Genomic DNA, 57,671 nt, shown 5'->3' on the forward strand with positions numbered 1-57,671 from the left:
ATATGACGTGCATTGGCGTACTGCAAGATCTCGACAAAGTCAGCACGACTAAAATACCCGCTGCCAAAGTTATTTGCCTCTGGTCCCGAGCCGAGTTGAGGCAACAGGCAGCTCTGCTCTGTCTCGTCGAAACAGCGTTGACTTCCAACCTCTGTGAGCTCTGGTAAGCCGGGTATTTCTATACGCCACCCTTCATCATCAGTAAGATGTAAATGCAGCTTATTCATCTTATAAGCCGCCATTTGATCAATAGTGGCAAGAATCGCTTGTTTAGAATGGAAATTACGCGCTACATCGACCATGACACCGCGGTAATCAAAACGCGGAGCATCCTTAATAGAAACAACTGGCAAAGAGTCTGGAGACTGGCTATCAATCAGGGCAAAAATGGATTGAACGGCGTAAAATGCTCCCGCTTGATCAAAAGCACTAATCTTGATGCCGCTTGTGCTGATTTGCAGTTGATAAGCGCCGGACTTAATAAATTCACCTGAGAATAAGTTTGGATCAATAACCAAATTAACCACTTGGCGACCATCTAGGTTTATCCCTAGCAAATCACCTCGAGCCTCAAGTGCCTGATATTGTTCGGGAGTAAATGCTTCTGGTGGCAGAGTAATACCCTGAGTAATATCTAGCTTACCTTGACCTTGTTCAATGTGCATGGGGGTTGGAATCAAGGATGCTGATACATCTTTTTTGACTAAATCCCGATTTTTCTCATAGCGAGAAATCGCAGTTGCAAAAATGTTCTTGTCATCAGGCGTGCGTTTTAAGTTATTCCCCTCTAGACCCGAAACATAAGAAGCCGTATCTTCAGTATCTAGCGAAGCAATCACTCTTGGCTCAGCATCAGGAGAGGTGACAAATGCCCGTGGCATAAAGTCAGTTTCAAATAGCTGCCAGTACTCACCAATTAAAGGCAATACCACTTTTTCACCAGCCGCAAAGCCATCAAATTTATCGGTAGGCTCTAATTTATGTAGATCACCAGTAACATGGGATACTTTGAATTGGTCATTATCAACATCAAGGATTAAGCGAATACTGTGAAAGTAAATTGACCAATCTTTGGCATCAATCGCTTGTCCCTGATTAACCACAGTCATAGTCACTTGATTACAGGAAGCCCATTCAGCACCCAGCTCTTGGCATGCTAGTCCTTGGTTTGCTCCATGATTGGTGAGCACTTGATAGTCAATATCAAGGTTTTCCGCTAATGAATTGACCACACTTTGCTGTGAAGATTGCAAAGTACTACACCCTACTAATGTCGCAATAATCGATGTTGCGAGCAGACCTTTTTTAACCATCCAACGTTACTCCTCATTTAACTGCTATTACCAGAATATTCCGAGATGTTGAAAGGGGTAAAATAATCAAGTCATGAAAGTGATCCTGCTCGAATTTAAGCTTTACCAGTGATAAAAAGGACATTAAAAACAATGAATTAAAACAATGGTTAAAAACGTCATTTATAAAACAACAATCTTTCTTTGAAATAAATCACACTAAAATCCACAAGACTTATGAGTGTTCGAAGCCGGATCACAAGACGAGTGACATAAGATTAAGCTAAGCTATATAACAAAATATAAAAATGTGATTTTATGCTCAAATTGCTATTGTTAAATTACGTTAAAAAGCCTCTATTTCAACAATTTTTCCGTAAGGTAAACGGCTAAATGCAAAAACTATGGTTATCAATTTTCCTATTCACCTACTCAATATCATCGTTCGCTGAGCCCTTATATTGGTATGCCGAGAAAGGAAAAACGCGTTACCTTATCTTTGGTTCAGTGCATGTCGGCGACAAAAGTATGTATCCTCTTGCCAAAACGATTACCGACACTCTAGCAAAAAGCTCAGGACTGATAGTGGAATCAGACATAAGGAAAATGCAGGATGTTCGCTACCCTGAGGTCACAATGGTGACCAAAGATGTTCTCAGTCCCAAGCAAATGGAGACTTTACGCGGTTTGGCGAGCCTTTTTAATATTGATGCCATGCAACTTCTCGATAGCCCGCCGTGGGCGACAGCATTAACCCTACAAATGAAGCAATTTGAGTACCTTGGTTATCAAGCATCTTATGGTATAGACACGCATTTAATGTACAAGGCGACCGCTCAGAACCTTCCTATATTTAGCCTCGAATCTCTTCAGTTTCAAATCGACTTACTAACAGGACAAAAAGAATCCGGAAAAGAGCTACTGGTAAGTGCATTAGATGAATTTGATCGCGCAGAAGATTTAACCAAGTGTTTAATTACCAGCTGGAAAGCCGGAGACTTGGAAAAACTCAATCAGTTTGCACAGTTAACTGAAATGTCTCCAGAGCTAGAGAACGCTTTTATTAGCCAACGAAACCTCAACTGGGCAGAAAAACTGGCTAAGCCAACTTGGTCAAAAGAGCGTAAAGTCAGCTATGTTGTCGTCGTTGGCACCATGCACCTGATTGGCGAAAATAACCTGCTGACTTTACTCAAAGCCAAAGGGTTTAAAGTCAAGCAGGGCTCAACCAGCCGCGCCGCTAACTGCCAGTTTGAATATTAGGCTTTGTTGATTTTTAATGATTAAGTTTTGTTCGAAATAAAACACAGCTAGAAGCAACAACTTACGCAACTAATATAGTATCATTGATCTAGATCAGTACTCGATGTGTCATTTCGCCTTATCGTAATAACTGTCATCACTACTTCACGACTGGAGGCAACATGGATTTATGGCTAAATCTCCTGTTTGGTAATGCGGTTGGACTATCTTCTATGTTAGTCATTTTCGGAGCTTTAGGCTTGATGCTGTTCTATGGTGGTTACTTCATCTACAAAGTAATGCATGACAAATCTCCTCACTAGAATCGCCTAGCCCTATCTGAAAATAGGTTGTTGCTATGCACCGAAGTAGATTGATTGTCTGCTTCGGTTTTTTATTTGTTGGTGCAGCCAATACTGTTAATACTCATGTATACTAACAGTATCGATTTACGGCCTTCGTATTACCTTATGCCTCACGATAATGAATCCTCTCTGTTTCAAGCGTTAATGGGGGATGTGACCCCACTAAAACAAGATACCGTTGAGCACCCAAAGTCCCATAACGTCACCGAAGCGCACATCGCACGACGTGAAGCCGCCATGTGGCTTGATGAAAACGATCCGCAGTATTTATCCCTTGAACACGCTCCAATGCTCAAACCTGAAGATCTGATCGAATTTAAACGCGATGGAGTGCAAGAAGGCGTCTATCGCAAATTGCGTTTAGGTAAATACCCTATTCAAGCTCGCTTAGATCTTCATCGTATTAGCTTAAAAGATGCCAGAGATGCACTGGTTAAGTTCTTAAAGCAATGCATTGAAATGGACATACGCAGTGTACTTATCGTTCATGGACGTGGCGAGAAGTCCAATCCTCCCGCCTTGATGAAGAGCTATCTTGCGAACTGGTTAACTCAAATTAAGGACGTACAATCAGCCCATAGTGCCCAAGCATTTCATGGCGGTACTGGAGCCGTTTATGTCATGCTGCGTAAAAGCTCCGAAAAGAAATTGGACAACCGAGAACGCCACCAAAAACGGCGCAGTTAAAAGGCGCTCTTACTCAAACCAGACATTAGTGATAGAATGCCCCCAATTCGTTAAGGACTCTTGTCAGTCCACCAGTATTCCGTTGTGAAACGTTAAAGAGAGAACACTATGCCATCCGAACCAAAGCGCCTGAATAAATTTATTAGTGAAACCGGTTTTTGCTCGCGAAGAGAAGCAGACCGACTGATTGAGCAAGGCCGTGTCACCATTAATGGTCAAGTCCCCGAAATGGGTACTAAGGTACAAAGTGGCGATCACGTTTGCGTTGATGGCAACCCGATTTGCGAGGCTACCGAGCGCCCTATCTATATCGCGCTAAATAAACCAACGGGCATCACCTGCACCACAGAAAGAAACATTGCTGGTAACATCGTTGACTTTATTGGCCATAAAAAACGTATTTTCCCGATTGGACGCTTAGATAAACCCTCTGATGGTTTGATCTTTTTAACCAACGATGGCGATATCGTCAACAAAATCCTTCGTGCGGGTAACAATCACGAGAAAGAATACGTGGTTCGAGTCAACAAGCCCATCACAGATCAATTCATCAAAAAGATGAGCGCCGGCGTTGATATCCTTGATACCACCACCTTGCCTTGTAAAGTCACCAAGGAAACCAAGTTTTCCTTTCGTATTGTGTTAACACAGGGGCTAAATCGACAAATTCGCCGAATGTGTGAGGCGCTCGATTATGAAGTGTTTAAACTGCGCCGCGTTCGCATTATGAATATTACCCTAGATGGTATTCCAAACGGCCAGTGGCGCTATCTAACAGACAGCGAAGTGGAACAAATTCTGACGATGTGTGAGCACTCTAGCGGTACAGAAGATGCCTCAAAAACCGATACTCAGGGTAAAACAATACGCAGAGCAACGGACGCAAAGCTATTTGATAGCCGCGAGGAAAACCAAGGCTCAAAAGCAAGACGTAATCAAAAAACGCGCACTTTTAAAGGCAAAGACGCCGATAAGTATCGCCGTAGCCCCAATGCTAAAAAGACTCGCTCTGAATCCCCTGAGGCAAGAGCAAAACAAGGAAAATCTAACCCTCATTCAGGCCAAAAAGCCCAGCCTAGAAAATCAGGTACATTAAGCCTAAAAAAGTAGCCTGCTAGCGAAACTATCCCTTTTAGAAGTCAAAGCTATTTAGCCCATGTTAAATAGCTTTTTTATTTATGGGTCACCAAACAAGCTTAGCTTTACGATTTGGTAAGCACTTTAGCCACACTAGGACAGGTAATGTCATTAGGCTTGTCAGCGCCATATCGGCTAGGGTGTGATAACCTTGATACAGCATCAATAAACAGTAACAAATCATGGATATCACGGCGATACGTCTAACTTGTTTGCCAATCAATGCAAGGGTTGTGACGAACACCAGCGCCAAGGCAGTATGCGTACTATAATCAAGCCCAATTGACTCATAGGCTGCAAAATAAGCATCAAGAAACATTAAGGCATAGATATATATCGCGCCCAGTGAAGTGGTCACGGCCTCAATAAGCGCACTTTTTATCCCTAGACGACTCGCTTTTATCAGCAGCCAAGCCAGCGTCAGAATACCCAGCAGAGGAATATATGAATCCGCGATAGCGTCCAGTTGTTGATAAGTCACCTTTTAAATCCCCTAACCTTTGTTTGTGTTCATTCAATAGCGAGCAAAAGCATCCATATAGAGAGGTTAAGAAAGAACACTCTCCACTGAGGCTATCACTGCCAACAAGACTATGATTTTATATAGCTTTAACGGTGCGCTCTATTCGTGAGGGAATCCTTATCTCTTGGGATGTGATCGTTTCGCCAACTTGGATCATAACCGCTCCAACTCTGTCATTTTTTAAAAAGACTTTACTGTCATGATCGAACCCATAGGATGTAGAAGGACTCATAATTTGAGTGGTGTGCTGCCGCTTAGTTTGGATAAAGGAATGCCCATGACCGCATATAATATGTTGAATATTTTCATTATTTAAAACAGAGGTCGCGACTTCTTTCTGATTTTCTAAGCCGATTTCATTGAACCAATCACAGTCATTTTCAAAAATGGGGTGATGTATAACTACCACTGTCTCTTGGTTGGCATCATCAATTCTTTTAATGTCTTTACTGGCAACTCGGCCTGCCCCTAGCATCATTGCCTTTTTCGGCTTTTTGCTAGAGTCAATAAACATGAAATTAAACCTCTCTATGGATACCTGTTCAGCCACTTTTATCCATGTGTCTTTGAAAGCAGATTTAATCATATCTATGCAGTCATGATTACCCGCGATTGCATATATATTGGGCGTGCTAATGTGCTCAGAAATTAAACGAGCAAAGATTTGATACTGAGGTATAGTTGGGCTTTCGCAAATATCCCCAGTGATAAATAGATAGTCAAACTTTAAACGATTGATAAAGTCTAATGTATGAACCAACGCTTTCTCAGCGTTAGCTTTATTTAGATTAAAATGACAATCACTAATTTGAACTATGGTTTTCATTTCTAAGCTTCTCTATTTAATAAGCGACTGAAAAGCCGCCACTAACTCGCGCAGGACTTTCTTTATTGCGGCCGATAGTAGCATGATAAGACGTTTATCATTGCTCATTTAAACTAAGATTTTTGGGTCTAGCGCTACGCTAGACCTTTCTGGCATCTTCGCATAAATTACTGTCTCGACTGGCGATTTATATCAATAGCAAAACACGACTTATTGACTGTGAACTGAGCTTATTTTCCTGAGTTTATGACATCTACATTAATACTCTTAACCACATCCCCTAAAGCAAAAACTGTGTTACTTTCGAACGAGACTTTAGTTTTTGGCATTAGTGAAAAGTCAAAAGAGCCAGAAACCCAAACTTCATTGAGCTGCACACTTCCTTTTTGAACATAAATATCGGAAGTACAAACATCGCAGAGGTTTCTTTGAATATCATTAACAACCCATACTTTACCTGAAGGAACCGTGTATAGCTGAGTGTTATCCAAACTCTTTGCATTCACAGAGACTGAAAAAAATATAACTAACCAGAACCACAAATTTTTCACCATCTTCATAAACTGGTTTGATAGCTTTGTCATTTGGTGAGGCTTTTTTAAGTGTGTATTTAAGGTAAGTTTATTTTTTCAACTAAGTATTCACTAAACTCCGAGTACTCATCAATCAAACAATCACACATATTTAATGTCTCGGCTTCAGTACCTAAAATTTCAAAATTATCAAACCTACATTTTTCTTTTACATACTTATATGTGACTGAAAGCAAATCAGAAACGACAGCTTCATTATAATTGCCTTTGGACAAATCATCAGCATGGTTCTGTATATCTTTTTTTAAAGAATCGATTTTGATATCACATTGCTTTTGCTTTTCAAAAAGCCAGTTCGCGCTAGCTTCACTCATCGCGTTAAGTTGGAAACTCACACAATAAAGCCATAAAACCATTATTAATTTAGCCACTTCAACCTCGCCTTCATTCTTTCTGGTGGAATATTATCTAAATTTTTTATAGCGTTATAAAAATTTTCGTAATCGTTTGAGTTTTTGTCTAAAACCAAGGCCGGTATAAATTCCCTTCTACTACGACCATGATTATCTCCTCTATAAGTCAAATCAATAAGAACATCTTTTACTTTCAGAGGAAGTTCATTCCAACCAACATCACCGTATGCCCTTTTAACATCAGGCTTTGTTAGCAAAATTCGGGTTTTCTCTTCCATATACGCATAAACTTCGTTAAACATTAGGTGTTGTTGTTTACGGGTTAGGGTGAGTGTTTTGTTGTCCAGCCCTGAGTTATTCAACGATTCAAGGGCGGCTTCTTTTTGTATACCTTCGACGCTTAGTAACCAGTTTGAAAGGGCTGGCGTCAACCCAGATTTTTGGAATAACTCTCTTAGATTCAATGCAGAAGGTGATTGTCCTGTAGCACCCGTGGGGGGATTACCCACGTCTAAACCTCGGCCAATTGTAACACCAGATCGACCGACCACCACGCCACTATTATTAGGAACATGAGCTTTCCTAGAAAAATAGTACGAAGATTCAATGTCATCACCTTCATTATTAAAGGTAAATTGTCCTCTTGGCACTGTTAACCACTTCTCGTCCATCTCATCATCAACAAACTTCCAACCTTCTTTAACAGCCTCATCTAGAGCAAGAATGGTATTTTTGCCGACAATCCCATCAATGTCACCAAATTGGTAACTTTTATGCGTGGTATGTGTAGGTTTATAGTGGGTTTGAAACTGTTTAACGGCGCCTTCTGTCGCACGGCCAAAATCGCCATCTGCACCAAATGAACCTAATTCAAAGCCGCAGTCAATCAAAGCCTGTTGGACTTTTTTGATCTCTTCAGTATTTGTAGAGCCCTTTTTAAGGGCGTTAAACTTACCGGCCGCTAGCTCATTAAGCGGCTTGGATTCTTTTAGCGATGATTTGAGGATCAGTTCATCTTCAGGGTTATTTTTCGCAGAGTCAGCGGCTTGTTGGCGCTCTCTTAAAACCCGCTCACGATTTTCAGCCCATCGCTTCTCATCGCTTGCGGTATAGGTTAACTCAGCTCTGCGTTCCTGCCGTTGACGCTCTGCTCTTTCTCTTGTGGTTTCTTGTCTTTCTTGTGGAATAAAAGGGGACGATTGGTATCGCATAAGAATCTAATCACATAAATAAAAACATGATACCAAGAGTTTGAGTTGCTTATCATACCCTGCTCGCCACTCTGACACATTCACCAAGAAAATGGTTATTTTAACTATTAAAACGCTCGAAATGGCGGGTGAAGTTTCTTTTGATTGGTGTGTAGGTGGGTTATAAGCTGGCTTGGATTTGGACAAAAGCTTGTCAGTAACTTTGCTAATTTAGCTATTCACGGATAACTTCTCGTATCCCAAAGTGACGAACTGCACCTCTATGCGAGATGCCGATTTTTGAAAGCTTTTGGACATAGCCTTTTACCTCAGAACCATGGTGGCAGATTCGTTTAATACAGGATTTTTGTCAAAACATGCAAGATACCCCGAGTCTATACCGTACCACTAAGAGGTTGTTTTTGTATCTAATGGTTGGTATTTTGAACTCTAAAGGACTAATGCGTTTGTTATCTTCTGGCAGTATATCGATTATGAGACGCAGATCTATAGCCACAAACCCCATTCAATAAGGACATCAATATGGAAATTCAAGTTTGGATTACATATGTGGTAACGGTGTTGGTGTTAATGAGCACACCAGGGCCAAGTCAACTTCTTATGTTATCGAATAGTATTGGTAGTGGTTTTAGACGATCAATTTATACCGCAACTGGTGACTTGACGGCGAACTTCTTTCAGATGGTAATTGCAGCACTTGGTTTGGCCACGGTTATTGCAAACTCACAACATTTTTTTACCATTGTGAAATGGGGTGGTGTAGCGTATCTGCTTTATTTAGGCATGAAGTTATTGTTATCAAGTCCAGGCAACTCCATTGAGCAACAAGGTCAACAACGCTCTAAGTCCTCTCTTTATTGGCAAGGTTTTATAACATCAGCAGCCAACCCGAAAGCAGTAGTTTTCTTTGCAGCCTTGTTCCCTCAATTTATAAACCCTGAGTCAGGATTGCTCATGCAGTTTGTGGTTCTCAGCTCTACCTACTTAATAATGGATGGCGTATTCTTGTGCTGCTACGGCAAGTTTGCTGAGTCTATAGCACATAGACTACATGGGAACATGAAGCACCAGTTGGATAGAATGTCAGGTATATTTTTAGTGCTTGCAGCAGTACTGTTAGGCAATAAAGAAGTAAGTTAGCCATGAACAGACGTACGGAAACGTCAATGGGGCGATCTGTCACTGAGTCAGTGCGTTAACTTGGTAAAAGGGGGCATTTTGTGTTTAATACCCCGTCAGCACGCTTTTGGACAAAAGCAAGTTACGATCATCGCCTTAACTTGCTTCGTTTAATTAGAAAAATTAATCTCATTTAACCAGAGAGATAATTTTCTCCGTTAATTCAACCAGCTCAGATTTATCCTCACCATTGTCGTTGAAGATTGAGCGTTCAACGATTTTATCGGCTGACATTAATGGCCAAAATCTGTCGATTACATCATCAGGTTTCATTCTTATAGCATTACCAATGATTTTCTTTGCGTCGCATGTGTCCGTGTACTCAACTTCGATATTTGTTTCAGCCTTAATAAGATTGGGACAAAGATAGTTTTCTATTTCTCTTTTTTTAGTTGAATAAAACTCTCTTCCCTGTGACTCAACCTCATGCTTTCGCTTTAGAATTGATTTGACTTGTGCGGGATCGCCACCAATATCTGAATCCAGAAATACACACCAAGGTAAACCCAGATCATCAGCCAATTTATGAGTTACCCAATGTTTAACGTTACCACTACCACCTGTTTGTAAAGGTACAATACCAGCTTCGTCTAAGCAGCTTGCGACGTGCCCTGCCTCTTTTAGTGTTTTAGTGGTATGACGTAAGAACGTCACATCAGACTTACCTTCGACTAACACTACTCCCTTGGCTCTTTCCATACCTGTTTCAGGCAGAACACCAAGGCTTTCAGCTGCTACTTTAAGAACGTCATCATTTGGCATTTGGACAATAGGGATGGAATTAGCGTCTCTAGTGACGTAACGCATACCTTCAATGGGGATTAGTCCCGCTAATGCTGGGACATGGGTCGTTACCAGGATCTGGCGGCTTGGTTGATTAGCTAACTCAAGCAAGGCTTTCATTAACATTATCTGATAATTGGGATGCTGTGAGGTTTCTGGTTCTTCGATCGCGTAGATCACTTTTCTGGATGACCCAACAACTGCTTTTTCTGCTTCTGCGCGGAAAAAATTCAGCAAGATAAGCCGTCGCACACCACTACCGCGCTTATTAATTGGTATTCCATTTTCACCATCTAAAGTAAAGTTAAAAGTCCATTTGGGCTTATCTTTGAACCTTGGTGTTAATTCATTTGCAAGCTCTGGAGCCATTTCTCGTAGTTTGTCTAAAGTTCTCTCAGCAACCTCTAATACACTGGCTTCTATTTGTTTTTCCAAGTCAGATATTTGTATCTGCAAAGCGGCTTGTGCATCTTTTACTGCCTGTTGGAGCGGGTTTTTAGCTTCTGAATCACCATCACTGCTTTCTCGGTCAGCTTTAAACAAGGCAAACGTTGGTAATTGATCCTGAATCTTCCCCCAAATTGACTTGCCTTCTGTACCCAATCCTTTATCAACGTCTAGAAGTGTTTCTGCAACGTTTAAGTCGTCTGCACTTGCTCGAATAGCTTGCCGCCACATGGAAGCTACACGTTTATCTGAAACAGTATCTTCAACACCTTGCTCCTGGCCAAATTTTTTTAAGTCAGCTATCTTTAGGCCGAGTAGATTGTTAAATCCATCTTGGGTAGGATGAAGACATCGAATATAAGTTTTGTCTGCCTTGCCTGTGGTGTTTGCTTTGAAGGTTTTGACAATTTCCAGATTGCTATCGCTGTTGAGCAAAAGCTCTTCGCTCAAAGTAGTTTCAACGTTATCATCCAAAACGATACTTTCTGGTAACTCTTCAAATTCACATGCAATTTCAAATTTGATTTCTCCCGCAGCTCGCTGAAAACAATTTATATCATTCTTATCGGCCTTTACTCCTTCGGTCTCAAAAAAAATCGCGAGGGCTTCTAAAATTGTAGATTTACCATGGTCATTACGACCAACGATACCTGTCATTGTCTCATCTATAGGTATCGTTGTTGTTTGCTGATAGCCTCGAAAATTAGTGAGTTTGACGGATTTTAAGCGCATAGGTGATTTCCCTATCTCAAGTTTGCAATACAGGAATTTTAACTAATTATAAATAGTTACTGATTTAGTAGATCTTAGATATTAATATGCAACCAATCACATTTCTGTACATTAGATAACTTACGTCAAATAGGAATTTTAAATAGAGGTCAATTTTTTGATGCTAACCAGTTTTGGGGCAAAAACCTCTTACCTGCACAAAACCCTTCAGCGAATTAAAAAAGCCCCTAAACACCAATGCGCTTAGGGGCTAAATCGATTAAAGGTTTGGTCTTTATCTTGTTACGGCGTGCAGTAGGTTACGGCGTGTAGTAGGTTGCCGCGCCTGGGCCAACAGGTAAGCCGAACACAAATACCCATAGGTAGAAGAGTAGGCTCCAGCCGACGATAAAGCACAGTGAATAAGGCAGCATGGTGGCGATTAGGGTGCCAATACCGAGATTTTTCATATAGCGGGTTGCAACTGCCAGAATAAGGGCGAAGTAGCTCATCATTGGCGTGATAATATTGGTGGTCGAATCGCCAATACGATACGCCGCTTGAATGGTTTCTGGTGCGTAGCCAACTAGCATCAGCATGGGTACAAAGATAGGCGCAGTCACCGCCCACTGAGCTGAAGCTGAGCCAATCATCAGGTTAATAAAGCCACACATCAAAATAAAGGCGAAAAACAACATTGGCCCTGTTAAACCAATCTCTTGCAAAAAGTTTGCACCCGACACGGCAAATACTTGACCAAAGTTGGTCCACTTGAAAAAGGCAACAAACTGAGCGGCAAAAAACACCAGTACAATGTACATGCCCATTGAGGACATCGACTTTGACATGGCATCAATCACATCGCGGTCAGTTTTCATTGTGCCGACAACTTTGCCGTAAACCAGCCCGGGAACTGCAAAAAAGACGAAGATAAAGGCGACGATACTTTTCAAAAATGGAGAACCCGCCACTGTGCCGGTATCGGAGCGTAAAATGCCATCTTCTGGCACTATGGTCCAAGCGAGCAAAGCACACACTACCAAAACGGCAAGGCCAGCGCGTTTCATGCCTTTTTTCTCAACCTCGGTTAACTTGCCCAGTGAATCGTGAGATAAGTCTTCTGACGCTTCATCTTGGTTGTATTTGCCAAGTTTAGGCTCAACAATTTTTTCAGTAACAAAGGCGCCCATTGCAGCAATAAAGAAAGTTGAGACAAACATGAAGTACCAGTTAACTTCAGGTCCAACCGTGTAGCTTGGGTCTATCAATTGCGCGGCGGTTTCTGTGATCCCAGATAACAAAGGATCGACCGTACCAATCAGCAAATTAGCCGAATAGCCGCCAGAGACACCAGCAAAAGCGGCGGCAAGGCCAGCTAAAGGATGCCTACCCAAAGAATGAAACAGCATAGCTGCAAGAGGAATAAGGACAACGTAACCAAGCTCAGAAGCCGTATTAGAGATAATGCCAGCAAAGACAACGGTGACAGTGACCATGCGCTTTGAAGCGCCCATCACCATACCGCGCATTACAGCAGAAAGTAGCCCTGAGTGTTCGGCAACGGCAACACCCAATAGGGCAACAAGAACGGTTCCAAGCGGCGCAAAGCCAACAAAGTTTTTCACCAAATTGGTGACGATTAACTCTAGGCCGTCGGCATTAATAAGGCTCACAACATGGATCATGCCGTCTGCCGCTCGTCCCTTTACACCTTCTGGCCTTGGGTCTGCAACCGAAACTTCAAAAAATCCAGCAATGCCTGATGCGACCAACACAGCGGCGCAAAGGATCACAAATAATGTGATGGGGTGAGGCAGTAGGTTGCCTAGGTACTCGACCATGTCTAAAAAGCGCGTGAATATCGGTTTTTTAGGTGAGTTAGGTGTAACTGAAGCAGATGACGTCATCTGATCCCTCCTTGTTAGTTTCTCCTGCGCTTTGTAACAATTTTCCAACAAAGCCTGCGAAGATTACTCAACAAAGAAATCAATTAAAAGTCGTAAATGTAGCAAATCGTTAGTCTGATCATGATATTTCAGGGAATAAAACCCTAAAATTAGTGATACACCCCATACAATCGACAATAATCAATATAATCAGTTACATCACTAATTTTGTTTGCTCAGCGCTGGACGGCTTTAAAACGCGGGTTGGCCTTGCAAATCACATACAGCCGCCCTCTTCGCTTTACGATTTGGCAATCAGGATGGCGATTTTTCGCGCTCTTTAATGATTTCAGTACTTTCATTTACTCGTTTCCTTTAGAAAACTGGCCAAATCGACGCCTAAAGTTCGCCACTCGACCTTCTTGGTGGATCACGCGCTGCTTACCTGTGTAGAAAGGATGAGATTTAGACGACACCTCAACTGTAAAGTAGGGATAGGTTTTGCCATCTTTCCACTCAATAGTGCGATCGGTTTGTAAGGTTGAACCAATCAAAAAGTATTCATCAATACTGGTGTCATGGAACACCACAGTTCGGTATTCTGGATGGATATTGTCTTGCATCGTTAACTCTCAAATAAATGTTATGTTATAACATCATTTATGATAACCATTCTCATTAAGCATTGCTAGCGTTTTTTATGTTAGCTTTACGCCACCCCTGTTTTTAGAGAAAAGCCATGTATTCCTTAGAACCTATCGGTTTTATTGAAAGCCCATATAAAGAGAAGTTTGCCGTTCCTCGCCAGCCGAGACTTGTGACAGAGGCTCGCTCTAGAGTTCGTTTAATCAACGCCGCCAATACTCCAGAAGCAGTAAGAGAGCTGGATCAGTTTTCACACCTTTGGCTGCTATTCTTGTTTGATAAAAACTTAGAGGCTGGCTGGAAACCTACGGTGAGGCCACCAAGGTTGGGGGGCAATCAACGCGTTGGCGTGTTTGCGTCGCGCTCAACATTTAGGCCCAATGGCATAGGTATGTCGGCGGTTGAAATGAAAGGGATAGATCAAGTCGGTGAGCAAGTTTATCTTGATCTTGGCAATGTAGATCTGGTCGATGGCACGCCAATTATCGATATCAAACCTTATATCCCCTACTCTGACTCGATAGAGAGTGCCCATGGTGGCTACGCTGATACAGCGCCCATCACACTCGCGGTAAGCTTTTCACCAGCAGCTACCGAGCAGTTAACCAAGCACCGCGATACTCAACACGTAAAAACTGTTATAGAGCAGGTGCTGGCGCAAGATCCACGGCCAGCGTATAAAAAAGGCAAGCGCGATAGTAAAGAATACGCCGTCAATCTATTCGATTTGAACGTCAAATTTAGCATAAGCGACAACTTAGTCACGGTTACTGCAATTGAGTACTTTTGACAAAGGCGTTTGACTGATATTATAAGCGGCTATTTATTTCCCTGATGGGGATTCTCTCCTCCTGTCCTTCTTGGCTGGAGAAAATAACTTTAATAAACGGATAAAATTAATGCGTACCAGTAATTATCTTCTTTCTACTTTGAAGGAGACTCCAAACGACGCAGAAGTTGTGAGCCACCAGCTCATGCTACGTGCAGGTATGATCCGTAAGCTGGCTTCAGGTTTATACACCTGGCTACCTACTGGTCTTCGTGTACTGCGTAAAGTCGAAAACATCGTTCGTCAAGAGATCGACAATGCAGGCGCAGTCGAAACTTTGATGCCCGTTGTTCAGCCGTTTGAACTTTGGGAAGAGACAGGCCGCAGCGAAAAAATGGGCCCTGAGCTACTTCGCTTTACTGACCGCCATACTCGTCCGTTTGTTCTCAGCCCAACCGCTGAAGAAGTGATCACCAGCCTAGTGCGCAATGAGGTGAGCTCATACAAGCAGTTGCCGCTTAACTTGTACCAAATCCAGACTAAGTTCCGTGATGAACGTCGCCCTCGCTTTGGCGTGATGCGCGCACGTGAATTTTGCATGATGGATGCCTACAGCTTTGATATCGACAAAGAAGGCCTGCAAAAGTCTTACGACGCTATGCATGATGCCTACTGCAAAGCATTCGATCGTATGGGTCTTGAGTATCGCCCTGTGCTTGCCGATTCTGGTGCTATTGGCGGTAGCGGCTCACAAGAATTCCATGTGCTGGCAGAAAGTGGTGAAGATCTTATCGCCTTCTCAACAGAGTCAGACTATGCAGCAAACATAGAAAAAGCCGAAGCTGCTGCTCCTTCTGGTGAGCGCGCACAACCGACTCAAGAGATGACGATGGTTGATACACCAAATGCAAAGACCATTGCCGAGCTTGTAGAGCAACATGGCCTAGCAATCGAGAAAACGGTTAAAACACTGTTTGTCAAAGCATCTGAAGAAGTGGATGCCGATATCATCGCGCTTATCATTCGCGGCGATCACGAGTTAAACGAGGTCAAAGCAGAAAACCTTCCGCAAGTGGCAGCTCCTTTAGAAATGGCCACTGAAGAAGAAATTCGTGCGCTAGTTGGCGCAGGACCTGGCTCTCTCGGCCCTGTCAATCTAAGCCTGCCATTTATCGTTGATCGCACCGTTGCGGTCATGAGTGATTTTGGCGCTGGTGCTAATATTGATGATAAGCACTATTTTGGCATCAACTGGGGCCGTGATGTTGAGCTTGGCCAAGTTGAAGACTTACGTAACGTAATCGAAGGTGATCCTAGCCCATGCGGCAATGGTACCCTAATGCTTAAACGTGGTATCGAAGTGGGTCATATTTTCCAGCTAGGTAACACATATTCTCAAGCAATGAACTGCGGCGTACTTGGTCCTGACGGTAAAAATGTCATCTTAGAAATGGGCTGTTACGGTATTGGTGTATCGCGTGTTGTTGCTTCTGCTATCGAGCAGAACCACGACAAGTATGGCATCATCTGGCCAGACGCTCTTGCGCCTTTCCAAGTGGCTATCGTTCCAATGAACATGCACAAGTCGGAAGAAGTAAGAGAAGCGGCTGAGAAGCTTTATCAAGAGCTCTCTGACATGGGCATCGAAGTCTTATTTGATGACCGCAAAGAGCGCCCTGGTGTGATGTTCTCTGATATGGAGCTTATCGGCATACCTCATACTGTCATAATTGGCGATCGCAGCATGAAAGAAGGTAACTTCGAATATAAGAACCGTCGCACTGGAGACAAGACTCCGGTTGCTATGGCCCAAATCGTCGCTCACCTAAAAGCGCAACTTTCTTAAATCTTAGTAAGTAGTAAGTAAAAGGCTGATGGTAAATACATCAGCCTTTTTAGTTTCTAGCAATGATTCTTATTCTAGAGGCTCAGTCGGCGCTTGGCATTTCACTTTTTTCTCGGCAAAAGGCACATCGATTAATTGATCGGCATTGCCATCGGCCAATTCTCCGCAGTGGAACAAACCAAACTCTCCAGGCTTCATTCGGTGCCATTCTTCATTATCGGTCAGAGGCTGAGTAGCAATCACAGACACCACATCATTTGGCGTCGTTTCTTCCTGAAAGTTGATCTCGACATCTTCATCAATCAAAGACGCTTTACCAAATGGCGCTCGGCGGGTAATCCAGTACAAATGGTTAGTACAATAGGTCATCACATACTCACCATCAGACAACAGCATATTAAAGACGCCCTTCTCGCGCAGTTTGTCACAGCACTGAGCGATAAACTTAAAGACACTCGCCATGTCTTGAGGTGGATGCGGGTATTTGTCTTCCATTTGCTTTAGTAACCAGCAAAAAGACAGCTCACTATCGGTTTGGCCGACGGGACGATGGCGCCCTGTCACTAAATCTTGGTAATCACATAGCTGACCATTGTGAGCAAAGGTCCAATAACGTCCCCACAACTCACGAGTAAAAGGGTGCGTGTTTTCAAGATTCACCGCACCGCGGTTTGCCTGACGTATGTGGCTGATCACAGCACAACTTTTGATTGGATAGTTTTGGACTAATTCGGCAATTTTGGAATCACAACTTGGGTTAGGATCTTTAAAATTACGAAAGCCCTTCCCTTCATAAAAGGTAATGCCCCAACCATCACGATGCGGGCCAGTATTACCGCCGCGTTGCATCAATCCAGTAAAACTAAAACAAATATCAGTCGGCACATTGGCGCTCATTCCGAGCAGTTCACACATAGCTCAAAAAGCTCCTTATAAAACAGCAATACCAGTGCTTAACACTGGTATTATATAAGTTCAATTGACCCTTAACCATTTACAATGATTACTTTTCCATCTCTTTTTCGATTAACTGAATCACTATATGGATGATCTTGATGTGCACTTCTTGGATGCGATCAGCGTAGCCAAAGTGAGGGACGCGAATTTCAATATCTGCAAGCCCAGCCATCTTGCCGCCGTCTTTACCGGTTAACGCGATGGTTTTCATTCCTTTAGCTTTCGCCGCTTCAATTGCCTTTAGAATATTGCCTGAATTACCAGAGGTTGATAAACCAAACAAGACATCGCCAGTAGAGCCAACAGCTTCAACATAGCGAGAAAAAACATGGTCGTAACCAAAGTCATTACTCACACAAGACAAATGGCTAGGATCTGAAATCGCAATGCCTGGATAGCCAGGGCGGTTCTCACGGTAGCGGCCTGTTAGCTCTTCAGCAAAATGCATCGCATCACAATGTGAGCCACCATTTCCACAAGAAAGCACTTTGCCACCTTGTTTGAAAGAATCAGCGAGCATCTTGGCTGCTGCTTCGATTTGAGCAATATTTTGTTCATTACTCAAAAATGCATTCAGTACGTCAGCAGCTTCCGTTAATTCTTTTTTGATCAAATCCTGATACATAGGTTGTTCTCTAATTATTGGGTCTTAAAAGGTCGAGGTCTTTATCGACGTAGTTATAGTCAGAGTTTACTCAAACAATCCTCAGTGTCGATAGCTGCCAGCAAACAATTCCATTTTTATCGTGCTTCTGCGCCTAAAAAACCCGCTCCCCTCTTCATTTTTAGGTTTTTTACTCTACTAAGATCACTTTTCAAGCACATTTGTGTTTTACATTTATTTAATATTTTTATTACACTCTTACTGGTTGGACCTCTAGCTGCATTACAGCGTATAACTAGATAGTAACGCTGAACAAGGAACATAAATTATGGACACTTTGCTTTCTATACTTGGATTTTCTGCTGTACTGGCAGTCTGTCTATATAATCGAACAGCCTTGATCAAATCGATGGCTGCTCTTACCGCAACCTTATTATTACTGTCAGTCTTTGGCGCTGCAGATTCAGTGAGCTGGATCCTTTTCATAGCGTCAGCGGCTGTTCTTACCATTCCCTCGATACGTCAGTCACTGATCAGTAAAAAAGCGCTGACTGTATTTAGAAAAGTACTCCCTGAGATGTCACAGACAGAAAAAGAAGCACTAGATGCGGGGACGGTTTGGTGGGAAGCAGAGCTGTTCAAAGGGAAACCAAATTGGAACGCGCTGCATGATATTCGCGCGCCCGAGCTAAGTGCTGAAGAACAAGCATTTCTCGACGGTCCAGTCAGTGAAGTCTGCGCCATGGTCAATGACTATCATGTGACTCATGAACTAGCAGACTTACCGCCCGAGGTATGGCAATACTTAAAAGACAAAAAATTCTTCGCCATGATCATCAAGAAAAAATATGGCGGTTTAGAGTTTTCGGCTTACGCACAATCTCTGGTTTTGCAAAAGCTCACCGGCGTGTCATCGGTTCTGTCTTCAACCGTTGGGGTACCAAACTCACTTGGCCCTGGCGAGCTTCTTCAGCACTACGGAACCAAAGAACAAAAAGACCATTACCTGCCAAGACTTGCTGAAGGTAAAGAGATCCCATGTTTTGCTTTAACCAGCCCAGAAGCAGGATCCGATGCCGGCTCAATTCCCGACTTTGGCATAGTGTGTAAAGGGGAGTGGGAAGGAAAAGAAGTGCTAGGTATGCGCCTAACGTGGAACAAGCGCTATATCACATTAGCGCCCATCGCTACCGTGCTTGGTTTAGCCTTTAAGCTACGTGATCCTGAGGGGCTACTTGGTGACGAACAAGAAGTAGGCATTACATGTGCGCTTATCCCGACCAATCTCAAAGGTGTGGAGATAGGTAACCGACATTTCCCGCTTAATGTACCGTTTCAAAATGGCCCTACGCGTGGTGAAGATCTATTCGTGCCATTAGATTTCATCATCGGCGGCCCTAAAATGGCAGGTCAAGGCTGGCGTATGTTGGTAGAGTGCTTGTCGGTCGGACGTGGTATTACACTTCCTTCAAACTCAACTGGTGGCATCAAAACCGCGGCGCTAGCAACAGGTGCATACGCTAGAATACGCCGTCAATTTAAACAGCCTATCGGCCTAATGGAAGGGGTTGAAGAGCCGCTCGCTCGTTTGGGTGGTAATGCCTATGTCATGGACGCCGCAAGTAATCTTACTGTAGCCGGAATCGACCTTGGACAAAAGCCATCGGTTATCTCTGCGATTGTTAAATACCACTGTACCCATAGGGGCCAGCAAAGCATTATAGATGCCATGGACATCGTTGGTGGTAAGGGTATCTGTTTAGGCCCATCAAACTTCTTGGCTCGCGGCTATCAGGGCGCACCGATCGCAGTGACCGTTGAAGGTGCCAATATACTGACTCGTTCAATGATTATTTATGGGCAAGGCGCAATTCGCTGTCATCCATACGTACTCGAAGAAATGGATGCCGCTTATTCTCAAGATTCAGATGCGCTAGATAAATTTGACGCCGCCTTAGCAGGCCACGTTAGTTTTACTCTGAGTAATCTAGTACGCAGCTTCTGGTTAGGCCTGACAGATGGCCGTTTTTCATCGGCTCCAGTCAAAGATTCAACCAGTCGTTACTACCAGCAGCTGAATCGTTACAGTGCAAATATTGCCTTCCTATCTGATATTTCAATGGCAGTATTGGGCGGCACCTTAAAACGTAAAGAAAGACTTTCTGCCCGTTTAGGTGACATCCTCAGCCAGCTGTATCTAAGCTCTGCAACATTGAAACGTTTTGATAGTGATGGTCGTATTGCCGATGACTTGCCTTTATTACACTGGGGGCTTCAAGACAGTCTGAAACAAGCAGAAATTGCTATTGATGAGCTGTTGGCAAACTTCCCTAACAAGTGGTTAGGAAAAGCCTTAAGGGTTGTGATTCTTCCTTTTGGTCGAATTAGAAAAGCCCCAAGCGATCAGCTCGATAGTGAAGTAGCGCGGATTCTACAAACGCCATCAGCAACGCGTGATCGTTTAGGACGTAACCAATATTTCCAAGCGAGCGAGTTTAATGCCGCTGGTAAAGTTGAGCAAGCGCTGCATGTCATTTTGCAAGCTGAACCTGTGTTTAACAAGGTATGCCAAGCGATAGATGAGCGACGCCCATTCTTAAGATTGGATCTCATCGCAGATATTGGCCTAGAAAAAGGCATCATAGACTCAGACGATGCCAAGTTACTACGAGATGCTGAGCAGCACCGTTTGTATGTGATCAACGTGGATGACTTTGACCCAAAGCACTTAGCTGCGACACCCAAAGAGGCGTTTCCTCGGATGGATGAAGTAGCGTAAAACAGTCAACAAGGGCTGCCTCGGCAGCCCTTTCTTTTATATCGTGCCAGCACAGCACTATTTCTTAGGCATCTCTAACTGCATTTCAGGCATTTCTTCTTTCTTCGGTCTGAGTTTGAGTTTGCCGATACCAAAATACATTGCTACCCCAATAAGAATCACGACTATGTTGGCAACCGCAATCATAATCATGGTCTTGGTGCGCTTTTCTTCCCGCATCTCAAGCAAACGCATTTCTTCCATTAATTTCTGTTGTTTTAGCCTCTCTTCTTCCTGAAGTCTTCGGGTTTCGGCAATATCAACTTCTTCAAGAACGCTGTATGACTGCTTTTTGATTGGAAAATAGAGTGGTCGGCCCGAACCTAATTCAGTCGCAAAAGCTTGCCCCATCCAAGAGTAGTTGCCAATATCCCCGTTATACGGAATCGGTATTAATACTCGCTCAGCCTCTTCAGCAGCACTTTTTGCCATCACATACTCTGCACCATCTGGCGACAAATGTTTGATTTGAGCCGCAATACTACCGGGCTCTATCATTCCTTTCTCACCCGAAACCGCCACCATGTGCTCTTTACCTTCAAAGCGGCTTTGAATAAAAGTGGTTTGGATCGGCGTTGGGTAGACCAAAACTTCTTGCTCTTGAGCTCGCAGGAAAACACCATTACCTGAAGTGATGCGAACGCGGTACTTGCCCGGTTCAGGAGTGATATTGAGTGAGACCGTAAAGACGCCATCTCCAGCCACCTCGTCCAAACCAATCCCATCATCAGCAAAGTCTCCAATTTTATGGGCGATCGGCCTTGCTTCTTTGATAAGTGACGCTTCATTTTCCACATACTTAGTGAAAGTCACCAAGAGATTGACTCTATCTAGAAAGTCTCTCATCACTATCGGTTGGTCGTCAGAAGTAATACGAGCGGTGAATTTTATTTGCTCTCCCTGAAACAGCCGAGATGGCATTCTTTCCGTGGTAAGAGCGAGGTGAGAAATCAAAACGATTTTATTTTTTGGGGTAACTTTACCGACGGCCTGCCATGGCCCTGGCATCGGCTTATCGATGGAGATGATATCCATTGCTGGCTCCTGATACCAGCGCACATTATCCGGCTTACGCCATGCATAATATTTTTTACCATCAGGACGCACCAAAACCACAGGTCGTGAGCGTTCAGCTCGATAAACAACAAAAGTGATTTGTTCTATGGTCGGATCGACTCGAAATCGATTATCAAGCAGAGTCATTGAAGATTCCTCAGCATACACAAAGGCACTGGCTAACAAACCAAATAAGGTAAACCAAATCTTCAACATTTCTTCTCCTACTGACGCCAGAGGCAGCTGCCGCTCTCCTCAACTAGGTCTAAACGATCACTGTGTGCTTTTAGTTCATCGGCCGTGGCTCGGATAACCTTTAGCGATTTTCGTCCACCAGACACTCGTTTTATAGATTCTCCTCCCAATCCACCATCTGCCGATTGACTTGAGCTAAACTGCAATGATGTCTGGCCACCTGTCATCAATAAGTATACATCGGCCAAAATCTCGGCATCAAGCAAAGCGCCGTGAAGGGTTCGATGTGAATTGTCTATTCCGTATCGATCACACAATACGTCGAGGTTATTACGCTTGCCTGGGAAGATTTTCTTCGCCATCGCAAGGGTATCGGTAACTCGGCAGAAGTCATGAGTTTTACCTATGTTAGGATCCAATAATGAAAACTCATGGTCCATAAAACCGGTATCAAAGGGCGCATTGTGCGCGACCAGCTCGGCACCGTGAATAAATGCCAGAAACTCTTGGTGAACATCACGGTACTCTGGCTTATCGACCAGAAATTCGTCCGTGATACCGTGAACTTCAATCGCATCAGGTTGAATGGCACGATCCGGCTTGAGGTAAACATGAAAATGACGCCCTGTCAGCTTACGGTTGATGATTTCAACCGCACCGATTTCTATAATGCGATGGCCTTGATAATGAGGGCCACCTTCTCGGTTCATACCGGTTGTTTCGGTATCGAGAACCACAATACGATTGTGATTGGAATTGTTGCTGGTATTCATAACAAATTGTGTGTCAGACTATACAAATTCTACGCTTACCCCAATAGTATCAAATCATGACGAAACTGGTGGAAATTTTCACAGATGGATCTTGCCTGGGTAATCCGGGGCCGGGCGGCTATGGTATTGTGCTGCGCTACAAGCAAGTTGAAAAAACGCTCAGCCAAGGTTTTACCCTAACGACCAATAACCGTATGGAAATGATGGCGACTATAGTCGCACTACAAAGCTTAAAAGAGCCTTGCAAGGTCATACTCACCACTGATAGCCAATATGTAAGGCAAGGCATCACCCAGTGGATCCACAATTGGAAAAAGCGCGGTTGGAAAACCTCAGATAAAAAGCCCGTTAAAAATGCGGACCTTTGGCAAGCTCTCGATAAAGAAACAGCTCGCCATGATATTGACTGGCGCTGGGTAAAAGGCCATGCTGGCCACAGAGAAAATGAAATGTGTGATGAATTAGCTCGCACCGCTGCTGAAAACCCAACCGAAGAGGATGTAGGTTACCAACCGAGTTAATTCCATTACTTACTGGATATCTTATAGTTGACGCTAACTGGCGTCAGCTTACGTTTTAGCTTCCAATGAGGTTTAATGGGTTTAAGAGGATAACTTCTTTTACGTGCGACGATAAAATACAAACTCCCCATAGGTGAAGCCCAGTCTCCTAAGCTATTTTCAAGCCAAGTCCACATAGTTCGGTAGGTTTCCATCGGAAACAAAGCGTATTGATCGCAATCTAAGATCTGGTAATTAAGAATATTGAGCCAATCTTTAATTCTACTCGGGGTAAACATACGCCCACTCCAAGGCAAATTGTTTTTTCTCCAAGGCATTAAACTCGACAACCCCGTCAAGCTGACAGGGTTAAAGCCCGTGATAATAATATACCCATCATCAATCATCACACGGTCCACCTCGCGCAGCATTCGATGCGGATCATTGCAGTAATCCAGCTGGTGAGCTAATACAACTACATCAAAGCTTTTTTCGAGAAAAGGTAGGTTGAACCCGTCAGCAATGATATTGTGGAGGGGGTTCTGAATATCAAGGTGAACTTGATGTTGAATATTACAGTTAAAGCTGGTTAACTCACAGCTGAGCCCTCCCAGCTTAAGCATATGATAGCCAAATAGTTTTGGGCACCATTCATCAATACGCGTTTGTATTGATTCGCTAACCCATTGGCCATTCTTAAGCTGAGACCATGAATGAGGCTTTTCAAGCTTCTTAAAACTTCGTGCTGGCTTCATACTTAACCTGCTTTACTCTGGAAACTGGAGAAACAACCATGTTAGATATCAAAAGCATACCTGCATTCAATGATAATTACATCTGGCTAATTGAAAATAGCGATCAACATTGTGCTGTTGTTGACCCAGGAGATGCAGCCCCTGTAATACGATATCTAGAACAACATAATTTAACTTTAGATGCCATTTTAATCACACATCATCATAATGATCACATTGGTGGCGTACCTGAACTGGTCAGGCAATTTCCACACATTGATGTGGTAGGTCCTGCCAATGAGCCCGTTCCCACATTGACTCATGCTGTTGAAGCAGGCGAACAAATTGAATTGTTTGGCGAAGTATTCTTAGTATTAGGGCTTGAGGGTCATACCAAAGGGCATATAGGCTACGTGGGTGATGGTAAGCTTTTCTGTGGTGATGTGCTCTTCTCTGCGGGTTGTGGGAGGGTTTTTGAAGGCACTATGTCTCAAATGCATACTTCATTAAACAAACTCGTGACGTTAGCAGAAGAGACCAAGGTCTACTGCGCTCACGAATATACCGCTAGTAATGTCGCGTTTGCTCTTGCCGTTGAGCCTGATAACCCCTTACTCCAAAAGTATCGTGATGAGGTAAACCGCCTCAGAGCGCAGAATAAACCAACTGTACCAACAACAATCGGCAAAGAAAAACACATCAATCCATTTCTGAGAACTGACCAGCCAAGTGTTATTCGCTCAGTCGCGAACCGAACATCAAACACCGACTCTCTCGCTATTTTTACCGCACTACGCGAATGGAAGAACGAATTTTGAGGCGTTGTAACTTGTCACCATGGTATTTAGACAAGTATTATCAGCAGCCAACAAGCAAAAGGGTTGTGAAATGCGAGTAACACATAGCTGGATATTAGCTCTACTGCTGACGGGATGTCAGCTAACCCAGCAAACAGAAAACCAAGTATCGCCATCTCAAAATACCAATCATTCTCCTGAACAAACATCCGGTCAGGTGGCAAAAAAACCAGAGAACGACAGCGGACCGGCGCTATCCCCTAAATCCCAAGAAGATCTTTGGCAACGCATTGCTATGCAACTTGAATTGCCGGTCTCAAATGACAAGATGGTCGACTACTATCGCACTTGGTATCTGACACACCCCAAGCACTTAGAAACTGTCTCACAGCGAGCCCAGCCATTTTTATATCTGATTACCGAAAAAATTGAACAGCGAGGTTTACCTTTAGAGCTAGCATTACTGCCAATTGTCGAAAGCTCATTTGATGCGTTTGCCTATTCTCATGGCAGCGCTGCTGGACTGTGGCAGTTTGTTCCCAGTACTGGAAAATACTTCGGATTAACACAGAATTATTGGTACGATGGCCGCCGAGATGTATCCGCCTCAACTGATGCTGCTTTAGATTATCTTAGCGCATTAAATGACCGCTTCGAGGGCAATTGGAACCATGCCATCGCAGCTTATAACAGTGGTGGCGGTCGAGTATCTAGTGCTATTCGCAAGAATCAAAGGCTAGGCAAACCTACTGACTTCTTTTCTCTTGATCTGCCTGAAGAAACCAGCGGATATGTGCCGAAATTAATGGCTTTAGCCGACATCATCGCCAATCAGGATAAATATGACATAGATATCCCACCAATTGCCAATAAACCCGCAGTACAACTCATCGATCCTAAAGAGCAACTCGATCTCGCTATTGCTGCAGGGTATGCCGATATTAGTGTCAAACAAATACAAGCATTAAACCCTGCCTATAATCAGTGGGCAACCGCTCCTAGTGGCCCTCATCAACTGCTTATACCTGTCAGTAGCATAGATAGATTTCAAACAAGTCTTGCCAAAAATCGTGGAAAAGGCATGAAATTGGTGAGATATAAGGTGAAATCGGGAGATAGTCTAAGTGCCCTAGCCGATCAATATAGTACCACCACTAAAGTGATAAAAAATGCCAATAACTTAGTTAGCGACTCAATTCGAATTGGGCAATTTCTTATGATCCCGACATCGACCAAAAGCGATGCCGCTTATATTCTTAGCGCAAGTAATAGATTAGCCAAGGCACAAGCGAAATCACGGGGTCAGTATAAACTCACTCATACGGTTCGCTCTGGTGAAAGCCTTTGGACCATAGCCCGCGCTAACAAGGTATCCCATCAATCTCTGGCAAAATGGAATGGAATGAGCCCCAAAGATACCCTACGAGTAGGGCAAACTTTAGTGATTTGGAAGAACACATCAGAGGGAGCCGTCATTCGCACCGTTTTCTATAGCGTAAAAAATGGCGACACTATTAGTGCGATTGCAGATAAATTCAAAGTCAATTCTAAGGATATAGTCAAATGGAATGACCTGAGTCGGCAGAAATACCTGCAACCAGGCCAAAAACTAAAACTGTACGTCGATGTCACCAAAGTTAGTGCATAACACTCACTTTAGTGACTTTTTACCTAGGGTTGAGGTCTATCTACATCAATTAACTCAAAATACGCTTCAATAGGGTTATGGTCGGAAGCATCAGAGATTGGTGCTTCTGCTCTTACAAAGTTCAGCCCTCGATAAAACACATGATCCAGTGCGTGACCAGTAATAAACTGAGTTCGGTTATCAGGAGAATAGTTCGCTTCGATGAGACCAAGCTGATTGAAAGCCTGCTCAACCACTACGATACGCGCGTCATTCCAGCTGTTAAAGTCACCCGCGACTATGATTGGACCACTGTGCTTATCCACCAAATCCATCAAGGTATCAAATTGCTTCTGATACTCTTGGGTACCATAGGTAAAATTGACCGCGTGGATATTAATAACCGCCAGCAGTTGACCATTTGAAAGAGGATAAGTGGTATAAAGTGCCGATTTAGGCAAGCGGAGCCAAGGCTCTAATTCTATGTAGGCGCACGCCTTTTGCGGCGGCGTGTGAGATAAATTCAATACCCCAACACTGGTATCAAATATCTCGAATGCATCAACCTGATACGCATACCACCGCTGAGATTTTAGCCAATTTTTTAATTCGAGCGTTAAACGAGATTCTTGTAACAGAACTAAGTGTTTATTTCTCGCATAAGACTGCAAACTTTGCTGCCAATTGCCCCGATTTTGTTTATAAATGTTCCATACCAGTAGGTTTAGCTGACCATTGTCATCAAGCTTACCGTTCGATGCCTTTTCTACACAATATTGAGAGAACGCCTCATTTGATGGCGATATTAAAGCAATTTGCGGCTGGCTTGGCAGAGAAAAAATGGCGTAAAACGCCGCAAATCCAGCCGCCACCATGCCTGTTAGACCAAGAAAAAACCACTTAGTCTTCATTCAACGCACCAACAGAGCCCATACTGTAGGATTATATCGCCTCTTCATCCTCTTCACCTGTTCGTATGCGAACAACACGTTCAATATCGGTAATAAAGATTTTACCGTCACCAATTTTTCCCGTCTGAGCAGTATCAATAATGGTGTCAACGCATTGATCGGCTACATCATCTGTCACCGCAATTTCCAGTTTTACTTTAGGCAGAAAGTCCACCATGTATTCAGCGCCACGATAGAGCTCGGTATGTCCTTTCTGACGGCCAAACCCTTTCACTTCAGAGACCGTCATGCCTGTAATTCCCACCTCAGCCAGAGCCTCTCTTACATCATCTAATTTAAATGGTTTAATAATGGCTTCTATTTTTTTCATCTTCATCCCTTAATTTTCAAAAGCGTCTGTATTATCCCATGGTCAACAAACAATAAAAAGCCCAAGCGGATCAAGACTATCTACCTTTGTTATATCTTCATAACACCTTTGCGACTGGTGTTCGAAAAAGAAAGACGGATAGCCCCTTATCGCTCGGGCGAGGCGGTTTTATTTACATCAGGCTACTTTAAACTGGAGTAATAGGCCGCCAAGTTTGCAATGTCCGAATCACTCAACATAGCGGCTTGAGCTTGCATGACAGCAGCAAGTCCTCCATTACGTTGCTTATCCTTATAGGCTTTAATCGAGGAAATAATATACTGCTCGTTTTGCCCTTTCAGGTTTGGATAACCCGGAATAACCGCAATACCATCTGCGCCATGGCAAGCAGCGCACACCGCTGACTTAGTCTTTCCAGCAGCGATGTCACCAGCAGCAAAAACAGAGCTGGTAGTAAAGCTTATCCCGATCAAGATTCCCATTACCATTTTTTTCATTGCGCTTCCTTAGTGTATCCACTGTTTTTATGTGTATTTATATAAAGAATCTTTACATATCTGGTACGAATTTGTCCCAAACAAGTTCACAATCTTGACCAACGAAGTCTGCATCAATAAATATACCAGCTACCGCTACAACCTTGTCACCACACATGAGGATCGGTAGTCGGCGCCTTAACCAACTCGGCACATGGTATTCTTGAAAGAGTTTTTTGAGTTTACGACTATGGCGACGTCCGCAAGGCTTAGCACTCAACCCCTGAGGTTCAAAAATGATGCGAAGTGGCGAGTTTGAAAGGGCTGCCTTAGACAAGGTTCCAGATTGAGTATTCAAAAGCGTTATGCGTCCTAAACTTTCAGGCAGAGTTAGCTCGCAATCAAACTGAATTTCATGTTGCCAATGTGACAAATCTTGCCATTGTGCAACCAAATATAATCGATGATTAAACCGTCGAATCTGTCCTTCTGCTAAAGGCAGAATAGGATTGGCATCTTGGCGACTCATGGCGACTTCAAACCAAATCCGATCAAGGAGATCGCGACTTGGCATCTTAGCTTGCTGTTTATTAAGCCACATCCTTAGCAGCCGTGCTCGCACTAAAGAAGACATTTCGGCTAACTGAGCAATATCAATAGAGTCATCTTGGTGTACAGACTTTTCTAAATGATCAGATAGTAATTCATCGAGCAGTGATTCCTGCTCTGCGCAAAGCTCTGCACTTCGCTGTACCGATTTGGTCAGATGAGGCCATCGCTCGGTGAGACAAGGGATCACTTGGTGGCGAAGGAAATTTCGGTCAAAGCGAGTATCCTGATTACTCTCATCTTCCACCCAAGTAAGCTTATGGATTTGCGCGTAAGACTCAACCTCTTCCCTACTTGCTTGCAGTATTGGGCGAACTAGCTTTGCACCAGCATACGGAGTACATTGAGCCATAGATGATAAACCTTTAGGGCCGCTTCCTCGCTTTAATGCGAGAAGGAAAGTTTCTAACTGGTCATCCCTGTGTTGGCCCGTGAGCAGCATATCTCCGCAGACTAGGTGGGATTTAAGTGCTTGATAGCGAGCTTCCCGTGCACTTTCTTCAATACTTTTACCTTGCTTTTCTAACCTGACTTTCTCTAAGTGAAAAAGTACACCTTCTTCAATACACCACAGTCGGCATTGCTGAGCCCAATGATCAGCATTAGAACTCAAACCATGGTGTACATGTATGGCTATACAAGGCTTTTTACGCTCTTTTTGGTAACGAGCAGCCAAGGCAAGCAACACTCTAGAGTCAACTCCACCGCTTAGAGCAACGACAAGCCGACCTTCTAATGACCTATATTGATCAATGACCGACGAAAAGTGCTGGTATAAATCCATATTAAAAGAAACCGTTTTACTGCAAAGATAAGAGTGTCTGTTTGAGTATACAGGCCTTTAGCCATACATTTTGAATCAAACAGTCAACTCGCATAGTTTAACATCAACAATAAAAAAGGCCGAACCTCAGTTCAGCCTTTATTATCTATTGCGATAATCTAGCAATAGCCGTAATTCATTAAACGTTGATAACGACGCTCTAGTAAGGTGTCATTATCGAAATGAGTAAGCTCATTGAGCTGTCTCACTAGGGTTGCTTTCATGTTCGCTGCCATTTGAACATGATCACGGTGTGCGCCACCTAAAGGCTCTTCAATAATCTCATCGATCAACTCAAGATCTTTTAAACGTGGGGCAATCAGTCCCATCGCTTCGGCAGCCTGAGGCGCTTTATCTGAATCTCTCCATAAAATAGAGGCACAGCCCTCAGGTGAGATAACAGAATACGTTGAGTACTGCAGCATATTCACGTAATCACCAACACCGATAGCAAGTGCACCACCAGAACCACCTTCTCCAACGACATTACAGATCACTGGTACTTTAAGCCCTGCCATCACTTTTAAATTTTTCGCGATCGCTTCAGACTGACCACGCTCCTCTGCACCAACGCCAGGATAAGCGCCAGCAGTATCAATAAAAGTAATGATCGGCATGTTGAAGCGCTCTGCCGTTTCCATCAAACGAAGTGCTTTGCGATAACCTTCTGGCTTTGGCATACCAAAATTACGCTTCACTTTCTCTTTCGTTTCACGACCTTTTTGGTGACCGATAATCATCACTGGACGACCATCTAAGCGTGCCATACCGCCAACAATGGCTTTGTCGTCAGCATAAGCACGATCACCAGCCAGTTCCTCGAATTCTGTAAACACATGTTCAATGTAATCCAAGGTATAAGGGCGTAGAGGATGACGAGCGAGCTGAGCTGTCTCCCACGCTCCAAGATCGCTGAAAGTTTTCTTTTTAAGCTCCAAGCTTTTCTTTTCTAACTGCTCAATCTCTTTCTCTAGATCAACACCAGAATCGCCACCGTGGCGAGAAACACTTCTCAAGGCTTCGATCTTAGCCTCTAACTCAGCAATAGGCTTTTCAAATTCTAAAAAGTTCAGGCTCATCTATAGATCCTTTCTTATTCGGCATGCTCTGCCGAACTTAGTTAAATTCGAGTTCTACTTGATTATTACCAAGTAGCTGTTTCAAATTGTCTATTAATTCATCACTTGGCGTCACGCGCCACTCTGTTCCCAACGTCAAGCGCGCTCTTGCATCGCTGCGCTGGTAATATACTTGGACAGGAACACTGCCTGCCTTATGAGGCTCTAATATGTTACTAAAGCGCTCAAAAAAATGCTCGTCGATTTGGGACTCTTCCATAAAAATCGACAGCCCTCGTGCGTATTTCTCACGCGCCGCACCAAGATCCATGACCTCGCGCGCCGTCATTTTAAGACCACCATTAAAATCATCAAAGCTGACCTGTCCAGAAACAACTAAAATTCTATCTTGTTCGAGCAGTTCTGCATAACGATCAAGCGTGTCTGAAAACAGCATAACTTCCATGCGACCACTTCGATCATCAAGCGTCATAATACCAATACGATTGCCCCGCTTAGTTGTCATTACTCTCGCAGCAATAACCAAGCCAGCAATAGTCACACTTTGATCACGTCGTGTCGGCGTCGCATCTTTCAATCGGCAACTGGTATACTTACTCAGCTCCTTGATATACGCGTTGACCGGATGCCCAGTCAAATAGAGCCCTAGTGTATCACGTTCTCCTTCCAACCAAACTTTTTCTGGCCAAGCAGGAACCTTAGTATATTTATGTTCAACCTCTTCAGGCGCTTCCGTAAGGACGCCAAATAAATCATTTTGGCCAAAAGCTTCAGCTTGATGGTATTGGCTTGCCGCTTTTACTGCATCGTTTAATGATGCCATCATAGCAGCTCGATGCGGCCCTAATCTATCCAGCGCCCCAGCATAAATAAGCTTTTCGATCACTCGCTTATTGACTTTTTTGAGATCAATTCTGGCACAAAAATCAAATAAGTCTTTAAAATAACCACCAGTATTTCGAGCTTCAAGGATAGCGTCTATCGGACCTTCGCCTACTCCTTTTATTGCACCGATACCATATACAATGGCACCATCCTCATCGACATTAAAACGGTACAAGCCTGAATTAATATCAGGTGGCAAAACCTTGAGCTTCATGCGCAAGCATTCATCGACCAAACCTACCACTTTTTCCGTGTTGTCCATATCAGCGGTCATTACCGCTGCCATAAACTCAGCAGGGTAATGTTTTTTCAGCCAAAGTGTCTGGTAAGAAACCAAAGCATAAGCGGCAGAGTGAGACTTGTTAAAACCATAACCTGCAAATTTCTCCACTAAATCGAAGATTTTCATTGCAAGTTCGCCATCTACGCCGTTTTTGATCGCGCCTTCTTCAAATACAGCACGTTGCTTTGCCATTTCCTCAGGTTTTTTCTTACCCATTGCGCGACGCAGCATGTCTGCTCCGCCTAACGTATATCCTGCCAATATCTGAGCAATCTGCATAACTTGCTCTTGATACAAGATAATGCCATAGGTAGGCTCAAGCGTTTCTTTTAATGACTCATGCTGCCATGTTTCATCTGGGTAGGAGATAGCTTCACGGCCATGCTTACGGTCAATAAAGTTATCCACCATCCCCGATTGAAGAGGCCCGGGACGAAACAGGGCCACCAAAGCGATAATATCTTCAAAACAGTCTGGCTGAAGACGTTTAATCAGCTCTTTCATTCCGCGAGATTCGAGCTGGAATACTGCAGTGGTTTCTGCATTTTGCAGCAGTCTAAAAGAGGCATCATCATCAAGGGGGATCGACTCAATGCGCACCGGCGCTTGGCCCTGCTTTTCAAGCCTCGGGTTAATCAATCCAAGTGCCCAGTCGATAATGGTCAGTGTACGCAACCCAAGAAAGTCAAACTTCACTAAACCCGCTGTTTCTACGTCATTTTTATCAAATTGGGTAACGGGAAAGTGCCCTTCTGCGTCTGCATATATAGGGGCAAAGTCGGTAATCGTGGTCGGAGAGATAACCACACCTCCCGCATGCTTACCCGCATTGCGCGTACAGCCTTCTAAAATACGACACATGTCGATAAGTTCTTTAACTTCCTCATCGGCGTCATACAACTCAGCTAAAGCAGGCTCAGCTTGAAATGCTTTTTCTAGGGTCATGCCAGGATCGGGGGGAACCATTTTTGAAATGCGGTCAACAAAACCAAATGGATGCCCTAGCACTCGACCCACATCGCGAATAACAGCTTTGGCTGCCATGGTACCAAAAGTAATGATCTGAGATACCGCATCTCTTCCATACATTTCAGCCACATGATCAATCACTTGATCGCGTTTATCCATACAAAAGTCAACATCAAAGTCGGGCATGGAAACACGTTCTGGATTCAAGAAACGTTCGAAGAGCAAATCATATTCTAGAGGGTCAAGATCAGTAATTTTAAGGGCATAAGCCACTAGCGAACCCGCACCGGATCCTCGGCCGGGGCCAACTGGTATATCATTATCTTTCGACCACTGAATGAACTCCATAACGATCAAGAAATAACCGGGAAACCCCATATTATTGATCACTTCAAGCTCAACTTTTAGCCTTTCATCATATTCTGGGCGTCGCTGGATACGGACGTTTTCATCCGGGAACAGAAACTCAAGACGCTCTTCCAGTCCCTGTTGCGACTTTTTCACTAGAAACTCAGTTTCTTCCATGCCATCGGTGGGGAAAGCAGGCAGAAAATACTCTCCCAAACGAACAGAAACGTTACAACGCTTGGCAATTTCTACGCTGTTTTCTAGCGCTTCAGGAATATCAGCAAAAAGCGCGCACATTTCCTCTTCGCTACGCAAATATTGCTGCGCACTGTAGTTTTTGGGTCGCCGAGGGTCCTCTAATGTGTAACCGTCGTGAATCGCAACGCGAATTTCATGCGCGTCAAACGTTGATTCATCTAGAATAACGACATCATTAGTCGCGACCACTGGAAGTTGTTCGCTCTGTGCAAACTCAAGAGCAAAATGAAGATACGTTTCTTCGTCTGATCGCCCTGTTCGCGTTAATTCAAGAAAAAAGCGATCAGCAAAGTGTTGACGGAAAAAATCGGCACATTGCTCGGCGAGTCTGCGATTTCCTTTTAATAAGGCTTTTCCAATTTCACCGCTTCTTCCACCAGACAACACAATCAAACCAGAAGAATGTTCAACTAGCCAATCTTTATCAATCACGGGTTGATGCTGCACATGACCGCGCAGATAGGCTTTGGAAATAAGTAAAGTGAGATTCTTATAACCCAGGTTATCGGCAGCAAGTATGGTGAGTCTTGTCAGCTCTTCACCAAACTGATCCGACTGCATAGCAAAATCTGCCCCAATAATAGGTTTCACACCACATCCATGCGCAGTACCGTAGAACTTAACCAAGCCACATAAATTAGTGAAATCGGTCAGCGCCACCGCTGGCATGCCCATCTCTGCAACTTTTTTTACCAAAGGTGGCACTTTAGATAAGCCATCAACCATGGAAAAGTCACTGTGAACTTTGAGATGAATAAATTTAGGATCTGACATGAATATTCCGCAACTGTACTGAGTCTCTGGAGAAGCTGAGGTATTTTACGTGATATAGTCTATTAGAGATATACCCCAGCAAAATAAGGTTTAAAAACTTCTACAGTAAGCCCAAGGCTTTTTTTACTGGCTTAAAGCTTTTTCTGTGTTGCTCTATTACGCCATACTGCTCTATCGCTTCAAAATGGGCTTTAGTTGGATACCCTTTGTGTTTGGCAAAGCCAAATTCAGGATGAATTTTATCCAGTGCTTCCATTTCTTGATCTCGTACAACCTTAGCAATAATAGATGCTGCACTAATTTCGGCAACACGCAGATCACCTTTTACTACTGCTTGTGCTTCCATAGGTAAATCTGGCACCCGATTTCCGTCTATCAGGACGTAGTCTGGTGTCACATTCAAACCCTCCACTGCTCTTTGCATAGCAAGCAATGTGGCATTAAGAATATTATGCTGATCAATTTCATCGTGAGAGCAACGTCCAATCGACCAAGCTAATGCCTTATCCAAAATTTCCGGAAATAGAGCCAAGCGCTTTTTTTCGGTTAGTTTTTTCGAATCATTTAACCCATTTATTGGCTGGTTAGGATTTAAGATGACGGCAGCGGTAACAACATCGCCAACCAAGGGACCACGTCCAACTTCATCTACACCCGCAATTTGTTGGTACCCAACTGGGTATTGAAACTCGGCAACAAGCGTATTTTTTTCGTTCATGATGGTAATCTGTCGATAAGTTTTAGCACTGCATGAGCAGCTTGAGTATCCGCACCTTTGCGAAGCTGATGGTGCATTTTACTAAAGCGCTCTAGCATATACTCACCACGCTCTTTTAGTAATTTCTCAACTTCACTCTCTAGCATCTCTGGGGTACAGGATTCTTGAAGAAGCTCTGTCACCAACTCTTCATTGGCAAGAATATTGGGTAAAGAAACATATTTGGTTTTGAGCATGCGCCGCGCAAGAAATGCAGTAAATGCGTTAACCCGATAACCAACAACCATTGGGCGTTTGATGAGCATACATTCAAGAGCTACGGTACCAGAAGCAAGCATCACTACATCTGATGCTGTGATCACGTTACGAGCCGTATCGTTAATTAATCTAAAGTCCAGTTCTGGAGCAAGGGTTTTCCATGCATGTTCAAATTGAGCTCGGCGTTTTTCATTCACTAAAGCAACGACAAAGCCCATCTCTGGATGTTTTTTATTTAAACGTTTACAGGTCTCAATAAAAGGCTCAGCAAGCATCTTAAGTTCACTTCCACGACTGCCCGGCAATACCGCGAGCCAAGTTTTATCTTGCTCAAGACCAAGTAAGTCACGAGCAGGTTCTTTTGATGATTCAAGAGGGATAGTGTCTGCTAGAGTATGTCCGATAAATTCACATGGAACTTGATATCTATCGTAAAACTCTTTTTCAAAGGGCAAAAATGCCAGCACTAAATTAGTCGCCGCTTCAATTTTAAAAATTCGTTTCTGCCGCCAAGCCCAAACGGAAGGGCTAACATAATGCACGGTTTTTATACCAGAATTTTTCAGATCGAGCTCTAAGCGAAGGTTAAAGTCCGGCGCATCAATACCAATAAACACATCTGGCGGGTTATCGGTAAAATAATGTACCAGTTCGGCTTTTACTTTGAGCAAACGAGGCAAACGTCCAAGCACTTCAACCAAACCCATCACCGACAGCTCTTCCATATCAAATAATGACTCACAGCCTTGCGATATCATTTTAGGGCCGCCAATGCCGACAAACTCAGCATTGGGGTGGATAATCTTAATGGCTTTCATCAAACCTTCACCTAAGGTATCCCCTGAAAGCTCTCCGGCAACAATTCCAATGCGCAATGGTTTCTCCATTACTGAACTACCTTTTTCTTTTGCCATAAACGTAAAAAAGATCGCGGCATATTGCGCGATCTTTTTCTAAAGTTTTCGACTATTATCAACGAATGACGCCACGCTCAGAAGTATCCACGAAGTCGATAAAATGTTGGATTGATGGCCAGTCTTTTGCCATCTTTTGCAGGGACTGTATCGCTTCAACCTGAGTCTTACCTGCACGATAAAACTCTTTATAGGCATTACGTAGTGCACGCAGCTCCGCTTTTTCAAAACCATTTCTTTGTAAACCGACAAGGTTTAAACCAAAAGGAGTGGCATGATTACCTTGAGCTAATACATAAGGAGGAACATCCTTAACAACCGCAGAGCACCCGCCTATGTAACTGTATGCGCCGACTTTGCAAAAAGGGTGTATTGCAGAAAGAGCCATAACGCCAGCGTGATCTTCTACAGTCACATGTCCGCCAAGTATTGCATTGTTACCAACATGAGTGTGATTGCCAACGATAACATCATGCGCAATATGGGCGTTGACACATAAAAGATTATCATCGCCAATCACGGTTGAAGCCTTATCTTGGACAGTACCACGATGGATTTGAACCGCTTCGCGAATCACATTACGGTCACCAATTACAACCGTCGTTGCTTCACCACCATATTTCTTATCCTGATTTTCTTCACCGATAACCGCATGAGGAAAAACACGATTATCTTTGCCTATCTTAGTGTGACCTTTGATCACCACATGGGACATTATCTCTGTCCCTTCACCAATTTCAATCTTGCCTGAGATATAGGTAAAAGGCCCTACGGTGACGTTAGCAGCGATGCTTACATCACCTTCAAGGACAGCAGATGGATGAACCTTAGCTGTTTCATGAATCATATTAAAATTCTCGACGTGCGCACTTTAGCTCAGCGGAACAAACTACTTCACCATCCACTTTTGCAACACCGTTAAAAGCAGCAATTCCGCGGCGCTCTTTAACAAACTCAACTTCGATTACAAGCTGATCACCCGGAGTCACAGGCTTACGGAACTTAGCACCATCTACACTCGCAAAGTAGTACAGCTCATTCTCCGAAGGGGCGCCAAAAGATTTAAACGCAAGTAATCCAGTCGCTTGAGCCATAGCCTCTAGAATTAAAACCCCTGGAAACACAGGCAGCTGAGGGAAATGACCGGTAAACTGAGGCTCGTTCACTGAGACATTTTTAATTGCAGTCAGATATTTTTCCTCTTGGAAATCAATCACACGATCAATCAGCAGAAAAGGGTAACGATGAGGCAAGAGTTCTTGGATTTCAGTGATGTTCATCGTTTTGTTTTCAGTAGTCAAAGTCATTTTCCTATATTAAATGCTAAATTAACTGGCAGGCATTATAACCGAGTCATCTTGATAAGCTAGGCATGCGCTCTTATAGAAAGTAGTATCAGCTAACTATCATTAAAATTTTAAAAGACCCGCAAAGCGAGCCTTTTAGAATCTATTAGCGCTTAAGCATCTTGTTCAGTTTCTAACTGCTTTTCAACAGCCTTGAGTCGTTTGTTCATATCATCGATACGATGGACTCGAGCCGCCGTTTTGCGCCATTCTTTATTGGGTTGCAACGGAATACCTGAAGAGTACATTCCCTTTTCATCAATACTGCGCATCACCATCCCCATACCGGTAATAGTGACACCGTCAGCAATTTCAATATGGCCGTTTAATACGCTTGCACCACCAATCATGCAATACTTACCTATGGTAGTACTGCCAGCAACAATAGTACCACCAGCCATAGCTGTGCCATATCCGATGTGTACATTATGCGCTATCTGCATCTGGTTATCGATGATCACATTATCTTCGATAATGGTATCTTCTAAAGCACCACGATCTATTGTGGTACACGATCCTATTTCGACCCGATTACCAATTTTAACCGTTCCAAGCTGAGGAATTTTTATCCATTCACCTTTTTCATTCGCATAACCAAAGCCATCAGCACCGATGACAGTGTTAGCATGTATAAGGCAGTCAGAACCGATAACCACTTGGTGATAGATACTCACGTTTGACCATAATTGAGTGTTGGCGCCAATTTGAGCATCTTTCCCAATAAAACAACCTGCACCAATCACTACATTTTCAGCTAGGCGAACGCCACTTTCTATCACAGCATTCGCGCCAATCGATACGTCTTCAGCAATGTCCACATCATCAGCAATAATGGCGGATGATGCTATGCCTTCAGCTGATGCTGGTGTTGTATCTAAGGCTTGAGCAACTTTAGCAAAGGCAACATATGGGTCTTCGACCACCAAGACATTCCCTGCACACATTTCTCGTTGCGCATCTTTTACCATAACGACTGTCGCGTTGCAGTCTGCAAGGTGCTTTGCGTATTTAGGGTTAGACAGGAAAGTAACATCTCCTTCCTGCGCTTTTTCCATTGGGGAAACCATACTAACAAGCGCTTGCTCGTCACCGTATAGTTCTCCACCAGTTATTGTTGCCAGTTCGGCTAAAGTAAGAGTTGCCATAGTCAGTTACTTAAATGTTTTAATGACTTTTTCAGAAATATTATATTCAGGTTTACCGTATTGCATGGTTTGAATATCTACAACGATATCGTAACCTTCTTTTTCTGCAACTTTCTTCACAGCGTCCTGAATTACCTTAAATAGCTTCTGCTTTTCTTCTGCTTCGCGGCGAGCTGATGCTTTTTCTAGAGCTTGCCCTTTAATTTTGTATTTACTGTCTAGTTGAGCAATTTCTACACGCAGTTTTTCAACTTCTTCAGGACCAAGCAGCTCACCATCACGCTTCAACTTCTCAATTTTTGTTTTAGCTTCAGCTTGGATTGACTTCAGCTCGTCTGCTTTATCTTTAAACTCTTCCTGCATTTTTTGCAGTACGACTTCGCGTTGAGGAAGAGCCTGGAAGACTTGAGCTGTATTGATATAACCAATCTTTTGTGTGCTTCCTGCCGCATTAGCAACAAACGAAGACGTCAATAACATTAGGCTAAGACCAGCTACTTTAATCATTTTTTTCACTTTATATTCCTCAATATTTAGAAGGTTCTTCCAATTGTGAAAGTGAAGAACTCTTCATCATCACCTTCGTAAATCTCTATCGGTTTTGCTACCGAAAATACCAAAGGCCCCATTGGTGACATCCATTGCAGGGCCGCACCATATGACGCTCGATAATTTGTAGGATCTGAGTAATCATCATACATAGGATCACTTACCCCTTCGCGATATCTAAACTCAGTATCCCAGACACTGGCTGCATCAATAAATAAGCTAGTACGAATTTGACTCCTAGCCTCATCAGATGCAAATGGTGTCGGGACAATTAGCTCCATACTTGCTGTCGCTATAGCATTACCACCCACAGAGTCGTCTGTCACATCAACGCAGCCATTGTTTCCGCACGCTCCAGATGTGTTCGTATAAACTGCTTTAGGTCCTGCAGAGCGTGAGCTAAAGCCTCGTAAAGACGTAAAGCCACCTGCATAATAGTTTTCATAAAATGGGAAGAGATTATCATTCCCATCGGTTTTGCCATACCCATTACCGTAGCCAAGTCTACCGCGCATGAGCAAAGTAAAATCATGTTGTTTCGTTAATGGGAAATACTGTCGTACTTCATAATCAAGTTTAAAATATTGAGCATCTGAACCTGGTACTGTCACTTTTGCCGATGCCCGCTGGTAATTACCTGCGGTTGGAAAGAAACCTCGGTTAAGGTTACTTCTAATCCAAGCGGTAGTGATATCAAAATCATTGGTTAAAATATCACCATCTGGTTGACCGATACTTTCTGCAAACAGCTGAGCCTGATCATAAGTTGGAACATTACCAATCTTGTTATGAGTGTACCCCACACCAAACTGTAACTTAGTCAATTCATTGATAGGAAAGCCCCAAGTCAAACTTGTGCCATAACTTTCATTGGTATAGTCGATAATCCCAGCATCTGAAGCTTCGAAGGTGTTGTAGAATATTTTCCCACCTAGGCTAACACCATCTAGATTCCAATAAGGATCGTTATAATCAAGACTTACGTTCTGCTGGTAATCGTTCATCATTGCACTAATGCCAACTCGATTACCTGAACCTAAAAAGTTATCTTGCTGTAAACCAACTTGGAAGCTCACACCCGATTCGGTACCATAACCGATACCAAAATTGACACTACCTGAGTTTGCTTCTTTAACATTGTAAACGAGGTCAACCTGATCATCGCTTCCCGGTACTCGAACTGTCTGTACATCGACGGTTTCAAAATAGCCTAAGCGATTAAGGCGTTTTTTGCCCGTTTCAATCGACTTCGAGTTTAACCAGCCACCTTCCATTTGACGCATTTCTCGTCGCAAGACTTCATCTTTGGTCGCATTGTTGCCAACAAAGCGTATATCACGGACATAAATTCGCTTACCCGCTTCGACGTTGACAACTAAAGAAACCTGTTGATTCTCATCGTCAAACTCAGGGATAGTACGAACTTTAGGGTACGCATATCCCGCCTCACCAAGCACGCGCTTAACCCCTTCTTCCAAACTCGTTACTTTAGAACCGTTATAAACATCTCCGCTGACAAAAGGTACCAGAGCTTCAAACTCTGCTTCTCTTCCTATCAACTCACCGCGAAATTTGACATCCTTAACTGTGTAAGGCAGTCCTTCATTCACGGCGAGTGTGATATAAACGCCTTTTTTGTCGGGAGAAATCGCAACCTGTGTCGAATCAAGCTTAAATTTTAGGTAACCACGATCTAGATAGTAAGACTTTAAAGCCTCAAGATCGCCTGCCAGAACTTGTTTTTGGTACTTATCGTCTGATAAAAAATTCCACCAAGACACATCAACATTCAGGTTAAATCTGCTGAGTAGATCCTCATCAGAAAATGCCTTATTACCTAAAAAGTTAATTTGCTGTATTTTGGCTGATACACCTTCCGAGAATACAAATTTAAGATCCGAACGATTACGGGGCAAAGGGGTCACAACAGCTTTTACTGTCGCATTATATTTTCCGACGCTATAGTAGAAGTCTTCTAGGCCCTTCTCAATATTTGACAAAGTCGTTCGATCAAGAGCTTCACCAACTCTAACTCCTGATGCATCAAGATTCTGTTGTAACTGTTCCTCTTTTATTGCTTTGTTACCAGAAAATGAAATGCTGGCAATGGTAGGACGCTCTTTTACCTGTACAAGGAGTTGATTACCATCCCGTAATACTTTGATATCTTCGAAATTTCCTGATGCGTATAGTGCCCTTATAATTTCAGATACATCTTGAGCATCGACCGTATCTCCGACACGAACTGGCATCTTTAACAAAGCTGCACCAAGTGCAACACGCTGTAATCCATCGATTTGGATATCTTCTACAACAAAGTTTTCGGCTCCATTTGCAGCGACGCTCGTTGCCAATAGCGTTGCAAACAGAATTTTATTCATCGCCATATTTGTTTTAGTTATTCCTTATTACAACCTTTGCCCGACTATAAACGAGCAAAATCATTAAATATTGCCAATGCCATGAGAGAAAAAATAATCGCTCCGCCAATACGGTAGCCCATATCTTGAACCCGCTCAGGAACTGGACGTCTGGTCACCGCTTCAACGGCAAAAAACATTAAGTGTCCGCCGTCTAACATGGGTAGGGGCACAAGGTTGATAATACCTAAATTAACACTAATCAAAGCTAAGAAACCAAGAAAATATACCAAGCCGTAATCAGCTGTCGTACCCGCACCTTTTGCAATTGAAATAGGCCCACTGAGATTATTTAAACCCACATCTCCAACAATTAATTTTTTCAACATACTGATAGTCAGACCTATCACCTGCCCTGTTTTTTCAATTGCTTTTCCGACTGACTCAAATACACCAAATTGTAAGTCGAAGCGATAGTTTTCAGGCCATTCTGCGACTTGAGGGGCAATACCAGCAAACCCTATAACCCTACCATTAGACAGAGTTCGGTTTTCTGGTACTAAGGTCAAATCTATGGTCTCACCATTACGTTCAACGGTTAGATCAATCACCTGATTGGGATGATTCTGCACCAAATCAACCACCTGCTTCCAATCACTTAGAGCAAGATCATTAGCCCATAATAATTTGTCTTCGGGTTGCAAACCTGCAGCATCGCCAGCTCCCCCAGAGGTAACTGAGGATAAGCGAGTTGAAACCTCGGGTGTAAAAGGCTTAAAGCCCAAGGAGGACATGGCTGATTCAACTTCTGGATCAAAGCTCCAATCCGTCAAATCTAATGTTTTTACCTCTTCGGCACCATACTCATTAGCCGGCGCAACCGTTAAAGTCACTTGGTTATCACCGATGTGGGAAATCAACCCCATATTTACCGATTCCCAATCCGGTGTTTTGACGCCAGAGACAGATTTAAGTTCCAAATTCGATTCTAAACCAGCTCGAGCAGCAATTGAATCGGGTTCAATTTGACCAATAACAGGCTTAACAGCAGGCACACCTATTAAAAAAACAAGCCAATACGCAAATACAGCAAACAAAAAGTTAAATGCGGGGCCAGCAGCTACTATCGACGTCCTTTTCCACAAAGGCTGAGTATCAAATGCTTGTCCCTTTTGCTCTGGTAGAACGTCATCTACTCGGCCATCGAGCATTTTAACATAACCGCCCAATGGTATTATTGAAAGGCTATACTCAGTGCCATCTTGACCAGTTTTGCTCCAAATTGATTTACCAAAACCAATGGAGAATTTTTCTACTTTCACACCACAACGGCGCGCTACCCAGAAGTGCCCGTACTCATGTACCGCAACTAAGATGCCAAGGGCAATAAGAAAGGAGGCAAAATTCCATAAGATATCTGTCATGCTGAACACTCTTTAATTGTCTCGACAGCTAAGGCTCGTGCCATTCTATCTAGCTCAATGATACTTTCCAAGCTATTACAATCTGCTTCGCTGCTCTTGCCACAAATAAAATGTGCGACTCGCTCATTAACGACAGCAATATCGGTAAACTTTAACTTGTGTGAAAGAAACGAATCAACGGCAATTTCATTAGCTGCATTAAGCGCCGTCGTTGCATGTTGTCCTTCGTAGCAAGCGTCTATCGCAAGCTTCAAGCATGGGTATCTCTGGTAGTCGGGTTCAAGAAAGGTCAACTGGCTGATTTGAGCGAAATCAAGGGGCGGTACACCAGCTGGAACTCTATCAGGATAAGAGAGGGTATAAGATATAGGGGTTGCCATATCGGGATTGCCCATCTGTGCAAGTAAAGAACCATCTTTATACTGCACCATAGAATGAATCACTGATTGAGGATGGATTAGAACCTTGAGCTGTTCTCGACTGGTATTAAAAAGCCATTTAGCTTCTATGTACTCTAAGCCTTTGTTCATCATACTGGCCGAATCGACTGAAATTTTAGGTCCCATAGACCAATTAGGATGTACTATCGCTTGTTCAGGAGTGACTTGTGACAATGCACTAAGGTCAGAGTAACGAAATGGACCTCCAGAACCTGTAAGTGTAATGTGCTGAATTCCATGCTGGACTAAATCACAATCCCCTAAATGAGTCTGAATAGACTCGGGGAGGCACTGGAAAATTGCATTATGCTCACTATCGACAGGCATAAGCTCTGCGTTGTATTCTTTCACTGCGTCCATGAACAATTTACCAGACATGACTAACGCTTCTTTGTTAGCCAATAAAACACGTTTACCCGCTTTAACAGCAGCCATGGTTGGAACAAGGCCAACAGCACCAACAATCGCAGACATAACTGTGTCGACTTCATCAAAAGAAGCAACATGAGTAATAGCCTCGGGTCCAGATAGTACTTGTGTAGGGAGTTTTAACCTTTGGATGTGGGAGCTCAATGTACCAGCCGACTCTTCACAGGCCATCACAGCATATTTAGGCTGCCATTTTTGACATAGTTGGCGCATTTTATCGACGTTTGTTCCCGCAACCAATGCAACAATATCAAACTCAGATGGATTGTGCTCAACGACTTTTAAAGTGCTATGACCAATCGAACCTGTTGCACCTAAAATTGTCAACTTACGCATAAAGAAACCAGTAAAATCCATAAGGCAGGGCACGACCTGCCGATGTAATTAGAAAATGAAATAAAGAAGTGCGAATACAGGAAAAGCGGCTGTCAAACTATCGACCCTATCCAATATTCCACCATGCCCAGGTAGAATATTACCGCTATCTTTTATGCCTGAAACTCGTTTAAACATACTCTCGACAAGGTCACCTAGTACACTGATTACCACTGTGATTAATGTAATGAACACCATAGAGAAGGAACTGCTAAACTCAATATCAAACCAAACAGCCGTTCCCCAGCCGACAAAAATTGCAGTCGCAATTCCTCCGATCAGGCCTTCAATGGTTTTGTTCGGGCTAACATGAGGAGCCATTTTTCGGCGACCAAAGCTCTTACCGCAAAAATAAGCGCCGCTATCTGCAGCCCAGACAATAAAGCATACAAAGAGCACGAGTTTAGCACCGTGGTAGCTATCCTCGTATATCCCTTCAGCCCTGAGTAATAAGATGCTCCAAAAAAACGGTAAAAGAGTCAAAACACCAAATACATGCCTGAGCACATTGGAATGTTGCCAAAGCTTGGCTGAACGAGGAAAAGACAGTACTAAGCCGCTAGAAATAATCCACCAAATACTTCCAACTGAAAGCACAGCGATATGCACGTCAGTCATCAAACTTAGACTTCTGGCATCAAAAGGAATAAAAGCTAAGGAAATAGCGCTAATAAAAATACTCGGAGTCAATGCCAAAAGGCGTGTTTTGGACTCAACAAATTGGGTCCACTCCCAATAACCGATTACAGTTACTGTCGCTACAGCTAGCATGAATATAGCTAACGGTAACTTGAAAATACCAAGAATAACAGCAGGGGCAAGAATTAGAGCTGTGATAATTCGTTGTTTCAAACTTAAACCCTTAATCGCTTTCGATCAGTTCTTCAACCTGTTCGTCGGTGCAACCAAAGCGCCTCTCCCGATTAACAAACCATGTAATTGCTTCAATTAAACTATCTTCATTGAACTCCGGCCAATATGTCGGCGTAAAATACATTTCCGCATAAGCCATCTGCCAAAGCATGAAGTTACTGATACGACATTCGCCACTTGTTCGTATTAATAAGTCAACTTCTGGGAGATCCGCCATGGTCAGATGAGACGTAATCAGCTCTTCATTAACGTCACTAGCATCAATTTCACCACGTGCTACTTTCGCAGAAATACTTTTCGTCGCCTCGACAATATCCCATTTACCGCCGTAATTAGCGGCTATGTTAATAACCATTCCAGTGTTATTTTCAGTCAGAGCTTCGGCTTGAGCTATCTTTGTTTGTAACCTTGGGTTAAATCGACTTTTATCACCGATAACACGCAGACGTAGATTGTTCTTATGAAGCTTCTTAACTTCCGTAGACAAAACGGTGATGAATAACTCCATTAACACACCGACTTCGTCCTCTGGTCTGCGCCAGTTTTCACTGCTAAACGCAAACAAAGTAATGGCTTTAATACCTAATTTTGCAGATGTAGAAATAGTTTTTCTTACCGCAGACACACCATTTTTATGGCCGAACACGCGGGGTTTTCCCTGCGTTTTTGCCCAGCGACCATTACCATCCATAATGATAGCAATATGCTTGGGAAGTAGTTCTGAAGATAGTTGAATGTTATGCATACAAGGATTCATGGTTATCAGCAGGTGACAAAGAGTAGCATAAAAAAACGCTGTACTGCGAGCACAGCGTTTTTTATATTTCGAGTGTGAATGAAATTAAACTTCCATAAGTTCTTTTTCTTTTGATGCGAGCGCTTCGTCTACTTTTTTAACCGCTGCATCAGTGATTTTTTGAATCTCATCTTGCGCTTTGCGATCTTCATCTTCAGAAATTTCTTTGTCTTTGAGCAAGGACTTTAGTTCACCATTGGCATCACGACGAATATTACGAATAGCCACTCGTCCGCCCTCAGCTTCACCACGTACGATTTTAACCAGGTCCTTACGTCGCTCTTCTGTCAACGGTGGAAGTGGTACACGGATGATGGTTCCGGCTGACATCGGATTGAGTCCTAGATCTGACATCATGATGGCTTTTTCCACCTTGGGTGCAAGCTCTTTATCAAAAACAGTAATGGCTAGAGTTCGAGCATCTTCAGCAACAACATTAGCAACTTGGTTTAGTGGTGTTGGAGCACCATAGTACTCGACTGAGATTCCAGAGAGTAGGCTCGGATGAGCGCGACCTGTACGAACTTTCGAAAGGTTATTTTTTAGCGCTTCTACGCTTTTTTCCATACGCTCTTGAGCGTCTTGTTTGATTTCATTAATCACGATATCACCTTAAATGTGTCATTCTTTTTAGAAGAAAGCCTAAACAGGATTCTTTAAAAGGCAATACCCTAGTATAAAATTACCATACTAGGGTTGAATGAGTTATTCAGCAGTACTAATCAAAGTACCTTCAGCTTCACCCATAACCACTCGGCGAAGTGCACCAGGCTTATTCATGTTGAAGACACGAATAGGCATTTTGTGATCACGAGCTAATGTAAATGCTGCTAAATCCATCACTTTTAGTTCTTTATCAAGAACTTCTGAATATGCCAGCTTATCATACAACTCTGCATCAGGATTAGCTACAGGGTCAGCGGTAAATACACCGTCAACTTTAGTCGCTTTTAAAACCACATCGGCCTCAATTTCTATGCCACGTAAACAGGCAGCAGAGTCAGTCGTAAAAAATGGATTCCCAGTACCGGCTGAGAATATAACCACTCGCCCTTGACGCAATTCACGAATAGCATCAGCCCAGTTGTAATCGTCACAGACGCCTTTCAGAGGTATGGCAGACATAACACGAGCATTAACATAAGCACGATGTAGAGCGTCTCGCATGGCAAGGCCGTTCATTACGGTTGCAAGCATCCCCATATGATCACCCACAACACGGTTCATCCCAGCTTCAGCAAGCCCTGCACCTCGGAAAAGATTGCCTCCTCCGATCACCACCCCTACTTGCACTCCAAGCTCTACCAGTTCTTTCACTTCTTGAGCCATACGATCAAGAATCGCAGGGTCGATACCAAAACCCTCTTCACCTTGAAGAGCTTCACCACTCAGTTTTAACAGAATACGTTGATACGCTGGTTTAGGGTTTGTCGTCATGGAGTTTACCTTCCAAAGAGAGTTATTAATTAACAGTCATGAATAGCCAAGCAAGCCATCATTAAAATGATGTGAGTCACATCACTTACCTATTCATCACAATTAACCGCATAACTGCCATTCGTAAAAAGACCGCAGCCTAGGCTACGGTCTAAAGTTTTAGCACACCTAAGGGTTAACCTTTTTGAGCAGCTGCAACTTCTTCAGCAAAGCTCATTTCTTCGCCTTTTTCGATACCTTCACCCACTTCTAGGCGGACAAAGTTAGCAACAGAAGCACCACGCTCTTTTAGGATTTCACCAACAGATTTCTTTGGCTCCATAACAAAAGCTTGACCAGTTAGAGAAATCTCACCTGTGAACTTCTTCATGCGGCCAACAACCATCTTCTCTGCAATTTCAGCTGGTTTGCCTTCGTTCATAGCGATTTCTACTTGAACGGCTTTTTCTTTCTCAACAACGTTAGCTGGTACATCTTCAGGGTTAACATACTCAGGACGAGAAGCCGCTACGTGCATAGCAACATGCTTAAGTGTTTCAGCGTCGCCTTCACCAGCAACAACTACACCAATTTTCTCACCGTGACGGTAAGAAGCAATTGCAGCACCTTCAACGTATTGAACGCGACGGATGTTGATGTTTTCACCAATTTTAGCAACTAGAGCAACGCGAGTATCTTCGAACTTAGCTTGTAGTTCTTCTGCCGTCGCTTTAGTAGAAAGCGCATGAGCTGCCACTTCTTCAGCAAATGCTGTAAAGTTAGCATCTTTTGCTACGAAGTCAGTTTGGCAGTTTACTTCAAGAAGTACAGCTACGCCGTTGTCTTGTTTAATGATGATCGCGCCTTCAGCCGCTACATTACCTGCTTTCTTAGCAGCTTTTGCAGCACCTGACTTACGCATGTTGTCAATTGCCAGTTCGATATCGCCGTCAGTTTCAACAAGCGCTTTCTTACATTCCATCATGCCTGCGCCAGTACGGTCGCGCAGTTCTTTAACTAGAGCAGCAGTTACAGCCATTCTCTATTCCTCAGTTTAATCTGGATTTGGTAAAAAACAGGGGCCTAACATGTTAGCCCCTGCTGATAATGATAACTTTGCCAACCTGTGCATTAGCTCACGTTGGCTAAGTATGGCTCAAAGCCGCTATTATTCAGCTTCTACGAAACCGTCTTTTTCAGCAGCTGCAGCTACGTCTTTGTTACGACCTTCAGTTACTGCAGAAGCAGCAGCGTTTAGGTATAGCTGTACCGCACGGATAGCATCATCGTTACCAGGGATAACGAAATCTACGCCGTCTGGGTTAGAGTTAGTATCAACTACAGCGTAAACTGGGATACCTAGGTTGTTTGCTTCTTTAACTGCAATGTGCTCGTGATCTGCATCAATTACGAACAACGCATCTGGTAGACCACCCATGTCTTTGATACCACCAAGAGACTTCTCTAGCTTCTCCATTTCACGAGTACGCATTAGAGCTTCTTTCTTAGTCAACTTGTCAAAAGTACCGTCTTGAGACTGAGTTTCTAGCTCTTTTAGACGCTTGATAGACTGACGAACAGTTTTGTAGTTTGTTAGCATACCACCAAGCCAGCGGTTGTTAACATAATACTGGTTGCTTGCAATAGCAGCTTCTTTAACAGCTTCAGATGCAGCGCGCTTAGTACCTACAAATAGAACCTTACCTTTTTTCTCACCGACTTTACCTAGCTCAGCTAGAGCGTCGTTAAACATAGGTACAGTTTTTTCTAGGTTGATGATATGTACACGGTTACGAGCACCAAAGATGAATGGCTTCATTTTTGGGTTCCAGTAACGAGTCTGGTGACCAAAGTGAACACCAGCTTTTAGCATATCGCGCATTGATACAGTTGCCATTTTAAATTCCTCTATGGGGTTAGGCCTCCACAATCCCCATAACTCCGACCAAGCTCATTGCCCAGCACCCCGGAATATGTGACGGATTGTGTGTGATTTAAAGATAAATGTTTTATGGAAGTCATCAGCTTCGCCAAATAAGGAGAGAACAGACAACATTTCCGGCGCGCTTTATACCATATTTTCATCCATCTTGGCTAGTAAAAAGTCACTCTATGGAGTTAATTAGACCATAGCTTTGAGTGTCTCACTTAACCTCACACATGAAGAATCATTCTCATTAGCCTAGCTTCCTGATAGAATGCGCTCATTCGCACAGATAAGTGCTACTGATTAAATTAGAGAAGAACGATGTCCATCAAGATAAAAACCTCTGCAGAAATTGAGCGTATGCGCATCGCTGGTGCATTAGCCGCCGAAATCCTAGAAATGATCGAGCCTCATATCAAGGAAGGTGTCACCACGGATGAATTGAATAAAATTTGTCATGACTATGGGATTGAGAAAGGGGCTTACTCTGCACCTCTTGATTATCACGGATTTCCTAAATCTATCTGTACATCTATCAACCACATTGTTTGCCATGGTATTCCAGCATCGGAAGATGAAATCGGTAGTAACGGCCAGTTGAAACCTGCCGTACTTAAAAATGGCGATATTATTAACGTTGATATTACCGTTATTGTTCCAAACGACGAAAACGCAGACCTAAGCGTGCGCCCTCAGGGTTACCACGGTGACACCTCTAAAATGTTTCTCGTCGGGGACGTATCCCCAGCAGACAAACGTCTGTGTATGGTTACCCAAGAAGCTTTGTATATTGGCATACGTAAGGTAAAACCTGGCGCAACTGTCGGTGACATAGGCACAGCGATTGAAAAATACATCAAAGAAAATAACAAAAAGAATCCTAGAAATAAGTTTTCTATCGTAAAAGACTTCTGTGGCCACGGAATAGGCAATGAATTCCACGAGGAACCACAAATCGTTCATTACAAAAATAATGATCGTCGAGTGTTGCAAAAAGGAATGTGCTTTACCATTGAACCTATGATTAACGCTGGCAAATTTGGTGTGAGTGTTGATGCGCAAGACGATTGGACTGTCTACACAGGGGATGGCAAAAAATCAGCTCAGTATGAGCACACTGTTTTGGTCACAGACACAGGGTGTGAAATCCTGACGCTGCGCAGTGATGATACTATTCCACGAATTATGAATAATGCTTAGTTCCACCCTAAAATATCCTCGCTAAACGAGGATATTTTTTTATCTTCTACATTTTGATAGATTGTTATATACGGATGCCTAGCACAGACTTGCCTATGTCTTATCAATCGCCTTCTAGCTTACAGGACGATGAAATATCAGTTGCAAAACTTAAGTCTCAACTTAAGAAGTTTGCTGACGACCAAAAAGATCTATTCACCTCGCATAACTCGATATCAGAGCTTGTCTTGGGCCGTGCAAACTACATGGATGGAGTGCTTAAAAGGCTTTGGCAATATTTCGGCTTTACTAAAGAACCTGATATTTGTCTGGTTGCTGTAGGTGGTTACGGTAGAGGTGAACTGCACCCTCTTTCCGACATTGATATATTGATCAGCTCAACCCATGTTTTGCCTGAAAGCCTGAATGCAAAAATAAGCCGCTTTATTACTTTTTTGTGGGATCTGAAACTCGAAGTTGGGCACGCAGTAAGAACCATAAGTGAATGCTCATCAATTGGTAGAGAAGACTTGACTGTCGCGACTAACCTTCAGGAATCGCGATGGCTTTGCGGCTGTGAAGAAACCTTTGATAAACTGCAACTTGAGATTCATTCAGAGTCATTTTGGCCCACTGAAACCTTTTATAAAGCAAAGGTTCAAGAGCAGCGAGACCGTCATTCTCGCTACCATGATACAACCTATAATTTAGAGCCCGATATAAAGTCAACACCTGGGGGATTGCGTGATATTCATACCTTAGGCTGGATCGCAAGAAGGCATTTTGGCGCCACTTCATTACTTGAAATGAGTCAATATGGCTTTTTGACTGATGCGGAATATCGCGAGCTCTTAGAATGCCAAAATTACCTATGGCGGGTACGTTTTGCTCTGCACCTGCAGCTAAAAAGATACGACAATCGCTTAACGTTCGCTCATCAAGTACAAGTTGCCGAGAGCCTTGGTTATTCGGGAGAAGGCAACCGCGGCGTTGAAATGATGATGAAAGAGTTCTATCGCACACTTAGACGTGTAGCTGAACTCAATAAAATGTTACTCAAACTATTTGACCAAGCGATTTTAAATAATGGTATTGAGCACGACCCTGAAATACTGAGTCAGGACTTTCAAAGACGTGGCCCTCTGATTGAAGCCCGTAAACCCGCGCTGTTTCAATCTCGCCCAGAAACCATTCTTGATATGTTTTTGCATATAGCTAATGATTCAACCATTGAAAGTGTGGCGCCCTCAACACTTCGTCAACTAAGAACCGCTCGAAGACGGTTGAATAAGTTTCTTCACACGATTCCAGCAGCCAGAGAAAAGTTTATCGAACTTTGTCGCCACCCAAACTCTCTTACTCGAGCATTTGTTTTGATGCACAAGCTCGGTGTATTGGCAACATACTTGCCACAATGGAGTCAAATTGTTGGCCAAATGCAGTTTGACTTATTCCACGTTTACACGGTTGATGAACACAGCGTCCGCCTTCTAAAACACATTCATACTTTTAGCCAGCCAGAAAATCATCAAAAGCACCCTATTTGCTGCGAAGTTTTTCCTCGGATACAAAAAAAAGAGCTACTTATAATAGCCGCTATTTTTCATGACATAGCCAAAGGCCGTGGCGGCGATCATTCTGAAATAGGGGCGGAAGAAGCGTATGAGTTTTGTATCAGCCATGGTCTATCAAATCATGAAGCTAAACTCGTTTCTTGGTTGGTCAGATACCATTTGTTAATGTCTGTAACCGCTCAAAGGCGCGATATTTATGACCCTGATGTTATCAACGAATTCGCTAAACAGGTAAGAGATGAAGAATATTTAGAATACCTAGTTTGCTTAACTGTTGCCGATATTTGTGCAACCAACCCTGCCCTCTGGAACAGTTGGAAGCGAACCTTACTAGCAGAGTTATTCTATTCTACTCAAAGGGCACTACGTCGAGGACTTGAGAACCCAGTCGATGTGAGAGAAAGAATACGTCACAACCAACAACTCGCCTCAGCCCTTTTAAGAAAGGAAGGGTTCAGCGCCAGAGATATTGAGGTGCTATGGCAACGATTTAAAGCCGATTACTTTCTCAGACATTCACACAAGCAAATTGCCTGGCACAGTACTCACATTCTGCGCCACAGCGATCACTCTCAACCTCTTATCCTTATATCCAAAAAGGCCACTCGTGGTGGTACAGAAGTATTTGTCTATAGCCGTGATCAACATGCGCTCTTTGCATCCATAGTCGCCACATTAGATAGAAGAAACTTAAACGTACATGATGCGCAAGTCATGACAAGCAAAGATGGGTATGTGCTCGATACCTTTATGGTACTTGATCAACACGGCAAGGTCATAGACGAGAGCCGCCATGATGCTATCATAAAGCAGTTAGTGCGCACTTTGGGTAACGGACGCTCAAACAAAATAAGAACGCGCCGTCCTCATCGTAACTTACAACATTTCAAAGTAAAAACCCGAGTTGAGTTTCTGCCAACAAAAGGTAAGAAGCGTACTCTACTTGAATTCGTAGCGCTTGATACTCCGGGTTTACTGGCAATTGTTGGTGCAACCTTTGCTGACCTAAACCTGCATCTCCATGGCGCTAAAATTACAACAATCGGTGAACGAGCCGAGGATTTATTTATTATTACTAATGCTCAAGGTATTAAGCTTACTGAAGAAGAAGAACTCGATCTTCAACAGCAGCTCATAGAAAGTGTCAACAAGCTGACTCCTTAGGCGATCTCGCCCACAAGTTACACAGGCGTACGAGAAATCAACTATCTCAAGTCAACTTCGACTGCTACATTATGTGTTGTTGGTCATTATGTTGTCAGTGTACACATGGATAAAGGTCGTTAAATTCACCACAAGAGGTCGCCTATGTTTCAACACCTCACAGCGTTAGGAATTCAAGAACCTAAACAAATTGAACGTTACTCCCTCAGGCAAGAGGCACACAAAGACGTATTAAAAATTTACTTTCGTAAGCAAAAAGGCGAACTATTCGCAAAAAGCGTCAAATTCAAATACCCGAGACAAGTTAAAAATGTGTTGGTGGATGGAGGAAGCAATAAGTATAAGGAAGTGACGGAAATAAATCGTAACCTAACGCTTATTATTGATGAGTTGAATACCATCACTAAACCCCAAAAACTAGCAAAAGTAGACACTAAGGAAAAAATCCTTTCAGATCTGCGCCACCTTGAAAAGGTCGTTTCAAGCAAAATAGCCGAAATAGAAGCTGACCTTGAGAAGCTGAAATAAATCACGACAGGGTTAATCCCTGTCGTTCAAGCCTTCAAAAAAGTAGTAGCGATTATACCCAGCCAGCTAGCCTTCCAACGAGGTAAAGCGAGGCAAACGCCATAACACCAGCGACAATATCGTCAAGCATAATACCAAAACCGCCATGGACATGATTATCCAGCCAGTTGATAGGCCATGGCTTTAGCATGTCAAAAAATCTAAACAGTGCAAAACCAGTCAATAGCCACTTCCAGTCAGTGACAGAAAGGTGAAATAAAGGGACAACCAGCATGGTAATCCAAAACCCGACAAATTCATCCCATACGATAGCTCCATGATCATGGACACCCATACTATCTGAAGTTATTTGGCATATTTTAATTCCGGCTATGGATGCCACCACTAGGGTAATCATGTAAGCAGGTAAAGGTAGTTGAGCTAACAGAAGGTAAAAAGGAATAGCAGCCAGTGTTCCGACAGTGCCTGGCATATAGGGGGATAAACCGCTACCAAATCCAGTTGCCAGAAGGTGCCAAGGGTTTTTAAGTGATATAAGAAGTAAGGGGTTTGTCATACTATTAATTCTATTGAAAATGATCGAAGCCTTGCTGAGGCCAGTCAAGAGGTTGCCCTTTATTTGATAGCAAAAACTGTCCCTTGGGACGAATTTGTCCAATACAACTCACCTGACAACCACAATGTGCTAACGCAGCGTCAATCGCTCCTTTATACTGCTCCGGGACTGTGAAGCATAACTCATATTCTTCACCACTTGTGAGTGCGTATTGCTGAGCTTTATCCACGCTGCCGATAAACTGAATCAATTGACTAGAAACGGGAAGCTCGCTAAGTTCAAGGTGAGCGCCAACATCAGAGCACCTAAGAATATGTTTCAAATCAGCTGCTAAGCCATCAGAAATATCAATCGCCGAGCTTGCTATCCCTAGAAGCGCTTGCCCTGCCAAAACGCGCGGAGTTGATAAATAGTGTGCTTGTTCAAGTTGCTCAGCAAATGGTTTATTACGCAGCTCTTTATTAAGAATTACATCCAAACCGGCCTGACTGTCTCCCAACTCTCCCGTCACATAGATCCAATCACCAACTCGTGCGCCATCTCTTCGGAGTGCCTTTTCTGCGTCAACAAAGCCTTGCACTGTGAGCGTTAAACTCAACGGGCCTTTGGTTGTATCTCCGCCAATTAAATGGATATCAAAATAATCTGCAAGCTTAAAAAAAGAATTGCAAAACGGCGCTAGCCAAGACTCATTGGGCTTTGGTAGAGTCAAAGCTAATGATACCCAAGCCGGTGTCGCTCCCATAGCCGCTAAATCACTTATATTTGCAGCCAAAGCTTTGTGGGCTACCCAAGCGGGGTTAGCCTCTTTGAGGAAATGTGTTCCTGCAACTAGTGTATCTGTGCTGACCGCCAAAGACATGCCTTCTGGCACTTTGAGTAGAGCGCAATCATCCCCGGCCGCTAGCAACACATCTTTACGACGAGACTGACGACCTACAAAATATTTCTCAATAAGATTAAATTCACCAAACATAATATTCAATGTAACGTGTGATATAAAAAAGGTCAGCATTTGCTGACCTTTTAGGGCTATTTATCCTACTTTTTACGAACATGTGGTGCTGCTTTATCCAGCACACCATTCACAAATTTGTGGCTATCTTCAGCTGCAAAAACTTTTGCCAACTCAATAGCTTCATTAATAACCACTTTATATGGTACATCTTCACGACGAGTCATTTCATACATAGCCAGACGAAGCAAAGCAAGCTCCATCATATCCAAATCTTGCATTGGACGAGCCGTATAAGGGCGAATTTTACTGTCCAGTTCTGTGTGACTTAACACCACACCGGTTAATAAATCACGGAAGTATGCGACATCAGTATCTGGCGCTATCAACGCAGGTTCTGCTGCATGATGCTCTTCTTCATCATACTTACCACCAGATAAAAACTGCTCTTCAATAGTGGCAACATTTTCTTTAGTAATTTGCCATGAGTAGATCGCTTGCAGAGCGAATCGACGTGCATTACGACGTGCGGCTGGTTTCACACTGGCCCCCATTAGGAATCGATTTCAGATAAAACGTTAATCATTTCAAGTGCGCTTAGTGCAGCCTCTGCACCTTTATTACCAGCCTTGGTTCCTGCGCGCTCAATAGCTTGGTCTATGGTATCAACAGTCAAGACACCAAATGCAACTGGAAGGCTATATTCCAACGACACTTGAGCCAAACCCTTGTTACACTCACTGCAAACATATTCAAAATGAGGCGTACCGCCACGGATCACTGTACCTAGTGACACAATAGCATCAAACTTACCCGTTTTAGCCACACGTTGCGCAACTAAAGGAAGCTCTACCGCTCCGGGACAACGTACGACAGTGATGTTGTCATCACTAACTTGCCCATGACGCTTTAAAGTATCGATTGCACCAGACAATAGACTTTCGTTAATAAAACTGTTGAAACGAGAAATAACGATAGCAATTTTTGCGTTTGGCGCTGGGAAGCCACCCTCGATCACTTTCATAAGCTTTCCTTTAACTATGTTCATCAAGTGAGAATCGCCGGATTTTAGCACAAACCTGTGATCAATATCTAATAGAAATTTGTCTCTACTCAATGAGAAAAACAGTCACAGAAAATACCGCTAACGGCGATTATCATATTAACGGTGATACGAACTCATGCGTTATTCGCAAACGTACTCAACTACATTTAGGCCAAATCCACCCAGTGCGTGATACTTCTTATTTGTCGAAGAAAGAAGACGCATATCGCGAACACCGATATCAGCCAAAATCTGCGATCCAACACCAACACGTCGAGAAGTACCTTGCTTTTTGGCCAAAGTCGGAGCTTGCCCCTTATCCTGAGCTTCAAACATTTTCACGCGATGGATAAGAAGATCGCTCGATTCTTCATTGCCAAGAATGACTAACACACCACCTTCTTTGCCAATCCGCTTCATGGCTTTATCTAAAGTCCAGCTACGCTCAACATTTCTATCACTGCGTAGTAAATCTGTAAACGTATCTTGAAGATGTACTCGAACTAGAGGTACATGCTCGCTTATCTCACCTTTACACAGGGCATAATGCACTTGGTTATCAATAGTGTCTCGATAAGTGACCAATTCAAACTCACCATACTCAGTAGGCAATTGACACTGTGCAACACGCTCTATCGTCGTCTCTGTGTTATTACGATACTCGATAAGATCAGCAATAGTCCCAAGCTTAATAGCATGCTTTTCAGCAAACACTTCCAAGTCAGGACGACGAGCCATAGTGCCATCTTGGTTAAGAATTTCGACAATCACTCCTGCTGGCTCAAGCCCTGCTAACCTCGCAAGATCACATCCAGCTTCTGTATGGCCAGCCCGAGTGAGCACGCCACCTTCCTGTGCCGCAAGTGGAAAAATATGCCCTGGTTGTACTAAGTCAGCAGCTTTGGCATCAATGGCAACCGCAGCTTGAACGGTTTTGGCTCTGTCAGCGGCAGAGATACCAGTGGTAACGCCCTCAGCAGCTTCAATAGAAACGGTAAAGTTTGTCGTAAACTGGGCATTATTATCCTGAACCATGGGTGGAAGACCCAAATGCTCACAGCGTTCCTTAGTCATGGTCAGGCAGATGAGCCCTCTGCCGTGAGTCGCCATAAAATTTATGGCTTCAGGGGTTACATGCTCTGCCGCCATGATAAGATCGCCTTCATTCTCGCGATCTTCATCATCCATCAAAATAACCATCTTACCTAGACGAATGTCTTCTATGATTTCCTGCGGAGTACTAATTGGCATTACTGGATTCCTGTATTTTGGGCTCTGAACTCTATTATCATTATTAGAAGTGCAGCATGTACTGCAAACTATTCATTAAGCGAAACCGTTTTGCTGGAGAAACTCCAT

At 43.3% G+C, this 57,671-nt stretch carries 56 protein-coding genes (2 of these 56 running past the window's edge); 14 read left to right on the forward strand and 42 right to left on the reverse strand.

Going from position 1 to position 57,671, the window contains the following annotated elements:
- On the reverse strand, positions 1–1,313 hold the 5' end (the start) of the coding sequence (locus FIV01_RS10900) for a beta-N-acetylhexosaminidase (RefSeq protein ID WP_152431024.1). It extends 1,345 nt beyond the left edge of the window; the window shows 1,313 of its 2,658 coding nt (coding positions 1–1,313); the start codon lies at positions 1,311–1,313; its stop codon lies beyond the left edge, outside the window.
- 372 nt (positions 1,314–1,685) lie between these two features.
- Here FIV01_RS10900 and FIV01_RS10905 point away from each other — a divergent pair, with 372 nt between their 5' ends.
- From FIV01_RS10905 to rluF, 4 genes are all read left to right on the forward strand, one after another.
- The gene (locus tag FIV01_RS10905; protein ID WP_152431025.1) at positions 1,686–2,555 is read left to right on the forward strand and encodes a TraB/GumN family protein; all 870 of its coding nucleotides are present in this window, start codon (positions 1,686–1,688) and stop codon (positions 2,553–2,555) included.
- A 161-nt stretch (positions 2,556–2,716) separates the two neighbouring features.
- Positions 2,717–2,857, forward strand: coding sequence for a DUF3149 domain-containing protein (locus FIV01_RS10910; protein ID WP_114786614.1), 141 nt, complete (start codon positions 2,717–2,719; stop codon positions 2,855–2,857).
- A 147-nt stretch (positions 2,858–3,004) separates the two neighbouring features.
- Positions 3,005–3,586 (forward strand): DNA endonuclease SmrA, encoded by a 582-nt coding sequence (gene smrA, locus FIV01_RS10915; RefSeq protein ID WP_152431026.1) that lies wholly within the window; start codon positions 3,005–3,007, stop codon positions 3,584–3,586.
- 108 nt (positions 3,587–3,694) lie between these two features.
- Positions 3,695–4,696 carry a 23S rRNA pseudouridine(2604) synthase RluF gene (gene rluF, locus FIV01_RS10920; RefSeq protein ID WP_152431027.1) on the forward strand — a complete coding sequence of 334 codons (1,002 nt, stop codon included), beginning with the start codon at positions 3,695–3,697 and terminating at the stop codon, positions 4,694–4,696.
- A 73-nt stretch (positions 4,697–4,769) separates the two neighbouring features.
- Here the strand turns inward: rluF and FIV01_RS10925 are convergent, their stop codons facing one another.
- From FIV01_RS10925 to FIV01_RS10945, 5 genes are all read right to left on the reverse strand, one after another.
- Positions 4,770–5,204 carry a hypothetical protein gene (locus tag FIV01_RS10925; RefSeq protein WP_246210398.1) on the reverse strand — a complete coding sequence of 145 codons (435 nt, stop codon included), beginning with the start codon at positions 5,202–5,204 and terminating at the stop codon, positions 4,770–4,772.
- A 118-nt stretch (positions 5,205–5,322) separates the two neighbouring features.
- Positions 5,323–6,072, reverse strand: a complete 750-nt coding sequence (locus FIV01_RS10930) for a metallophosphoesterase family protein (RefSeq protein ID WP_152431028.1) — start codon at positions 6,070–6,072, stop codon at positions 5,323–5,325.
- Between the two features lie 230 nt (positions 6,073–6,302).
- The gene (locus FIV01_RS10935; protein WP_152431029.1) at positions 6,303–6,656 is read right to left on the reverse strand and encodes a hypothetical protein; all 354 of its coding nucleotides are present in this window, start codon (positions 6,654–6,656) and stop codon (positions 6,303–6,305) included.
- Between the two features lie 26 nt (positions 6,657–6,682).
- Positions 6,683–7,036: a hypothetical protein gene (locus FIV01_RS10940; protein ID WP_152431030.1), complete on the reverse strand. Its 354-nt coding sequence runs from the start codon at positions 7,034–7,036 to the stop codon at positions 6,683–6,685.
- A complete protein-coding gene (locus FIV01_RS10945; protein ID WP_343040067.1) occupies positions 7,024–8,028 on the reverse strand; it encodes a pesticin C-terminus-like muramidase in 1,005 nt (334 codons plus the stop codon). Before FIV01_RS10945 ends, FIV01_RS10940 begins: the two co-directional genes overlap by 13 nt.
- A 723-nt stretch (positions 8,029–8,751) precedes the next feature.
- Between FIV01_RS10945 and FIV01_RS10950 the strand changes: the two genes are divergently transcribed.
- Positions 8,752–9,369: a LysE family translocator gene (locus tag FIV01_RS10950; protein ID WP_152431032.1), complete on the forward strand. Its 618-nt coding sequence runs from the start codon at positions 8,752–8,754 to the stop codon at positions 9,367–9,369.
- A 168-nt stretch (positions 9,370–9,537) separates the two neighbouring features.
- Here FIV01_RS10950 and FIV01_RS10955 read toward each other — a convergent pair whose 3' ends face one another.
- The 4 genes from FIV01_RS10955 to FIV01_RS10970 all read right to left on the reverse strand — a co-directional run bounded on the left by FIV01_RS10955 (position 9,538) and on the right by FIV01_RS10970 (position 13,858).
- Complete coding sequence (locus FIV01_RS10955; RefSeq protein ID WP_152431033.1) at positions 9,538–11,370, reverse strand: AAA family ATPase; 1,833 nt, start codon at positions 11,368–11,370, stop codon at positions 9,538–9,540.
- Between the two features lie 299 nt (positions 11,371–11,669).
- Complete coding sequence (locus FIV01_RS10960; RefSeq protein WP_152431034.1) at positions 11,670–13,256, reverse strand: AbgT family transporter; 1,587 nt, start codon at positions 13,254–13,256, stop codon at positions 11,670–11,672.
- Between the two features lie 215 nt (positions 13,257–13,471).
- Complete coding sequence (gene ykgO / locus FIV01_RS10965) at positions 13,472–13,597, reverse strand: type B 50S ribosomal protein L36 (protein ID WP_152431035.1); 126 nt, start codon at positions 13,595–13,597, stop codon at positions 13,472–13,474.
- The gene (locus FIV01_RS10970) at positions 13,598–13,858 is read right to left on the reverse strand and encodes a type B 50S ribosomal protein L31 (RefSeq protein ID WP_114786598.1); all 261 of its coding nucleotides are present in this window, start codon (positions 13,856–13,858) and stop codon (positions 13,598–13,600) included.
- Positions 13,859–13,974: 116 nt separating this feature from the next.
- Here FIV01_RS10970 and tsaA point away from each other — a divergent pair, with 116 nt between their 5' ends.
- Positions 13,975–14,670: a tRNA (N6-threonylcarbamoyladenosine(37)-N6)-methyltransferase TrmO gene (tsaA, locus tag FIV01_RS10975; RefSeq protein WP_152431036.1), complete on the forward strand. Its 696-nt coding sequence runs from the start codon at positions 13,975–13,977 to the stop codon at positions 14,668–14,670.
- A 109-nt stretch (positions 14,671–14,779) separates the two neighbouring features.
- On the forward strand, positions 14,780–16,495 hold the full coding sequence (locus FIV01_RS10980; RefSeq protein ID WP_152431037.1) for a proline--tRNA ligase: 1,716 nt from the start codon (positions 14,780–14,782) through the stop codon (positions 16,493–16,495).
- 69 nt (positions 16,496–16,564) lie between these two features.
- On the opposite strand, the gene FIV01_RS10985 is transcribed toward FIV01_RS10980, so the two are convergent.
- Both FIV01_RS10985 and lpcA read right to left on the reverse strand, forming a co-directional pair.
- Complete coding sequence (locus FIV01_RS10985) at positions 16,565–17,410, reverse strand: class II glutamine amidotransferase (protein ID WP_152431038.1); 846 nt, start codon at positions 17,408–17,410, stop codon at positions 16,565–16,567.
- Positions 17,411–17,498: 88 nt separating this feature from the next.
- Complete coding sequence (gene lpcA / locus FIV01_RS10990) at positions 17,499–18,077, reverse strand: D-sedoheptulose 7-phosphate isomerase (RefSeq protein WP_114785266.1); 579 nt, start codon at positions 18,075–18,077, stop codon at positions 17,499–17,501.
- Between the two features lie 307 nt (positions 18,078–18,384).
- Between lpcA and fadE the strand changes: the two genes are divergently transcribed.
- On the forward strand, positions 18,385–20,835 hold the full coding sequence (gene fadE / locus FIV01_RS10995; RefSeq protein ID WP_152431039.1) for an acyl-CoA dehydrogenase FadE: 2,451 nt from the start codon (positions 18,385–18,387) through the stop codon (positions 20,833–20,835).
- Between the two features lie 57 nt (positions 20,836–20,892).
- On the opposite strand, the gene FIV01_RS11000 is transcribed toward fadE, so the two are convergent.
- Both FIV01_RS11000 and dnaQ read right to left on the reverse strand, forming a co-directional pair.
- Positions 20,893–22,146 carry a TIGR03503 family protein gene (locus FIV01_RS11000; RefSeq protein WP_152431040.1) on the reverse strand — a complete coding sequence of 418 codons (1,254 nt, stop codon included), beginning with the start codon at positions 22,144–22,146 and terminating at the stop codon, positions 20,893–20,895.
- An 8-nt stretch (positions 22,147–22,154) separates the two neighbouring features.
- A complete protein-coding gene (dnaQ, locus tag FIV01_RS11005) occupies positions 22,155–22,898 on the reverse strand; it encodes a DNA polymerase III subunit epsilon (RefSeq protein WP_114785246.1) in 744 nt (247 codons plus the stop codon).
- 56 nt (positions 22,899–22,954) lie between these two features.
- Between dnaQ and rnhA the strand changes: the two genes are divergently transcribed.
- Positions 22,955–23,419: a ribonuclease HI gene (rnhA, locus tag FIV01_RS11010; protein ID WP_152431041.1), complete on the forward strand. Its 465-nt coding sequence runs from the start codon at positions 22,955–22,957 to the stop codon at positions 23,417–23,419.
- 5 nt (positions 23,420–23,424) lie between these two features.
- On the opposite strand, the gene FIV01_RS11015 is transcribed toward rnhA, so the two are convergent.
- The gene (locus tag FIV01_RS11015) at positions 23,425–24,153 is read right to left on the reverse strand and encodes a class I SAM-dependent methyltransferase (RefSeq protein ID WP_152431042.1); all 729 of its coding nucleotides are present in this window, start codon (positions 24,151–24,153) and stop codon (positions 23,425–23,427) included.
- Between the two features lie 38 nt (positions 24,154–24,191).
- On the opposite strand from FIV01_RS11015, the gene gloB reads away from it, so the two are divergent.
- Entirely contained in the window at positions 24,192–24,950 is a 759-nt protein-coding gene (gene gloB, locus FIV01_RS11020) for a hydroxyacylglutathione hydrolase (protein ID WP_152431043.1), read from the forward strand.
- 70 nt (positions 24,951–25,020) lie between these two features.
- Positions 25,021–26,577: a LysM peptidoglycan-binding domain-containing protein gene (locus FIV01_RS11025; RefSeq protein ID WP_152431044.1), complete on the forward strand. Its 1,557-nt coding sequence runs from the start codon at positions 25,021–25,023 to the stop codon at positions 26,575–26,577.
- A gap of 23 nt (positions 26,578–26,600) precedes the next feature.
- Here FIV01_RS11025 and FIV01_RS11030 read toward each other — a convergent pair whose 3' ends face one another.
- From FIV01_RS11030 to rpsB, 21 genes are all read right to left on the reverse strand, one after another.
- Positions 26,601–27,467 (reverse strand): endonuclease/exonuclease/phosphatase family protein, encoded by an 867-nt coding sequence (locus FIV01_RS11030; RefSeq protein WP_152431045.1) that lies wholly within the window; start codon positions 27,465–27,467, stop codon positions 26,601–26,603.
- 31 nt (positions 27,468–27,498) lie between these two features.
- Complete coding sequence (gene glnB, locus FIV01_RS11035; RefSeq protein ID WP_160929636.1) at positions 27,499–27,837, reverse strand: nitrogen regulatory protein P-II; 339 nt, start codon at positions 27,835–27,837, stop codon at positions 27,499–27,501.
- Between the two features lie 182 nt (positions 27,838–28,019).
- A complete protein-coding gene (locus FIV01_RS11040) occupies positions 28,020–28,325 on the reverse strand; it encodes a c-type cytochrome (RefSeq protein ID WP_415846711.1) in 306 nt (101 codons plus the stop codon).
- Positions 28,326–28,386: 61 nt separating this feature from the next.
- A complete protein-coding gene (gene tilS, locus FIV01_RS11045; protein ID WP_152431047.1) occupies positions 28,387–29,706 on the reverse strand; it encodes a tRNA lysidine(34) synthetase TilS in 1,320 nt (439 codons plus the stop codon).
- 158 nt (positions 29,707–29,864) lie between these two features.
- The gene (gene accA / locus FIV01_RS11050) at positions 29,865–30,824 is read right to left on the reverse strand and encodes an acetyl-CoA carboxylase carboxyl transferase subunit alpha (protein WP_152431048.1); all 960 of its coding nucleotides are present in this window, start codon (positions 30,822–30,824) and stop codon (positions 29,865–29,867) included.
- Positions 30,825–30,861: 37 nt separating this feature from the next.
- Entirely contained in the window at positions 30,862–34,341 is a 3,480-nt protein-coding gene (gene dnaE / locus FIV01_RS11055; protein ID WP_152431049.1) for a DNA polymerase III subunit alpha, read from the reverse strand.
- Positions 34,342–34,441: 100 nt separating this feature from the next.
- Positions 34,442–35,059: a ribonuclease HII gene (rnhB, locus tag FIV01_RS11060; RefSeq protein WP_152431050.1), complete on the reverse strand. Its 618-nt coding sequence runs from the start codon at positions 35,057–35,059 to the stop codon at positions 34,442–34,444.
- Positions 35,056–36,204, reverse strand: a complete 1,149-nt coding sequence (gene lpxB, locus FIV01_RS11065) for a lipid-A-disaccharide synthase (RefSeq protein WP_152431051.1) — start codon at positions 36,202–36,204, stop codon at positions 35,056–35,058. Before lpxB ends, rnhB begins: the two co-directional genes overlap by 4 nt.
- Before the next feature lie 85 nt (positions 36,205–36,289).
- Complete coding sequence (lpxA, locus tag FIV01_RS11070) at positions 36,290–37,078, reverse strand: acyl-ACP--UDP-N-acetylglucosamine O-acyltransferase (protein ID WP_152431052.1); 789 nt, start codon at positions 37,076–37,078, stop codon at positions 36,290–36,292.
- A 1-nt stretch (position 37,079) separates the two neighbouring features.
- Positions 37,080–37,532, reverse strand: coding sequence for a 3-hydroxyacyl-ACP dehydratase FabZ (fabZ, locus tag FIV01_RS11075; RefSeq protein WP_114785263.1), 453 nt, complete (start codon positions 37,530–37,532; stop codon positions 37,080–37,082).
- 158 nt (positions 37,533–37,690) lie between these two features.
- The gene (lpxD, locus tag FIV01_RS11080) at positions 37,691–38,722 is read right to left on the reverse strand and encodes a UDP-3-O-(3-hydroxymyristoyl)glucosamine N-acyltransferase (RefSeq protein ID WP_152431053.1); all 1,032 of its coding nucleotides are present in this window, start codon (positions 38,720–38,722) and stop codon (positions 37,691–37,693) included.
- A gap of 6 nt (positions 38,723–38,728) precedes the next feature.
- Entirely contained in the window at positions 38,729–39,229 is a 501-nt protein-coding gene (locus tag FIV01_RS11085) for an OmpH/Skp family outer membrane protein (protein ID WP_172971851.1), read from the reverse strand.
- A 26-nt stretch (positions 39,230–39,255) separates the two neighbouring features.
- Positions 39,256–41,658 carry an outer membrane protein assembly factor BamA gene (gene bamA / locus FIV01_RS11090; protein WP_152431055.1) on the reverse strand — a complete coding sequence of 801 codons (2,403 nt, stop codon included), beginning with the start codon at positions 41,656–41,658 and terminating at the stop codon, positions 39,256–39,258.
- 38 nt (positions 41,659–41,696) lie between these two features.
- Positions 41,697–43,055 (reverse strand): sigma E protease regulator RseP, encoded by a 1,359-nt coding sequence (rseP, locus tag FIV01_RS11095; RefSeq protein ID WP_152431056.1) that lies wholly within the window; start codon positions 43,053–43,055, stop codon positions 41,697–41,699.
- Positions 43,052–44,260 carry a 1-deoxy-D-xylulose-5-phosphate reductoisomerase gene (ispC, locus tag FIV01_RS11100; protein ID WP_152431057.1) on the reverse strand — a complete coding sequence of 403 codons (1,209 nt, stop codon included), beginning with the start codon at positions 44,258–44,260 and terminating at the stop codon, positions 43,052–43,054. The genes rseP and ispC overlap by 4 nt, the downstream gene beginning before the upstream one ends.
- 48 nt (positions 44,261–44,308) lie before the next feature.
- A complete protein-coding gene (locus FIV01_RS11105) occupies positions 44,309–45,151 on the reverse strand; it encodes a phosphatidate cytidylyltransferase (protein WP_152431058.1) in 843 nt (280 codons plus the stop codon).
- A gap of 10 nt (positions 45,152–45,161) precedes the next feature.
- Positions 45,162–45,917 carry an undecaprenyl pyrophosphate synthase gene (uppS, locus tag FIV01_RS11110; RefSeq protein ID WP_152431059.1) on the reverse strand — a complete coding sequence of 252 codons (756 nt, stop codon included), beginning with the start codon at positions 45,915–45,917 and terminating at the stop codon, positions 45,162–45,164.
- A gap of 96 nt (positions 45,918–46,013) precedes the next feature.
- Positions 46,014–46,571, reverse strand: coding sequence for a ribosome recycling factor (gene frr, locus FIV01_RS11120; RefSeq protein ID WP_114785226.1), 558 nt, complete (start codon positions 46,569–46,571; stop codon positions 46,014–46,016).
- Between the two features lie 102 nt (positions 46,572–46,673).
- Positions 46,674–47,405, reverse strand: coding sequence for a UMP kinase (gene pyrH / locus FIV01_RS11130; protein WP_114785225.1), 732 nt, complete (start codon positions 47,403–47,405; stop codon positions 46,674–46,676).
- 175 nt (positions 47,406–47,580) lie between these two features.
- Entirely contained in the window at positions 47,581–48,423 is an 843-nt protein-coding gene (tsf, locus tag FIV01_RS11135; protein WP_152431061.1) for a translation elongation factor Ts, read from the reverse strand.
- A 129-nt stretch (positions 48,424–48,552) separates the two neighbouring features.
- Complete coding sequence (gene rpsB, locus FIV01_RS11140; protein ID WP_114785223.1) at positions 48,553–49,281, reverse strand: 30S ribosomal protein S2; 729 nt, start codon at positions 49,279–49,281, stop codon at positions 48,553–48,555.
- Positions 49,282–49,632: 351 nt separating this feature from the next.
- On the opposite strand from rpsB, the gene map reads away from it, so the two are divergent.
- The 3 genes from map (at position 49,633) to FIV01_RS11155 (ending at position 53,756) form a co-directional block, all read left to right on the forward strand.
- Positions 49,633–50,511: a type I methionyl aminopeptidase gene (map, locus tag FIV01_RS11145; RefSeq protein ID WP_152431062.1), complete on the forward strand. Its 879-nt coding sequence runs from the start codon at positions 49,633–49,635 to the stop codon at positions 50,509–50,511.
- A 95-nt stretch (positions 50,512–50,606) separates the two neighbouring features.
- Positions 50,607–53,228 (forward strand): bifunctional uridylyltransferase/uridylyl-removing protein GlnD, encoded by a 2,622-nt coding sequence (gene glnD / locus FIV01_RS11150; protein WP_152431063.1) that lies wholly within the window; start codon positions 50,607–50,609, stop codon positions 53,226–53,228.
- 144 nt (positions 53,229–53,372) lie between these two features.
- Positions 53,373–53,756 (forward strand): DUF3461 family protein, encoded by a 384-nt coding sequence (locus FIV01_RS11155; protein ID WP_152431064.1) that lies wholly within the window; start codon positions 53,373–53,375, stop codon positions 53,754–53,756.
- A gap of 52 nt (positions 53,757–53,808) precedes the next feature.
- Here FIV01_RS11155 and pgpA read toward each other — a convergent pair whose 3' ends face one another.
- From pgpA to FIV01_RS11185, 6 genes are all read right to left on the reverse strand, one after another.
- Positions 53,809–54,312, reverse strand: a complete 504-nt coding sequence (pgpA, locus tag FIV01_RS11160) for a phosphatidylglycerophosphatase A (RefSeq protein ID WP_152431065.1) — start codon at positions 54,310–54,312, stop codon at positions 53,809–53,811.
- Positions 54,313–54,322: 10 nt separating this feature from the next.
- Entirely contained in the window at positions 54,323–55,288 is a 966-nt protein-coding gene (gene thiL, locus FIV01_RS11165) for a thiamine-phosphate kinase (RefSeq protein WP_152431720.1), read from the reverse strand.
- A 65-nt stretch (positions 55,289–55,353) separates the two neighbouring features.
- Complete coding sequence (nusB, locus tag FIV01_RS11170; protein WP_152431066.1) at positions 55,354–55,821, reverse strand: transcription antitermination factor NusB; 468 nt, start codon at positions 55,819–55,821, stop codon at positions 55,354–55,356.
- The gene (gene ribH, locus FIV01_RS11175) at positions 55,821–56,291 is read right to left on the reverse strand and encodes a 6,7-dimethyl-8-ribityllumazine synthase (protein WP_152431067.1); all 471 of its coding nucleotides are present in this window, start codon (positions 56,289–56,291) and stop codon (positions 55,821–55,823) included. Before ribH ends, nusB begins: the two co-directional genes overlap by 1 nt.
- Positions 56,292–56,453: 162 nt before the next feature.
- Entirely contained in the window at positions 56,454–57,563 is a 1,110-nt protein-coding gene (gene ribBA / locus FIV01_RS11180; RefSeq protein WP_152431068.1) for a bifunctional 3,4-dihydroxy-2-butanone-4-phosphate synthase/GTP cyclohydrolase II, read from the reverse strand.
- Positions 57,564–57,638: 75 nt separating this feature from the next.
- Positions 57,639–57,671, reverse strand: partial view of a riboflavin synthase gene (locus FIV01_RS11185; protein WP_152431069.1) — the final stretch only. 618 nt of this gene lie beyond the right edge of the window; the window shows 33 of its 651 coding nt (coding positions 619–651); the start codon falls outside the window, past its right edge; it ends in the stop codon at positions 57,639–57,641.

Origin of the sequence: Vibrio aquimaris, from assembly GCF_009363415.1 — a bacterium.
Taxonomy (GTDB): domain Bacteria; phylum Pseudomonadota; class Gammaproteobacteria; order Enterobacterales; family Vibrionaceae; genus Vibrio; species Vibrio aquimaris.

Excerpts from the sequence above, each read along its gene's own strand:
- FIV01_RS10905 (WP_152431025.1), top strand. The coding sequence starts at position 1,686 with ATGCAAAAACTATGGTTATCAATTTTCCTATTCACCTACTCAATATCA.
- FIV01_RS10910 (WP_114786614.1), top strand. The coding sequence starts at position 2,717 with ATGGATTTATGGCTAAATCTCCTGTTTGGTAATGCGGTTGGACTATCT.
- smrA (WP_152431026.1), top strand. The coding sequence starts at position 3,005 with ATGCCTCACGATAATGAATCCTCTCTGTTTCAAGCGTTAATGGGGGAT.
- rluF (WP_152431027.1), top strand. The coding sequence starts at position 3,695 with ATGCCATCCGAACCAAAGCGCCTGAATAAATTTATTAGTGAAACCGGT.
- FIV01_RS10930 (WP_152431028.1), bottom strand. The coding sequence starts at position 6,072 with ATGAAAACCATAGTTCAAATTAGTGATTGTCATTTTAATCTAAATAAA.
- FIV01_RS10935 (WP_152431029.1), bottom strand. The coding sequence starts at position 6,656 with ATGACAAAGCTATCAAACCAGTTTATGAAGATGGTGAAAAATTTGTGG.
- FIV01_RS10950 (WP_152431032.1), top strand. The coding sequence starts at position 8,752 with ATGGAAATTCAAGTTTGGATTACATATGTGGTAACGGTGTTGGTGTTA.
- FIV01_RS10955 (WP_152431033.1), bottom strand. The coding sequence starts at position 11,370 with ATGCGCTTAAAATCCGTCAAACTCACTAATTTTCGAGGCTATCAGCAA.
- FIV01_RS10960 (WP_152431034.1), bottom strand. The coding sequence starts at position 13,256 with ATGACGTCATCTGCTTCAGTTACACCTAACTCACCTAAAAAACCGATA.
- ykgO (WP_152431035.1), bottom strand. The coding sequence starts at position 13,597 with ATGAAAGTACTGAAATCATTAAAGAGCGCGAAAAATCGCCATCCTGAT.
- FIV01_RS10970 (WP_114786598.1), bottom strand. The coding sequence starts at position 13,858 with ATGCAAGACAATATCCATCCAGAATACCGAACTGTGGTGTTCCATGAC.
- tsaA (WP_152431036.1), top strand. The coding sequence starts at position 13,975 with ATGTATTCCTTAGAACCTATCGGTTTTATTGAAAGCCCATATAAAGAG.
- FIV01_RS10980 (WP_152431037.1), top strand. The coding sequence starts at position 14,780 with ATGCGTACCAGTAATTATCTTCTTTCTACTTTGAAGGAGACTCCAAAC.
- FIV01_RS10985 (WP_152431038.1), bottom strand. The coding sequence starts at position 17,410 with ATGTGTGAACTGCTCGGAATGAGCGCCAATGTGCCGACTGATATTTGT.
- lpcA (WP_114785266.1), bottom strand. The coding sequence starts at position 18,077 with ATGTATCAGGATTTGATCAAAAAAGAATTAACGGAAGCTGCTGACGTA.
- fadE (WP_152431039.1), top strand. The coding sequence starts at position 18,385 with ATGGACACTTTGCTTTCTATACTTGGATTTTCTGCTGTACTGGCAGTC.
- FIV01_RS11000 (WP_152431040.1), bottom strand. The coding sequence starts at position 22,146 with ATGTTGAAGATTTGGTTTACCTTATTTGGTTTGTTAGCCAGTGCCTTT.
- dnaQ (WP_114785246.1), bottom strand. The coding sequence starts at position 22,898 with ATGAATACCAGCAACAATTCCAATCACAATCGTATTGTGGTTCTCGAT.
- rnhA (WP_152431041.1), top strand. The coding sequence starts at position 22,955 with ATGACGAAACTGGTGGAAATTTTCACAGATGGATCTTGCCTGGGTAAT.
- FIV01_RS11015 (WP_152431042.1), bottom strand. The coding sequence starts at position 24,153 with ATGAAGCCAGCACGAAGTTTTAAGAAGCTTGAAAAGCCTCATTCATGG.
- gloB (WP_152431043.1), top strand. The coding sequence starts at position 24,192 with ATGTTAGATATCAAAAGCATACCTGCATTCAATGATAATTACATCTGG.
- FIV01_RS11025 (WP_152431044.1), top strand. The coding sequence starts at position 25,021 with ATGCGAGTAACACATAGCTGGATATTAGCTCTACTGCTGACGGGATGT.
- FIV01_RS11030 (WP_152431045.1), bottom strand. The coding sequence starts at position 27,467 with ATGAAGACTAAGTGGTTTTTTCTTGGTCTAACAGGCATGGTGGCGGCT.
- glnB (WP_160929636.1), bottom strand. The coding sequence starts at position 27,837 with ATGAAAAAAATAGAAGCCATTATTAAACCATTTAAATTAGATGATGTA.
- FIV01_RS11040 (WP_415846711.1), bottom strand. The coding sequence starts at position 28,325 with ATGGTAATGGGAATCTTGATCGGGATAAGCTTTACTACCAGCTCTGTT.
- tilS (WP_152431047.1), bottom strand. The coding sequence starts at position 29,706 with ATGGATTTATACCAGCACTTTTCGTCGGTCATTGATCAATATAGGTCA.
- accA (WP_152431048.1), bottom strand. The coding sequence starts at position 30,824 with ATGAGCCTGAACTTTTTAGAATTTGAAAAGCCTATTGCTGAGTTAGAG.
- dnaE (WP_152431049.1), bottom strand. The coding sequence starts at position 34,341 with ATGTCAGATCCTAAATTTATTCATCTCAAAGTTCACAGTGACTTTTCC.
- rnhB (WP_152431050.1), bottom strand. The coding sequence starts at position 35,059 with ATGAACGAAAAAAATACGCTTGTTGCCGAGTTTCAATACCCAGTTGGG.
- lpxB (WP_152431051.1), bottom strand. The coding sequence starts at position 36,204 with ATGGAGAAACCATTGCGCATTGGAATTGTTGCCGGAGAGCTTTCAGGG.
- lpxA (WP_152431052.1), bottom strand. The coding sequence starts at position 37,078 with ATGATTCATGAAACAGCTAAGGTTCATCCATCTGCTGTCCTTGAAGGT.
- lpxD (WP_152431053.1), bottom strand. The coding sequence starts at position 38,722 with ATGGCAACTCTTACTTTAGCCGAACTGGCAACAATAACTGGTGGAGAA.
- FIV01_RS11085 (WP_172971851.1), bottom strand. The coding sequence starts at position 39,229 with ATGATTAAAGTAGCTGGTCTTAGCCTAATGTTATTGACGTCTTCGTTT.
- bamA (WP_152431055.1), bottom strand. The coding sequence starts at position 41,658 with ATGGCGATGAATAAAATTCTGTTTGCAACGCTATTGGCAACGAGCGTC.
- rseP (WP_152431056.1), bottom strand. The coding sequence starts at position 43,055 with ATGACAGATATCTTATGGAATTTTGCCTCCTTTCTTATTGCCCTTGGC.
- ispC (WP_152431057.1), bottom strand. The coding sequence starts at position 44,260 with ATGCGTAAGTTGACAATTTTAGGTGCAACAGGTTCGATTGGTCATAGC.
- uppS (WP_152431059.1), bottom strand. The coding sequence starts at position 45,917 with ATGCATAACATTCAACTATCTTCAGAACTACTTCCCAAGCATATTGCT.
- pyrH (WP_114785225.1), bottom strand. The coding sequence starts at position 47,405 with ATGACGACAAACCCTAAACCAGCGTATCAACGTATTCTGTTAAAACTG.
- tsf (WP_152431061.1), bottom strand. The coding sequence starts at position 48,423 with ATGGCTGTAACTGCTGCTCTAGTTAAAGAACTGCGCGACCGTACTGGC.
- rpsB (WP_114785223.1), bottom strand. The coding sequence starts at position 49,281 with ATGGCAACTGTATCAATGCGCGATATGCTAAAAGCTGGTGTTCACTTT.
- map (WP_152431062.1), top strand. The coding sequence starts at position 49,633 with ATGTCCATCAAGATAAAAACCTCTGCAGAAATTGAGCGTATGCGCATC.
- glnD (WP_152431063.1), top strand. The coding sequence starts at position 50,607 with ATGTCTTATCAATCGCCTTCTAGCTTACAGGACGATGAAATATCAGTT.
- FIV01_RS11155 (WP_152431064.1), top strand. The coding sequence starts at position 53,373 with ATGTTTCAACACCTCACAGCGTTAGGAATTCAAGAACCTAAACAAATT.
- pgpA (WP_152431065.1), bottom strand. The coding sequence starts at position 54,312 with ATGACAAACCCCTTACTTCTTATATCACTTAAAAACCCTTGGCACCTT.
- thiL (WP_152431720.1), bottom strand. The coding sequence starts at position 55,288 with ATGTTTGGTGAATTTAATCTTATTGAGAAATATTTTGTAGGTCGTCAG.
- nusB (WP_152431066.1), bottom strand. The coding sequence starts at position 55,821 with ATGGGGGCCAGTGTGAAACCAGCCGCACGTCGTAATGCACGTCGATTC.
- ribH (WP_152431067.1), bottom strand. The coding sequence starts at position 56,291 with ATGAAAGTGATCGAGGGTGGCTTCCCAGCGCCAAACGCAAAAATTGCT.
- ribBA (WP_152431068.1), bottom strand. The coding sequence starts at position 57,563 with ATGCCAATTAGTACTCCGCAGGAAATCATAGAAGACATTCGTCTAGGT.